The sequence below is a fragment of the Dactylosporangium sp. CA-139114 genome (genome assembly GCF_050955725.1).
Lineage (GTDB): Bacteria > Actinomycetota > Actinomycetes > Mycobacteriales > Micromonosporaceae > Dactylosporangium.
In genome coordinates this window covers 8568062-8624103 of record NZ_CP192080.1, presented here as the reverse complement: position 1 = coordinate 8624103, position 56042 = coordinate 8568062, and the positions used below count along the sequence as shown (strand labels likewise).

Here is a 56042-nt window from a genome sequence, read left to right as displayed (position 1 = left end):
GCATCGAGTGCAGCCGATTCTAGTCAAGAAGTCCCTGGACGTCCCTCGAACGTGGTGTCCGGGCGAGGACGTCTCCGGGCAGGCTGTCGATGACAACACGCCATCGTGCGATGTGTGCTTCGCGAGAGTGAGGACGCTATGGCCCGAGCCGGGGATGCGCGGCGCGCGGCAGACGCGCTGGCGTTGGCGTTGGAGGAAGCCGGCTTCGACGTAGGACGGGAGTTTCCGCTGCTCCAGGCCACGGTCAGCCGCGACGGAACACCCACCGTGGAGGTCGGACACTTGGTGCCGGTTGTGGCCGAGCGGTTGGCCGACTTGATCGCGCGGGCGGCCAGCAGCGATGTCACGGTTGAAGGGCTGCCAGACTGACGGCCGGGCGTAGAACGTGGGGAAGGATGGCATGCGGTCGACGGCTTGGGGTGCCTACAGGAGCATCGCGGAGGCCCTGCGCGCGCGGCTCGCCTCCGATGAGTTCGGGCCCGGTGCCGCGCTGCCTTCCGAGGCTGCGCTGGTCGCCGAGTACGGCGTAGCCCGCAACACCGTCCGGCGAGCCCTCGACCAGCTCGCGGAGGAAGGGCTGATCATCACCCGCCCCGGACGAGGTCGGCTGATGGCTGGTCCGGGGGAGCCGGCTCAGCCGATGCAACCGCAGTACCAGCGCATCGCCGCCGAGCTTCGAGCGCAGATCGAGTCGGGAGAACTTCAGGCCGGGGACCTGTTGCCGAGCGAGTCGGTGCTGGTCGAGCGGTACGGGGTAGCCCGCGGCACGGCGCGGCAGGCGCTCGCGGCGTTGCAGGACGTCACGGTGTCCGTCCAGGGCAAGGGTCGCTACGTAAAGACCCGGTGATCGACAAGCCTTAGTCTCGGACATGTGGAACATGTCCCGTGGGCTCGTGACCTCGCACGTCATCTGCTGGCCGAGCCCCTGCCGACCCGCTGGGCACACGTGCAAGGCGTCGGACACACCGCAGAGGAGATCGCCCACATCGCGGGCGACGACGCCGAGATGCTGATCTGCGCCGCTTGGCTGCACGACATCGGCTACGCCCCGGACCTGAACATGGCGGGATTCCACCCGCTCGACGGCGCTCGCTATCTCCGCGATGTCGAGCACGCCGACGAGCGGCTAATCCGGCTGGTCGCCAACCACTCCTGCGCGCTGATCGAGGCGCGTAACCGCGGCCTGGCCGATGACCTCGACAGCGAGTTCCCGAGCCCGGCCGACTTCCTGCTCGACGCGCTGACGTTCTGCGACATGACGACCAGCCCGACCGGTACGCCGGTCAACCTGGAGCAGCGTCTGGCGGAGGCGTTCGCGCGCTACGGCGACGGCCACCTCGTCACGCGGTCGCTGACGGAGGCTAGACCTCAGCTCCAGGCGTCAACGGACCGTGTTCTGGCCGCTCTCGGCCGCTGAGGTCAGCCGGCCCTGCTCGTTGCGTTTCCAGCGGCGCCCGGCGCTGTCCAGAAATTCGATCTCCACGGGCTCGGGCTCGACGTACGAGCGGCGCCATGACTCAGGCGCGGGCCGGCGGATCGTCTGACCGGGCGGGACCAGTCCGACGAACTCCGTCTCGCCGCCCTCGGGCATCGGCAGCTCGACCTCGTAGATCGGCATTTCGCTGGCGTTGTGGACGTGGAAGGCCAGCTCGCGGGCATCGTTGGGTTTGCGGTACTCCTCTATCCACGCGCTGATTCGCGCCGCCTGCCCGCGCCGTTCGTCCTCGGCCCGCTCCGCCTCGCGGTTCTGCTCCCGCCGCAGCAGCACGAACCCGACGATGAACGCGCCGACCGTGCCGAGGGCGGAGAAGACGCTGCCCGCAGCGTTGACCCAGTCGCTACCCAAGGTGCGGCTTCCCGGCCTGGGACAGGTAGTGCTCGATCCGCATCCGCATCGACCGGTGCATCGTCAGCCCATCCAGCGCTGACGGTGCCACCCACACGACCTCCCGCGACTCGTCGCTCGGCGTCGGCTCGCCGCCGAGCGGCCGGGCGACGTAGACGATGGAGAACTCCTGCCGCACCTCGTTGTTGGAGGTGTAGAGGATGACGTGCCGCGGGTCGGTGTAGATGCCGACCAGGCCGACGACCTCGACGTGGATTCCGGTCTCCTCAAACGTCTCCCGCACCGCGCAGTCCGTCATCGACTCGCCGGCCTCCATCGCCCCACCAGGCAGGGACCAGTTGTCGTTGTCGGTGCGGTGGATCAGCAGCAGCTCACCGGCGTCGTTGACCACGACCGCGTTAGCGGAGGGGACCAGGCTGTTGGCCTTGGGAGCGTCGGGGTCGTCGAAGAAGTCGATGCGGCGGGCCAAGACGGAGACCTCATTCCAAGGGTGTGCCGGTCGCCCAGACGCGGTCGAAGCTCTCGACGTACGTGCCGACCATGTCCCCGCCCTCGACGTGGCGCAGGTGCAGGACCGGGGCGTTGGAGGCGGGCGTGCCGTAGATGTGGGTGTTGACGAGCACCTGGTCGTCGGCCCGGTAGATCGAGTTGTAGAGAATCGTGCGGTGCAGCCGGAACTCGATGCCGTCCAGCTCCCGCAGCGGCTGGTACAGCACGACGGCGTTGCGGCACCGGGCGCCCATGTCCATACCGATGCCCTCGTCCTCGCCGCGCTGCTTGACCTCGTCGCTGTCCGGGTCGCCGATCAGAATCCGGAGTGAGACACCCTCCGAAGCCTTGCGGCGGAAGATGCGCTGGATACCCATGTCCTCGGGGATGAACAGGCCGCTGTACGCCAGCACCCCGATCTCCCGCTCGGCGTTGTCGAAGAACGTCCGCCACAACTCCGACGGCACCGCCCACCGCGCCGGATAGATCGAGACGATCTCGCTCTCGGACGCGTTGGCCACCTGGTCACGGGTACGGGCGTCCGGCCACAGATACGCCTCGTCCACACCGAGATGCGCCGCGACCTCGTAGCGGTGGCGGCGGTACGGCGTCCGGCCGGCGATCCACCGCTCGACGCTCTTGGGATCGACTTCGAGCAGATCCGCGAGGTCGTTCGGAGTGACGCCGCGTTCGAGCATGGCTGAGCGGAGGCGTTCGTTTTTCATGGTTCCCCGTCGCAGGACGTCCTGGCCGTTGCCCACCCTAGGGGAGACATCTTCGATACGTCCAGCCATGCCCTGACCACGTCCCGTTGATGAGGCGCACGCTCATCGCATCGAAGCACGACGAACCTTCACCGGCACGCCGTGCAAGCCTAGACTTGAACATGGTGCACATGTTCACAAGCGAGAGGAGTCGTCTCCGTTGCCACTGCCCGCCCCGCTCGATGGTGAAGACCGCTGCCCGTGCGGCGCCCAGCTCGACCGGGACAACGCCACCTACTGCCGGAAGTGCCGTGCCCGCGTCCGCTGGCAGCGCCGCCACACCGGGCGGCAGATCCACCGCCGTCCCGGCCCGAACTCGTCCACCCCGAACAACTGAGAGAAAGGAGCCCACGCTGACTATCTCGGTCTCAGCCGTCCTGCTGCTCGGACTGCTCGTGTACCTGCTCTGGCGCTACACCCACACGCCCATCTGGCACATCGCCGTGTGTGTCCTGTTCGGCTACTTCCTCGCCGAGTCCTCGATCGCCCCCAACATCGCGCGACTGCTCACCACCGCCGCGCACTACATCGCCGGGCTGGACCTGTGACCGCCCGCCGCGACGGCTGGGTCATGGCCGGCATGCTCATCGCCGCCACCTCCGCGGCCGTGGCCAGTTTCAGCGGGCTGCGCGGTCTGGCGCTGTTGTCCGGCTGGCCCGAACGCCTCGCCGTCCTGCTGCCCGTCACCATCGACGCCTACGCCATGACCTCCGCCCGCGTCTGGCTCGCCGGCCTCAGCCCGCAGCGAGCCATCCGCTTCGCCCGCGCCAACGCCATCGGCGCCATCACGGCCAGCATCCTCGGCAACGCCATCTACCACGCCGCAGCGGCCGGATTGATCGCCATCTCATGGCCGGTCGTCGTGGTCGTCGGCGCGGTACCGGCCGCCGTTCTCGGCCTGACCGCCCATCTGCACGCGGTCCGAACCGAGAACGGCCCGGTACTCGACAAGCCGACCCCGGTCCGTACCGACGACGACCTGCTCACCGCTGCCCGCGCTGCCGACGCCCAGCACCGGGCCGAACACAACGGCCGGCCCATCACCCGCGACGCCCTCCGCGCCGCACTGCGCATCTCCAGCCCCAAGGCAACCGCCCTCCGCCGAACGCTGGCGGCCGAACGAGAGGAGGCACCGACCCGCTGATGACCGAGGCACCCAAACCAACCGTCGACCGCGACGCCGTCCGCGCCCACCTTGAGGCCGCACTCCAGCGCGGCACCCGCGTGGCGCTGTGGACCGCAGTCGCCGACGTCCCCGTGCTGCTCGCCGAGATCGAGCGCCAGGCCGAGCTGCTCACCTTCGCCCGGACCGAACACGCCAACCTTCTCGCCGCTGCCCGAGCCACGCTGAGCGCCGCCCGCGATGGCGACGCTGAGGCACTGACCTACCTCCGCGACGAGGTCCAGCGATGAGAGCCTTCAGTCGCAGACACCGCCGGCAACTCCTACTGCTCGATGAGCGGCCAAGCTCGCTCCTCGCGCTGGGTCGCCTCCTCTTCCGCTTCCGTTCCGAACTCGCCCCATTCGCCACGGCACTCGCCTTGCTGGTCGGCGGAGCCTGGCTGCACGTGCGGCATCCGGAGGTGTGGCCGTGGGTGCTCGGAGCCGCTGTGGCCGTCGCGGCGGTCAGTCTGGCCCGCGGCTTCCCCTGGAACATCGACCGGCCCGAAGAACGCCTATACGCCGCGGTGGGCACCCTCACGGGCGGCGCCTGGCTGACCGCCGCAACCGTCCTTGGCCCCTCCTGCGACCCGTTGCCGTTGCTGCTGCTCGCCGCCACCGTCGCGTTCGGCGTTCCGTGGTGGACGCACCGGCGCAGGCGCGCCCGCGTCCGGGTCGACCGTGCCATCCAGGCGTGGCCCGACGTCGCCGAGAGCATCGGCCTGGCCGGCTCCCGGGTCATGTCCGCCGTGGTCGACGTCTGGGGCTGGCGCGCCCGCCTCCACCTCGCCAACGGCCAGAGCGTCGCCGACGTCCTGAACCGCGTCCCGGCCATCGAGTCCGGCTTGGGCACCCGGCCCGGCGCCGTCCGCGTCGAGGCCGACCCGGCGCACGCCGGCCGGATCGTGATGCGAGTCCTTGCCACGGACCCACACGCGGGCGCAATTCCGTGGCGCGGGCCGAGCGTCCAGTCGATCGCCGACCCGATTGAACTCGGCGTGTTCGAGGACGCGGCCAACGTCCGCATTTCGTTGCTGCGCAAGCACATCCTCATCGGTGGCACCACCGATGCGGGCAAGAGCGGCGTCCTGAACGTCATCCTCGGCAACCTCGCTGCCTGCCGCGACGTCGTGCTCTGGGGCGTCGACCTCAAAGGCGGCATGGAGCTCCGACCGTGGGCGTCCTGCCTCGCCAGGCTCGCCACCACGCCCGCCGAAGCCGCCGCCCTGCTCCAGGACGGTGTTCGCGTCCTCGACGCCCGAGCCGAGGCTATGAGCCGCGCCGGCGCCCGCGTCTGGGAGCCCACGCCGAAGACTCCCGCGCTCGTCATCGTTGTGGACGAGTACGCCGAGCTGGTTGAGCAAGCGGCCGGCGCCGTCGAGTCCGCAGAGTCGATCGCCCGGCGCGGGCGGGCCGTCGCGACGACCCTGCTCGCCGCCAACCAGCGGCCGACCCAGAAGTCCATGGGTGGGGGGGCGCTGCGCTCGCAGATGAGCGTGAGGATTTGCCTCCGCGTCCGGGAACGCCGCGACGTCGACCTGATCCTCGACCGGGGCCTGCTCGCGGCCGGCTGGCACGCCCACACCCTTGACGCGCCCGGCAAGTTCTACGTCCTCGGCGACGGTCACACCCAACCGCGCCGAGCCCGGGGCTACCTGGTCACCGATGACGACGTCCAGGCCACCGCCGCCCGCTACGCCGACAGTCGCCCGCAGCTCGACGACCTGTCGGAGAAGGCGCTGGAAGAGGTCATCGAGGGCGAGGTCATCTCCCCGCCCGAGATCACCCTCCAGATGGCGCTCAGGGACGCACCGGGCGACGGGCTGAGCGTCCAGGAACTCATGCACTTGACCGGAATGAGGCGGACATGGATCTACGACCGGTTGCAGCAGTACGTCCAGGACGGCCGGGCCGCCCAGGTAGCCCGCGGGCGCTGGCGGGCCGCTCCGGACGACTGAACGTCCGCCCGGACGTCCGTCCGCGTCGCGCACGCGTCTGCGCATGTCGGCGCGCGGACGGACGGTGGACGGACGTTCGCGCGGACATCTCGAACCCACGACCAGAGAGGAGGCGGGCACGAGCACCACCGAGCCACGACGAGAGAAGAGGTTGCTGCGCGTGGAGGAAGCCGCCAGAGAACTCGGCATCGGCCGGTCGCTGGCCTACCAACTCATCCGAACCGGCCGGCTGCGGTCCATCAAGATCGGCAGCCGCCGGCTGGTACCTCGCTCGGCGATCGACGAAGCGATCGCCAGTCTCCTGGAGGAGGAGCGTTGAGCAAGCAGAAAGGCAACAGAAATCCGAACGGCGAGGGTTCCATCTACCAGCGTCCGAACGGCACGTGGGCCGGTACGGCGTACGTGCTGACGACGGACGGCACGATGAAGCGCAAGACCGTATACGGCAAGACCTGGGACCAGGCCCACCAGCGGCTGGTCGAGCTGAAGGCGAAGTCGCACAGCGGCATCCCGGCGCCGGATCGCTCCTGGAAGGTGGAGGAATACCTGAGGTACTGGCTCCAGGTCTACGTCGCGGGGCTCCGGCCGAAGACGGCGGAGGGCTACGAGGGTGCCGTTCGGCTCCATCTGATCCCGGGGCTCGGCCGGCGGCGGCTGACCGGGCTCCAGGTGCAGCACGTCCGCACGTTCCTCGACGCCATCAAGCGCAAGTGCCTGTGCTGTGCGAACGGATGGGACCGCAAGGGACGCTGCTGCACGGTCGGTGCCTGCTGCGAGCGCTACCCGAGCGTTCGGCAGGTTCAATACGTCCACGCGGTCCTCCGCAACGCCCTCCAGCACGCCATGCGGGAGGAGTTGCTGGCCAGGAACGTCGCGACCCTGGTCAAGGTGACGGCGCCTCGCTACAGGATCGGCAAGGGGCTCTCGGTCGACGAGGTGAAGCTGCTCCTCAAAGCGGCCCACGGGCATCGGCTGTACGCCCTATACGTCGTCGCCGCCACGATGGGGCTCCGGCGAGGTGAGCTGCTCGGCCTCCGCTGGCAGGACGTCGACCTCGACAACGGGACGGTAACGATCGAGAAGACGGTCCAGCGGGCCGGCGGCGAGCTGCACATTCAGGACACCAAGACCGAAAGCTCCGACAGCATCCTTCCGCTTCCCGAGATCACCCGTACCACGCTCAAGCAGCATCGCAAGCGCCAGGACCGCGAGCGAGCCGAACTGGGGGAGGAGTGGAAGGATCACGGGCTGGTCTTTCCATCGGAGATCGGCACTCCGATGGAGCCACGCAACCTCGCGCGTCACTTTACGGGCGTCCGGGAGCGGGCCGGGCTGGCCGACGTCCGGCTGCATGATCTCCGGCACACCGTCGTGACGGTGCTGATGGAACTCGGCGTGCCGCCGCACATCGTCCAGGCGATCGCCCGGCACTCGGACGTGAAGCTGACCCTCAAGATCTACGCCCACTCGAACCTGCACGAAATGCGCAAAGCGCTCGACAAGCTCGACGGCTGGCTGTCATAAGCAACAACTGCCGTAAGTGATGCCGTAAATGACTGGCGAGCACCCGCTTGGACGGGCAGAACTTGCTGGTGGGCACGGTTGGGTTCGAACCAACGACCCCCCGCTTGTAAGGCGGGTGCTCTTCCGCTGAGCTACGCGCCCCGGTCCTCACACCGGAGGACGGGTACCCAGATGGTACCCAACAGCGCCCAGCAGCCCTAGCCGGTCACAGCGCCGCGACCGCCGAGCGCCACACCTCGATGTCGCGTGACCGGCCCGCCGACACGTGTTCAGTGAAGGCGATCACTCCGTCCGGGTCGATGAGGAACGTACCGCGGTCGGCGTAGCCCCTGGCCGTGTTCAGGACGCCGTACGCCGAGGCGACCGCGCCGTGGGGCCAGAAGTCCGACAGCATCGGGAAGGTGTAGCCCTCGCGCTCGGCCCAGACCTTGTGCACGTACGGCGAGTCCACGCTCACGGTCAGGACCTCGACGCGGTCGTTGCGGAAATCGGCCAGGGAGGATTGCAGGGCGCCGAGCTCGCCCTGGCACGTGCCGGTGAACGCGAGCGGGTAGAAGACCAGCAGCACCGCCTTGAAGGAGCGGTACGAGGTCAGCTTGACCTCCTGGTTGTTCTGGTCCCGCAGCGTGAAGTCCGGTGCCGGATCTCCGACATCCACTGTCATGCCTCGAATATGCCAGCTGTCGTACCGGGGGCCTACACTCGCCCGCATGGCAGCAGGGCCGCGGCTCGGCATCGATTTCGGGACCTCCCACACCGTCGCGCTTCTGGCGTGGCCGGACGGGAGGGTGCGCCCGTTGCTGTTCGACGGCTCGCCGCTGCTGCCGTCCGCCGTCTACGCCCAGACCGACGGGGCGTTGCTGGTCGGGCGGGACGCGGTGCACGCCGCGCGCGTCGACCCGTCGCGGTTCGAGGGCAGCCCCAAGCGCCGCATCGACGACGGCAGCGTGCTGCTCGGCGATCGCGAGCTGACGGTGCCGACGCTCATCGGGGCGGTGCTCGGGCACGTCAAGACCGAGGCGGTGCGGGTCGCGGGCGGGCCGGTGGCCGAGCTCACCCTCACGCACCCGGCCGCGTGGGGCGTGTCGCGGCGGCTCGCGCTCGTCGAGGGCGCGAAGCTCGCCGGGCTGCCCCAGCCGGCGCTCATGCCCGAGCCGGTCGCCGCCGCCCATTATTTCGCCGGTGTACTGCAGAAGCCTCTCACCGGCGACCAGGGCCTCCTCGTCTACGACTTCGGCGGTGGGACCTTCGATGCCAGCCTGGTGAGCCGGTCCGGGGAGGGCTTCGACGTCCGCGCCGTCGACGGGATCGACGACCTCGGCGGGCTCGACCTCGACGCCCTCGTCGTGGAGCACGCGCGCGGGCAGATCGAGAACCCCGAGGTGTGGGCGCGGCTGGACAACCCGCAGAGCACCGAGGACCGCCGCCACCGCCGGATGCTGTGGGACGACGCGCGGATCGCCAAGGAGATGCTGTCGCGCTCGGCGAGCGCGGCGCTGCACGTGCCGATCGCGGCCGCCGACGTCACCATCACGCGGGAGCAGTTCGAGGACAAGGCCCGGGCGATGCTCGAGCAGACGGTGCGCACCACCGGGGCCGTCATGCGCTGGGCCAAGATGGACAAGGACAAGCTGGCCGGCCTGTTCCTGGTCGGCGGCTCCAGCCGCGTGCCGCTCGTCGCCACCCTGCTGCAGCGTGAGCTCGGCGTGGCCCCGACCGTCATCGAGCAACCCGAGCTCGTCGTCGCCGAGGGCAGCCTGCGCGCCTGGGTGAACGTGTCCGGCGCGGCCACTCCGGCGCCGAACCAGAACCCCGGCGCCGTCATGTGGCCCGCACAATCCGGACAAACGCCACAAAACCCGCAGCCACAAAACCCGCAGCCGCAGACCCAGACCCAGGCCCCGGTCAGCGGAGTCCCCGTCAGCCCCGCGGCGTTCCAGCAGACCCCCGTGAGCGGCGCCCCGATGCCGGTCAGCGGCGCGCCCATGCCCGTGAGCGGCGCGCCGATGCCCGTGAGCGCAGCGCCCATGCCCGTGAGCGGCGCCCCGGCTCCCGTCAGCCCCGCGGCCTTCCAGCAGCCCCCGAACGCCTACCCGACCGTCCCGCAGCGCCCCCAGTACCAGCAGCACCACCAGCAACACCCGAACGCCGGGGCGGCGCGCGGTACCGATGCCGAAGCCACGCAGCGACTGCGCCCCATGGCCCCGGCCACCCCGCCGGTCCGCCCGGTGCCGCAGCCCCCGCCGCCGCAGGCGTACATCTCGCCCGCCGCCCAGCCCGCCGTCTACGCCCCGCCGCCGCGCGAGGAGGCCCCGCCGCCCCCGTCCCGCGGGCGCAACTGGGCCGTCCCGCTGCTGATCGGCATCCTGGTCGTCGCGCTGGCGCTGGCCGGCTACGTGGTGTTCCAGAACCGCGGCTCGGGCAACGACCAGGCGGCGGGCAACTCGTCGTACAGCCCGGACGCGGGCGCCTCCGGCAGCGGCGCCGTGCAGATCCCGCAGTACACCCGCGAAGACGAGCCCAGCTGGGTGCCCAACGGCTGGCGCGACCAGGGCTTCGGCGCCGTGGACACGCTCTGGAAGTCCCAGCAGGAGTCGGAGGGCGGCCGCTGCGACACCAGCGGCGGGCGGCTGCGGGTCACCACCGACGCCGCGCCCGGCCTGACCGGCTGCACCCTGAAGCCGCCGCTGGACGTGCCGATGAACGACGGCAGCATCGAGGCCAAGGTCAAGCTGACCGCGGGCTGCGCGGGCATGTGGCTGCGGACGGGCGACTACGGCTACACGCTGGGCCTGTGCGACGACGACCATGTGCGCCTCTACAAGCTGCACAACGACCTGCCCGGCCCCAAGGACCTGATCAAGGAGTGGGCGTTCCAGCCGCAGCAGGGCGTCGGGGACCCCTACCTGGCGTTCAAGATCGAGGGGACCGAGCTCAACGCCTTCGTCAACGGCGTGCGGTTCGGGCCGGTCACGGACGAGCAGATCCACTCGGGGAAGGTGGACCTCGGCGCGTTCACTCTCTCGGGGAAGACCGCCGACGCGTCGTTCACTCAGGTGCGCTTGTTCATGCCGGAGGACTGGCAGCCGGGCAGCGGGCCGACCACCACCCGGACGAAGAACCCGCAGCCGTCGACGTCGAGCTCGGGATGGGGCTCCAAGCAGCCCTCGACCCCGGCCTCGAAGAAGGTCACGCCGCAGCCAACGGCGTGACTTCGCCACGAAAGATGGCCGCGCCGGATGACTGGCGCGGCCCGAAAGCCTAAAACACGAGCTCGCCGGGGGGCGAGCTCACCGGCGCGAGCGGGCGGCGCGGGGCGCGACCAGCCGGGCCGCGGTCCAGTCCTTGCCCGCGTTGACCGTCGAGGTCTGCTGCAACCCGGCGGTGGGCGCCGACTCGTTGATGTCGCTCGGCTCGACGTGCCCGGGGCGGCCGGCCTTCGGCGTCAGCAGCCACACCACGCCGTTGTCCGCCAGCGGGCCGAGGGCGTCGATGAGCGTCTCGACCAGGTCGCCGTCGTCGTCGCGCCACCACAGCAGCACCACGTCGACGACCTCGTCGGTCTCCTCGTCAACCAGCTCCCCGCACCGGTCGATCAGGACGTCGCGGAGATCCTGGTCGACGTCGTCGTCGTACCCCATCTCCATAACGACCATGCCCGGTTCGACTCCGAACCGGTCCGCCAGGCTCTTCACCTCGGCCTGACCCGCGGTCGCGTTCACTGTCCACTGCCTCCTGTCGCAACAACCACTGTTAGCGCGTAGTCCACACAGTACGGGCCGTCAACGCAAGTGGCGCACCGATGCGATCGAAAAACTATCGGTCCAAGTTACCGGGCCAGCAGCGATCTCGCGCCCTGGACGATCTGTTCCTCGGAGACGAGCACGTGGTTGGCGGCCGGTCCGAGCGGCACGAACGAGTCCACGGCCGCCACCCGGCGGGCCACTCCGACATATCCGGCGTCCACGAGCGCGGCGATGACGCCCTCGCCGACCCCGCCCGAGCGGCGCGTCTCGTCGACGACGAGGACCCGGCCGGTGTCGGAGGCGTTCTTGATGATGTCACCCACCGGCAGCGGCGACAGCCAGCGCAGGTCGACGACCCGGCAGGCGACGCCCTCGGCCGCGAGCCGGGCGGCGGCCCGCAGCGACAGGCGCACCCCGTTGCCGAAGGTGATGATGGTCAGGTCGTCGTTGGGGCCGGTGCTGTACGCGCGGGCCCGCCCGATCGGCACGTGCAGCGCCGACCACTCGCTGGGCGGGGCGTAGTGCGCGAGCCACCAGTTGTCGCTCTCGTTGTGCAGGTCGCGGGTGTGGTACAGCGCGATCGGCTCCAGGAACACGCACACGCTGCCGTCGACGACCGCGCTGGCCAGGCAGGTGCGCAGCATCGCGGCCGCGTCCTCGGCCCGCGACGGCGCCGCCACCACCAGGCCCGGGATGTCGCGCAGCACCGCGAGGGCGTTGTCGTTGTGGAAGTGCCCGCCGAAGCCGAGCTGGTAGGCCAGGCCCGCGACCCGCACCACCATCGGGTTGTGGAAGGCCCCCTGCGAGAAGAACTGCATCGTGGCCGCCTCGCCCCGCAGCTGGTCCTCGGCGTTGTGCAGGTAGGCGAGGTACTGGATCTCCGGCACCGGCAGCATCCCGGCCAGACCGGCGCCGAGCCCGAGGCCCAGGATGCTCGTCTCGTCCAGCAGCGTGTCGAACACCCGGGTCGCGCCGAAGCGGTCCCGCAGCCCCTTGGTGACCCCGTAGACGCCGCCCTTGGCCGCCACGTCCTCGCCGTAGACGACCATCTGCGGATACGCCAGCATCGCGTCCGTCAGCGTGGCGTTGATGGTCTGGGCGAGGGTCAGCGGCCCGCCCTTCTCCGGCAGCTTCCCGCCGAACGCGGCCAGGCGGCTCGCCGGATGGCCGTTGCCGGTGCTGCGCGGGGTCCCGGAGACCGGCCGGATGGCGGCCGGCGCGGGCGTCGGCTCCGGCTCGGGCCAGTCCCCGTCGTCGGCGGCCGCCGAGAGCTCGGCGAACTCGAGGTCGTCGTCGAGCTCCCGGTCCTCCTCCTCCGGCTCCTCGTGCGGCTCCCCGAGGGGCTCGTCGGTGCCCAGGTGCGCGGCGGCGTCGGCGACGGCCCGGGAGACCCGCACCGGCCGGCGCGGGGCCAGCGGGGCGGTGACCTCGTTGGCGGAGGCCAGCTTCGGCTCGCCGAGCACCTCCTCGGCGATGCGGCGCACCTCCCAGCCGATCTCGTCGTAGCGGGTCATCAGCTCCGCCGGGGTGGCCACGCCCGCCTCGACCAGCATCCGCGCCGTGTGCACGAGCGGGTCGCGGGCCAGGTCGGCGGAGAGCTCCACGGGGGAGCGGTAGGCCATCTCCGCGTCGGCGCCGGCGTGGCCCATCAGCCGGATGGTGCTCAGGTGCAGCACGGCCGGGCGGCGGTACCGCCGCACCCACGCCGCCGCCTCCGCCGCCCGGTCGTAGGTCTCGGCCGCGTCGCAGCCGTCGGCCGCGTAGTACCGCAGCCCCGGCCGGCTGCTCAGCGCCGCGGCCACCCAGCCCTCGGGCGAGCGCACGCTGATGCCCAGCCCGTTGTCCTCGCAGACGAACAGCAGCGGCAGCTTCAGCCCGATGTGGTCGCACCAGCCGGCGGTGTTGAACGCGGCGGTGGCGGCCGCGTGGTTGATGGACGCGTCACCGAACGAGCACACGGCGATCGCGTCGGCCGGCCAGCCGTGCCCGCCGCCGGGCGGGCTCAGGCGCTTGCCCCGGCCCAGCGCGTAGGCCACCCCGACCGCCCGCGGCAGGTGCGAGGCGATCGTCGAGGTCGTCGGCACCACGTGCAGGTCGGCGTGGCCGAACACCTTGTGCCGGCCGCCGGCGATCGGCTCCCGGGCCGAGGCGACGACGCCGCGCAGCACGTCGCGGATCGGGTCGCTGCCGGCCACCTGGGCCGCGCGCATGCAGTAGAACCCGCCCGAGCGGTAGTGCAGCAGCGCCGGGTCGGTCGCCCGCAGCGCGGCGGCCACGGCGGCGTTCCCCTCGTGCCCGGCCGATCCGATGGTGTAGTACCCCGCGTCGAAGCTGCGCAGCCAGCGCGCGGCCAGGTCCAGGTGGCGGCTCGTCGACTGGGCGTCGTAGAGCGCTCGGGCCTGCTCGCCGGTCAGCGCGGTGTCCTCGCGGACGGGCTCGTCGAGGTCCCGCGCACCGGTCGCGGCGACGAGCCCGGCGAGCTCGGCACGGAACCGCTCGTCGAGATCCTGAGGGGTGGTCACGCTCGACAGCATGGCCGAAAACGGTCATCTGATGCCACCCACAGCAGGTGTACCGGGAGATTCCGGCCGTCCGGACGACCCTCGGACTACCGCTCGGCCAGCGCCCGGTACTGCGGCGAGGCCAGGAACCCGGGCAGCAGCAGCGCCGCGGTCACCCCCAGGTCGCGCCCGAGCGCCTCCTCGGGTGTGAGGAACACCATGGCCTGGCCCTCACCCAGCACGATGTCCTCCTGGCGGGCGTCGGTGGGCCCGCAGAAGACGTGCATCTCGACCTCGCCGTCGGCGGTGGTCACCGAGGGGCGGGTGCGCACGAGGTACGGCTGGATCGCCCCGGCGTCGAGGCCCGTCTCCTCCCGCACCTCACGGCGCGCGGCCTCCTCCGGGGACTCCCCGGCCTCGATCTTGCCGCCGGGCATCGCCCACTGGTTCGGCGAGACCTTGGCCTGCCGGTCGCGGTGCTGCATGAGCACGCGCCCCTCGGGGTCGACCAGGAACACGACGGCGACTCGGCGCTCGATCACCGGCTCATCCTGTCATCCCCGGACAAAGCTGAAGCGGACCTGGCGTGTGCTGTTGTCGCCGTTCGGGTCCACCAGACAGATCGACTGCCAGGTGCCCAGCGCGATCCGGCCGCCGAGGACCGGCAGGGTGGCGTACGGCGCGACGAACCCCGGCATCACGTGATCGCGCCCGTGGCCGGGGGAGCCGTGCCGGTGCTGCCAGCGGTCGTCGGCCGGCAGCAGATCGTCCAGGGCGCGCAGCAGGTCGTCGTCGCTGCCGGCGCCGGTCTCGATGACGGCCACGCCCGCGGTGGCGTGCGGGACGAACACGTTGAGCAGGCCGTCGCCGTCGCCGGCCGCCTCACTGGCGAACCGCGCCGCCTCCTGCGTGATGTCCCGCACGACGGGGCGGGAGCCGGTCCGGACGGTGATGACCTCGGTGCGCATCGCTCCAGTCTCCCAGCCGCTCAGCCGGAATGGTGGTGGTGCGACGAGCCGGAGTCACCGCTGCTCGACGAGCCGGAGTCGCTCCAGCTCGACGACGATCCCGGGTCGTGGTGGTGGATCGTGTGGCCGTGGCTCTGCCAGTGATCGTGCGACGGCTCCGAGGCGCTCGACGGCTGCGTGAACGGGTCCGGCGGGCTGGACGGCCCCGTGGCGCCGCCGGAGCCGGGCCCGGACCCTTGGCCCCGGGCGTCCTGGAAGGTCCGCAGCGCCGGGCGGGCGATCTTGCGCATCATCACCACCGTGATGGTGATCGCCGTGGTCAGCGCCACGGTGACGATGCCGCACGGCAGCAGCAGCCACCAGGAGGAGTTCTCGGACACGGCCCGCACCGTAGCCGATCCGCGGGCCTGGGATACTCGCTGTGTCGCGTCTGCGTCAAGAGGGACAGGCCACAGAAGTTACCGACCGGTATCGTGTCGAGCGTCGCAGTTGGCGTCCTGTAGGCGTGACGGACCGCACCGAAGCCAGGCAGGATGGACAAGGGCTCGTAGAAGGCCATGAACCATCGAGCCGCACCCCGAGGCCACCCAGACCGGTCGCAGCGCCCGACGAGTCCCGCCGAGCACCACCCCGGTCGCTAGCTACCCAGAAGGAACGCCTGTGTCCACCGAACGCAAGCGGCCGGTGATCAGCGACGGCCTACCGAGCCAGCTGCCCGACATCGACCCCGAGGAGACCAACGAGTGGGTCGAATCGCTGGACGGCGTGATCGACGAGCGCGGCACGAAGCGCGCACGGTACGTGATGCTGCGCCTGTTGGAGCGCGCCCGCGAACGGCAGGTCGGCGTCCCGCCGCTCACCACGACCGACTACATCAACACCATCGCGCCCGAGCGGGAGCCCTGGTTCCCCGGCGATGAACACATCGAGCGGCGTATCCGGGCCTACATCCGCTGGAACGCCGCCATGCTGGTGCAGCGGGCCCAGCGGCCCGACGTCGGCGTCGGTGGCCACATCTCGACCTTCGCCAGCGCCGCGAGCCTGTACGAGGTCGGCTTCAACCACTTCTTCCGCGGCAAGGACCACCCGGGCGGCGGCGACCAGGTCTTCTTCCAGGGCCACGCGTCGCCGGGCATGTACGCCCGCGCCTTCCTCGAGGGCCGCCTGAGCCAGGAGCAGCTCGACGGCTTCCGCCAGGAGCTCTCGCACCGGGGGTTCGGCGGCGGCCTGCCCAGCTACCCGCACCCGAGGCTCATGCCGGGCTTCTGGGAGTTCCCGACGGTGTCGATGGGCCTCGGCGGCATCAACGCCATCTACCAGGCGCGCTTCAATCGGTACCTGCACAACCGCGGTTTCAAGGACACGTCCGGCCAGCACGTGTGGGCGTTCCTCGGCGACGGCGAGATGGACGAGCCCGAGTCGCTCGGCGCCATCGGCGTCGCGGCCCGCGAGGAGCTGGACAACCTCACCTTCGTGATCAACTGCAACCTGCAGCGCCTCGACGGCCCCGTCCGCGGCAACGGCAAGGTGATGCAGGAGCTCGAGGCGTTCTTCCGCGGCGCCGGCTGGAACGTGATCAAGGTCGTCTGGGGCCGTGAGTGGGACCCGCTGCTGGCCGCCGACACCGACGGTGCGCTGGTCAACCTCATGAACGTGACGCCCGACGGTGACTACCAGACGTACAAGGCCGAGTCCGGCGCCTACGTCCGCGAGCACTTCTTCGGCCGCGACCCGCGCACCCGCAAGATGGTCGAGCACCTCTCCGACGACGAGATCTGGAACCTCAAGCGCGGCGGGCACGACTACCGCAAGCTCTACGCCGCCTACAAGGCCGCCACCGAGCACACCGGGCAGCCGACGGTCATCCTGGCCAAGACCATCAAGGGCTGGACGCTGGGCTCGCACTTCGAGGGCCGCAACGCCACGCACCAGATGAAGAAGCTGACCCTGCAGGACGTCAAGGACTTCCGGGACCGGCTGTACCTCGACATCCCCGACAGCGCGATCGGCGACAACCCGTACGCGGTGCCGTACTACCGCCCGGACGACAAGTCCGAGGAGATGCAGTACATGCGCGAGCGCCGCGCCGCTCTCGGCGGCTCGGTGCCCGAGCGGCGCACCACGCACATCCCGCTGCAGCTGCCGGAGAGCTCGGTCTACGGCGACATCAAGCGCGGCTCGGGCAAGCAGAAGGTCGCCACCACGATGGCCTTCGTCCGCATGCTCAAGGACCTCATGCGCGACAAGGGCATGGGCAAGCGCTGGGTGCCCGTCATCCCCGACGAGGCCCGCACCTTCGGCATGGACTCGCTGTTCCCGACCGCGAAGATCTACTCGCCGCACGGCCAGAACTACACGCCGGTCGACCGCGAGCTGTTCCTGTCCTACCGCGAGTCGACCTCGGGCCAGATCCTGCACGAGGGCATCAACGAGGCCGGCTCCATCGCCTCGTTCACCGCCGCCGCGACCAGCTACGCGACGCACGGCGAGCCGATCATCCCGGTGTACATCTTCTACTCGATGTTCGGCTTCCAGCGCACCGCCGACGGCATCTGGGCCGCGGCCGACCAGATGTCGCGGGGCTTCATGCTCGGCGCCACGGCCGGCCGCACGACGCTCAACGGTGAGGGCCTGCAGCACGAGGACGGGCACTCGCTGCTCATCGCCGCGACGAACCCGGCCGTGGTGGCCTACGACCCGGCGTTCGCCTTCGAGATCGCGCACATCACCGAGAACGCGGTCAACCGCATGTACGGCGAGGCCCCCGAGGACCTCATCTACTACCTGACCGTCTACAACGAGCCGATCTTCCAGCCGGCCGAGCCCGCGGACGTCAACGTGGACGGCATCCTGCGGGGCCTGTACCGCTACCTGCCCGCCGAGGGCCCCGCGGACGGCCCCAAGGCGCAGATCCTCGCCTCGGGCACGGGCATGCAGTGGGCGCTGAAGGCGCAGAAGCTGCTCGCCGAGGAGTGGGGCGTCGCGGCGGACGTGTGGTCGGCGACGTCGTGGACCGAGCTGCGCCGCGACGCCGTACGCGCCGAGGAGCACAACCTGCTCCACCCGGCGGACGAGCCGCAGGTGCCGTACGTGACCCAGGCCCTGCAGGACACGACGGGCCCGGTCATCGCGGTGAGCGACTTCATGCGCGCCGTGCCGGACCTGATCGCCCGCTGGGTGCCGAACGACTACACGTCGCTGGGCACCGACGGCTTCGGCCTGTCCGACACGCGCCACGCCCTGCGCCGCCATTTCCACGTGGACGCGGAGTCGATCGTGGTGGCGACGCTGCGCCAGCTGGCCCGCCGGGGCGAGGTCCCGGCCTCGGCTCCCGCGGAGGCGGCGAAGAAGTACGCGATCGACGACGTGAACGCCGCCCCGGTCGGCGAAACGGGCGGTGACTCCTAGCAGTCTCCTCCGCAGCACGGCGGCCGGGTGTTTCTCCAGCACCCGGCCGCTTTCGCAATCGCAACCAAACGGCACCAAATATCGACCATCGTCGAGACCGCGACCAGGAAGCGACGGACGAGTCGACCTGTACGCCGGGCAGCGTCCGCCTTCACGGTCCTGACCTGCGGAAACATTGATCCTCAATCTTCGTGGGCCGTCACTGGGCCGTCTCCTCGCCGAACGCGGCATCGATCGCGGCCCGGGTCCGTTCCTGGCTGGACGGCAGCAGGTGCGTGTACTGGCGTAGCGTGAACCCCGGGTCCCAGTGCCCGAGGTACTCGGACACGGCCTTGATGCTCTCCCCCGCGTCGAGCAGGACCGAGGCGTAGTGGTGCCGGAGTGCGTGGGTGCCGTTCTCCCGGACCCGGGCGAAGCCCGCGGCGCCGAGCGCGCGGTTCCAGGTCAGCTCGTCGAAGGTGCCGCGCCGGATGGCGTTGTGCCGAGGCGTGGTCAACAGCAGACTCACGGTGACCAGCTCCGTGCCGAACGGGTCCTCCCACGGCAGCCTGACCTGCCGGGGTTTGCGTTCCTGCCGGTGGGCGTCGATCCGGCGGAGCACCGAGGCGGGCAGCGGGACCGAGCGTTCCCGGTCGTTCTTCGGCAGGCCGAAGACGAGCCGAGAGTGGACGACCTTCACCTGCCGCCGCACGTGCAGCCGACCGCCGTCGACGTCCAGGTCCTCATCGCTGAGGCCGAAGATTTCGCCCTGCCGCAGCCCGCAGCCGGCGCCGAGGTCGACGAACAGCCGGTACCGCTCGGGCAGCAGCGACCGGATGGTCCGCACCTGCTCACCGGTCCACGGCACGACCTTCTTCTGGGCCGGTTGAGGCCGGGTCGATGGGTCGGCCTGAGCTACGACGGAAAGGTCATCACCGGTTGGGGCTCAATGGGTCGCACTGCCGACGAGGCCATGGAAACCATCAACGCCCTAATCGGCGGGGAGGCTGAGGATGCAGCCAGCAGTAAGTGAGGTCGTAATCACCGCGCCGGACGCCGAATGGCTGGCTGCCTTCACCCGCCGACTGGTCGAGGACCGGCTGTGCTCCTCAGGCCATTGCGTCGAGACGATCCGCTCCATCTACAGGTGGCAGGGTGAGATCTACGACAAGCCCGAAGCTCGAGTCATGCTCCACACTCGGACTTCCCTTGTTCAGCAGATCATCGACCGCGCGAACCGCGAACACCCGTACGAGGTGGCTTGCGTAACCGCGACACCGATAACGCTCGGGAACGCCGCGTACTTGCAATGGATTCTCGACGAGACAGACGAATCCGAGGAACGATGAGCCACCGAAGCCGGGTCTGCTACTTCACGATCGACTGCGACGACCTAGACGACGCCACTCGATTTTGGTCGGCTGCGCTAGACGCGCACGAAGAGGAGCTATGTGAGCCGAGCCGGCAGGTGTACCGCCAGCTTCGGCTGCCAGACTCCGAAATCCGGATACTGCTGCAGCGGACCGACGACGTCAAGACGTCCAAGGAACGAATGCACATCGACCTCGAAACCGACGACGTCGAAGCCGAGGTCCGGCGCCTCGAAGCGCTGGGGGCCACTCGATGGGATCACCAACAAGAGCGCGGCTACGACTTCTGGGTTATGCGCGACCCATGGGGCAACGAGTTTTGCGTGCTTCAGGCCACATTTGCCGAACTATTGGCTTCCCGTTGTCCCTGGTCAGCATAGCGAGCTGATGTCCCGCCACCGCCCACGGTCCCGCGAACGAGCCGGGGGACGCGGTCAGTTGTCCCGGTGCTACTAACAACACATCCTGGTTCAGGACCCGGGAGCGTTGCACCCAGGTCGGTCAGCGAAGCGCTACTTGTCCTTAGCGTCCGTGCGATTGGCCAGCGTTTTCAACCCTTCAACTATCTCGCTTCCAAGTCCGAATGGCGGATCGACAGAGCCGATTCGATCCATTGAAGCACCAAAGAGACTCACTCCGAAGTCGCGGAACATCGCTTCACGCCCAGCGCTATCGAGCGCGTCACCGAACGCTATAATCGTCCTCAATTGGACAGCCACTAAGGCCGACCTTGCGGCCGCATCGCGATGAAAACGCGCCTGCCTCGACGCATAAGCGGCGAGCAGTAATAGCGGTACCGCCAAAGCGAGACGGCCTACCTCCTGCGAGGAGAAACTCGTATTAGAGGTCGCCTTTACGAGGAACCACGCCAAGCCGACAGACACACCGACCAGCGTGACAAGTAGTACTGTCCAGCCGATATTCCACCATCGCTCAACCGCTGCATGTGCAGAGTAATGCTTGGCAAGCTCCGTTCCGCCAGTAATTCCCGCAGCTTCCTTGGCGTGGCTCAGAGCGTCTCTCGCCTCCGCCGCCGTAGCATAGACAATGTCGTAGATATCGAAGTCCTGACGAGCCGAACGAAGTTTAGCTTCTACTGCCCTAAAACGTTGACCGATAATTTCATCGGCCTCCTCCGCCCCCTCCGCGTCCCCAATCCGATACTGGAACGACAGAATTCCCCGGCGACATGCTTCGAGTGCCGCCATAGAGCGGTTCACGATTCTGTCAAGTGTATTCTGTTCAGCCAAACGAACTAACTCGATAAACATATCAACGATTTCTGTGAAGAAATCAATCGCAGCGGCTTCGACACCCCCGGAAGGCGCCTTCGGAATATAGTCGTGCGCCCACTGCAATAGTTCATCTCTCATCGACGCAAACGCCGCCCGGACTCCTTCGTGAGGGAATCGACGCTGTATCGCAAGAAGGAATTTACTCATCAGCGCATCCAGTGTACTGATGACCTGCTCCCGAGCTTCCGCATAAGACTGCCGGATCCCGTTAGGCTGCAATGGACACCCCCTCCTTGACCAATCCGCACATTTCGGGCCAAGCCTTACCGAGACTTCCATACGACCCCGCGGCTCATGACGCCTCGTCCCACCATGCGGATTGTGCAACAGAAGGTCAATGCCTTGGGAGGTCCACCATAGGTCAGCCCACCAATGTCCACCACCAATGTCAAAGTGGTGAGGACTTTCTGTACGTCTTTAAAGCGGCCCTGACGGGCCGCTCGCCCGCGCCGCCACGGGGCCGCCGCAAGCAGCGCGCCGCTGCCTCTGGCCTTCGGCCGACGGCGCGGCGTTCCAGCCCCCGGCGCGGGCGCACAGCACCAGACAGCCAGGGCCGCCAGGACATGGGCAGTAACCAGGCTGTGTGTTCGGGCTAAACGGGGGCGTGCGTGGCCGTCAACGAGAGGCCGGCGCGGCGGCACGGCCGTCGCGTCGTGAAAGGCATGCCTCCGGCGGGGATCTCCGGCTCCAGGATGATCGCCGAGAACTTGCGGTTGTTGGAGCTGGGGTGCCCTGCGTCATCCCGCCCGCCATCAACCCGGGCAAGGCCAAGCACACCTTCGCCCGGGGCGCCTTCCGTCCGCGCGCAACTGTCAACGTTGAGTTGACGCGGGCACCCCGGGCGAAGGCGCGCTTCCCGAGGGGCGGGTCGACGGCAGACGGGATGAAGCAGGGCCGCGTGGGGTGCGGCACGAGCGTGCCCCGCCAGGTTCGCCGCATCAATCAGCTGCATAAATCCGACGATTTCGTAAATGACACGTAAGTGTCAACCGTCCCGAAGCGCCCTGGTCCAGACATGATCCATTAGGTCGACGATGCACTGATCGCCACACTGAATCCATGACACACCGGCCCCACGATCTGATCCGCCAGATCCAAACAGAGACGCTCGACGACACCAAGCCGCTGGCGGGCATCTTGAGAAAATGCATCGCCTTGGGCGGTGCGATGAATTCCGTAGCGCTCCGGGAGTGGGCCAGCCGCGAACTGCGAGGATACGGGCCGGATGAAGACCTGCCGGACTGCCGGGTGATCGGCGCAGTGATCATGATCGACTATGTGAGCCCGCGAGCCCAGGTGACACGCCATCGGATCAGCCCGCTCCAACTCCCAGAGGTTGTCCAGGAACACATCAAAGAAGAGGTGCGGCTCCGAACTGGAGTCGGCGAACTGGAGGCGATGGTCCAGGGCTCCCTGGACAAGGGCTACATCAACCTCTCGTTGCCTGGTGGCACCCTTACCGCCGGACTGCTGTCCGAGGCGGTGCGGGATCAGTTCATACAAGTAATGGACGCCTACTGGTCGGTCACAACCGGAACCATTCAGGGCTGCCTTGACCAGATCCGAACCACACTTACTGAGTTCACCACGGAGATGTCGATTGCCGCACCTGGACCGGACGGCATACCACCCGCCGAAGCGGCCTCGCAGGCACTGACTCTCGCCGTAACAGGGCGAGGGCACAGGATTACGGTTAACGCACCCCACGCAAGCGAGGGTTCGTCTAGCACAGTCGGCGGCGAAGGCACGGAGCAGAGCCATTTTTGGACGAAACCGCGAGCCATCGGAGCATTCGTCGTGGGTCTCGCTACGGTCATAGCCACCGCCATTGCCCTCGCCCAATTTGTCGGCATCCACAGCACCCCTGGCGGCGCAGGAGCAACTCCGAGCGTGACGCGGTCCATTCGCTAGCGAACTCGCCACTGGACGGAAAAGTGGATCACTGCTGGGCCGCCCCGGGGCCGTCTGGGCCGTCACCGGGCCGTCAAAGGGCACCCAGTATCGACCAATATCGACCAGAACTGACGTACTAAACAGCAGGTCAGCAGGCACGGCCAGGACCGTGAGCAGGGTGCGACGGACGAGTCGACCTGTACGCCGGGTTCTGTCCCCGCCTTGCGGCAGGGGGCGGCCATCCATCTCGGCCTGCCGTCGCCGGCAGGCTCCAGCGGTCCACCCGCAGGCTCGGGCGGGCAGCCCTCGAACGCCTGCGCAGGCCGGGCCCGTGGGCGCCGGCCCTTTTGACCTTGCTCCGGGTGGGGTTTACCTAGCCGCCCCGGTCACCCGGGGCGCTGGTGGGCTCTTACCCCACCGTTTCACCCTTACCCGGCTCGTGCGAGCCGGGCGGTCTGCTCTCTGTGGCACTGTCCCGCGGGTCACCCCGGGTTGCCGTTAACAACCACCCTGCCCTGTGGAGCCCGGACGTTCCTCGGCGATGCCGGTGGCATCGACGCGGCCGCCCGGCCGACTCGTCCGTCGTGCTGACTATGGTAGTCAGACCATGGAACCGGCCGACATCACCCTGCTCGCCGTCGCCGGACTCGCCGCCGGGGCGGTCAACGCGATCGCCGGCGGCGGGTCGCTCATCACGTTTCCGGCGCTGATCGCCACCGGGCTGCCGCCCGTGGCCGCGAATGTGACAAATACCACATCCGTGTTCCCGGGGTACGTCTCCTCCGTCTACGGCAGCCGCGCGGACCTCCCCCGCGCGCGGGCGCCGCGGCTCGTGCCGACGGCGGTGGCCGGGGCCGCGCTCGGGTGCGCGCTGCTGCTGCTCACCCCGGCCGCGGCGTTCGACTACGTGGTGCCGTTCCTGGTGCTCGGGGCGGCGGCGGTCCTCGCGCTGCAGGACCGGCTGCGGCGGATCGTCGGGCACCCGCGGGAGCTGTCCGGGCGCCACCGGGCGCTCGGCCTGCACGCGATGGTGTTCCTCGGGTCCGTGTACGGCGGGTACTTCGGCGCCGCCCTCGGCGTCATGCTCGTCGCGGCCCTCGGGCTGGTGCTGGACGAGCCGATGGCCCGCGTGAGCGCGCTCAAGAACGTCATCTCGGCCGTCGGCGGGCTCGTCGGGGTGCTCGCGTTCGGGCTGTTCGGGCCGGTCGACTGGGCCGACGTGGCCGTGGTCGCGCCGGCCGCGCTCGTCGGGGGCTACGCCGGCGCCCGGCTCGCCCGGAGGCTGCCGAGCGCCGTGCTCAAGGCCCTCATCGTCGTCTTCGGCACCGTGGTCGGGTGCGTGCTGCTCTACCGCGCCTTCTTCTAGGACAGGTGCGCGGTCTCGTTCACCGAGCGCACCGCGACCCCGCCGTCGGGCCAGGAGTCCAGCAGGGAGACGCCGGCCGGGTCGAGGTACAGCCGGAACAGGAACGAGTCGCTCGCGGCCAGCGCGTCGCGCAGCATCAGCTTGATCGGGGTCACATGGCTCACGACCGCGATCTGCCGGCCGTCGAAGCGGTCCTGCAGGCTGCGCACCGCCCGCCGCACGCGCATGGCGACCTGCTGGAACGACTCGCCCCCGGGCGGCGGGACGGCGGTGGAGGCGAGCCAGCGCTCCTGCTCGGCCGCGTAGCGCTCGTGGACCTCGGCGTAGGTGAGGCCCTCCCACTCGCCGAAGTCGCACTCGATGAGGTCGTCCTCGACGATCAGCGGCACGTCGCCGAGCGCGGCCGCGGTCTCCAGGCAGCGCCGCAGCGGCGAGGTGATGACCGCGGCCAGGTCCGGCGCCAGCTCCCGGGCCCGGGCCGCGGCCCGGGCGGCCTGCTCGTGGCCGAGGTCGGAGAGCGGGACGTCGCCGCGGCCCGAGTACCGCTTCTGCGCCGTGTAGGGGGTCTCGCCGTGCCGGATGACCACCATGCGCAGCGGGGAGCCGGTCGCGGGCGGCGACCACGAGCGGCGGGCCGGCTCGGTGACCTCCTTGACCTCGCCGTCCATCGCGGCGTTGGCCAGGCGGTCGGCGTCCTTGTTGCGCTCGCGGGGGATCCAGCCGTACCGCACCAGCGCGAAGCCCTGCGCGATGCCGCGCGCCTCCTCGGCCAGGGGGCGCAGGCCCGGATGCTTGATCTGCCAGCGCCCGGCCATCTGCTCGATGACGAGCTTGGAGTCCATGCGCACGTCGACCTCGTCGGCGCCCAGCTCGCGAGCGGCCTTCAGCCCCGCGATGAGGCCGCTGTACTCCGCGACGTTGTTCGTCGTCACCCCGAGCGCCCCGAGCCGCTCGGCGAGCACCGCGCCGCTCTCGTCGCGCACGACCGCGCCGTAGCCGGCCGGCCCCGGGTTGCCGCGCGATCCCCCGTCCGCCTCGACGGTCACCCGCATGCGGCTACAGCCCCGACTCGGCGGTGCGCACGAGGATGCGCCGGCACTCCTCGCACCGCACGACCTCGTCGGGCGCGGCGGCCTTCACGCGGGCCTTGTCGCCGCCGGAGAGCTCGATGCGGCAGCCCTCGCAGCGGCCGTGGCGCAGCATCGCCGCGCCGATCCCGCCGCTGGCCTCGCGGATCTTGTCGTAGAGCCCGACCAGGTCGGCGGGCAGGTCGGCGGCGAGCGGGCGCCGCCCGGACCGGCGGAACTCCTCGTCCTTGGCGATCGCGGCGAGGGCCTCGTCGCGGCGCTGCTCGGCCGCGGCGCGGGTGGCCCGGGCCGCCTCCAGCCGGCCGACGATCTCGTCGAGGGCGCCCTGCGCGGTCTCGCGCTGCTCCATGAGCTCCAGCTCGGCGTCCTCGAGCTCGGACTGGCGCCGGTTCAGGGTGGCGATCTCGTGCTGCAGGGCCTCCAGCTCGCGCGACGGGCCGGTGCCGGCGTCGAGGCGGGACTGGTCCTTGTCCTTGCGCGAGCGGACCTGCTCCACGTCCTTCTCGAGCCGCTCGATGTCGCGGTCGAGGTCGTCGACGGCCACCTGGGCGCGGATCCGCTGATCCTCCAACGTGGACAGCTCGCGGGCCAGCGAGCCGAGCTCGGCGTGCTCGGGCAGGGCCTTGCGCTTGTGCGCGAGCTGGGTCAGCGCGATGTCGATCGCCTGGAGATCGAGCAGGCGGCGCTGGTCTTGCGGATCGGCCTTCACGAGTCGTCTTCCTCCAACAGGACCCAGGGTGAGGTGTCCACATCGGACACGATGGTCTGCACGCCGGCCTCCGCGCGCAGGAACGCCGCGACGTCGTCCAGCCACGGGCGCTCGGACGCCCAGTGGGTGACGTCGACGAGGGCCGGCCCGCCGTTCGCGAGGTGCTCCTGCGCCGGGTGGTGGCGCAGATCCGCGGTCAAGTATGCGTCAACGCCGGCGCGGGCGGCGTCGGCGAGGAAGGCGTCGCCCGCCCCGCCGGACACCGCGACCGTCTCGACCCGGGCGTCCGGGTCGCCGGCCGCCCGTACCGAAGCCGCCGCTCCTGGCAGTTGAGCCGCCGCGTGCCGGGCGAACCGCGCCAGGGTCACCGGCTCGGGGAGCCGGCCGATGCGCCCGTGACCGCGTTCGGGCGCCCGGGGATCCGGCCGCAGCGGGTGTACGTCGAGCAGCCCGAGCCTCGCCGCCAGCGCATCGGACACCCCCGGGTTCGCGACGTCGCCGTTCGTGTGGGCGGTGAACAGCGCGATGCCCTCGCGGATCATCCGGTGCACGATGCGGCCCTTGTACGTCGTCGGCGCCAGGCTGGAGACGCCGCGCAGCAGCAGCGGGTGATGGGTGAAGACGAACTGCGCCCCGGCCCGTGAGGCCTCCTCGACGACGGCGGGGTCGCAGTCGACGGCGAGCAGCACGCGGGTCACGGTCGCGTCGGGCTCGCCCAGGACGAACCCGACGCGGTCCCAGTCCTCGGCCCACTCCGGCGGGTACCGCTGCTCGAGCAGCTTCACGAGTTCGGCGACAAGCACGGCGTAACGTTAGTCCACCGCCTCGCTCCCCGTGATGCGCTGGGCCTGCACGGAGGGGTGCGCCTCGAGCGCGTCCAGCGGCAGGCGCCACGGGAAGTCGGTGCGCGTCTCGCCGATGCCGGGCTGGTGCAGCTCGAGCACGTCGTCGCCGTAGAGCACGGTGATGCCCCAGGAGCGCAGCCGCTCGATCGACTCGCCGAAGGCGGGGTGGGCGGCCATGGCGCGGTTGGTGTACGGCACCGCGACGATCGGCAGCCCGAGCCCGAGTCCCTCGACGATGAGGCCGAGCGCGAGCGTGTCGGCGATGCCGGCGGCCCATTTGTTGACGGTGTTGACGGTCGCGGGCGCCACGATCATCGCCTCGGCCGCGGGCAGGATGTCGGGGTCACCGGGGTACTTGAAGTGGTGCCGCACGGGGTGGCCGGTCTGCTTGACCAGGCCGGGGATGTCGATCCACTTGAGGGCGTCCGGCGTGGCCACCACGCAGACGTCCCAGCCACGCTCCTGGGCGAGCGAGACCAGATTGCCAACGCCGGCGGTGGCGGGCGAGCCACACACGACGGCGTACAAAACGGGTCGTGACATGCGGGCATTCTGCCCTGTTGCGAGCCCGTTCAGACCACTTTCAGACTCCTACGCTCATGTGCTCCGCGAGTTCGGCCACCGGGGCCGACGGGGCACCCCGGGTGCGGCGCAGCACGTCGCTGAGCACCTCGCGGGCCAGCGGCCGGCAGCGGATCTCCGACGGCGCCAGCCGGTCGCCCTCGAGCAGCATCTCGCTGGCCATGTCGATGTCGCCGATGAGCGCCTGGGCGCGGGCCTGGTCGAGGAAGTGGTGGGCGCGGCGCTCGGGCAGCAGGGCGTTGAACCCGTCCGGGTCGAGCGTCTGGTGGACCTCCACCGCCACCCGGCCCTCGCCGAGCTCGACGGCGGCGGCGGCCCGGTGCAGCTTCACGTTCGTCGGGCCGAAGGACGTCCAGTAGTAGTTGGCGTCGCCGTCCATGCCGCCGGCGGCCTCCTCGGCGCCGGCCAGCAGGTCGCGCACGGTCGCGCTGTCGCCGATGCGCGCGGCCGCCATCGCGCCCTGCAGCAGCAGCTGGCCGTAGACCGACAGCCGCTGCGGGCTCGTGTCGTTGCCGGCGAAGCCGGGGGCGAGCCGGTTGGCGATGTTGACGTTGATCTCCAGGGCGGGGCGGGCCCGGCCGAGGGAGAGCAGCGCGCAGGCGACCCGGGTGGTGGCGGTGCCGGCCAGCAGCTGGTCGCCGGCGCGCTGGGACACGGCGATCGAACGGTCGGCGGCGAGCCAGGACAGCTCGTGCTCGCCGAGCTTGCGCAGGGCGCTCGAGGCGATCTGGTACACCTGCCCGAGCAGGTGGGCGGCCTCCTCGGCCTGGTTGCCCTCGCTGTAGGCGGTGTCGGCGGCCTGGGCCTCGCGCAGGAGCCTCGGGAGGGTGCGGGCGAGCATGCCGTACTTCGCGTGCTGGTACGACAGCCAGGCGTGGGTGACCGCCTTGCGCATCTCGGGCAGCGGCGGGGGCTCCGGCGGGGCGTAGAAGAAGGCGCTGATCTGGTCGTAGCGCTCCAGGGCGGCCCGGATCTCCTCGACCTCGATCTGGTCGACGCAGTTGATGCTGTCCGGGCGGCGCTCGGGGTCCCGGCCCAGCAGGATCTGCACGTCCAGCTGCAGGACGTCGGCGATCTCGTACACGACCGAGAACTTGTCGAGCCGGCGCACGCCGCGCTCGACCTTGTCCACCCAGCTCTTGGACTTGCCCAGCCGATCGGCGAAGACCTGCTGTGACATCTTGCGCCGGTTCCGCCAGTAGGCCACCCGACGGCCGATGGGCAACTCATCCACGTCGCTCACCTCCGGAGGTCACCCGGCCGGTAGAAATCGCACGATTTGTGCGGTCCGGACCGACCGTTCGCTCATACGTTCCGATGTGCAACTTGCAGCCCCCGTCGCAGAGAAAAACGACGCACAACGCGTCCGGTAACGCGACGTGGTTTTGTGCGCACTTTCGAGTGATCTCGCCTGGCAGGAGTGGGTCATGATCTTCTGGGAACACTCGCGGCTCCGGAAGGCCGCGGCCCGCTACGCCGAGCACGGCTGGCCCGTGCGACCGGGCGCCTACCTGGTCGGACGGCACGCGGGGCGGCACCTGCGGGAGCGTCGCTTCGACTGCGGCCGCCCGGGTTGCCCCACGGTCGCCTGCCACCCGGCGCCGCATCCGCTCACCGTGGACCCCTCGCAGGTGCGGTCGCTGTGGCGCGAGCACCCGTACACGGTGCTGCTGCCGACCGGCCACGCCTTCGACGTGCTGGAGGTGCCCGGCGTCCTGGGCCGCGCCGCCCTGCTGGGCGACGGCTTCGTGGCCGCCCGCGGCCCGGTCGCGGTGGCGCCCGGGGATCGCTGGATGTTCCTGGTGCTGCCCGGGCACGGGGTGCTGCCGGAGCTCGCGTCGCACGCCGGGGTGGTCCTGCACGGGCAGGGGTCGTGGATTCCGGCCCCGCCGAGTCCGCAGTTCGGGGGGCGGGTCCGGTGGGAGCTGACGCCGGAGGCGCATCATTGGCGGCCGGCCGAGCCCTATGCCGTGCAGGCCCTCATGCTCGACGCGATGGGCGCGGGCCCACGGCGCGCCATGTGGCGGGCGGCCGCCTGATCCGGCGGGGTCGTCCGTATGCTCGACGCGCAGGCGCGCACGGCGACGGGACGCGCCCGCCTCCGGCACGACTGTGGGTAACTGCGTCGAGTGCATCAAGACCGGCTCTCTCACGGAAATGTTCACGTGCAGATTTCATGCCGATGCCCAACGTAGCGTCACTGTGACCTTACGGTCGACCCTCGTAATCCGAACGTAGTACTCAAGGGCACTGAGGATACCTACTCAAAGTCCGGCGTTGATCTACCCGATTGATCAACATCAACCCGTACGGGTAGGTGAGACCGGTCCGTTGCGGGTCTTGACCGCCGACGTTCCGCGGGCGGGCCGGCACGGAACGGCCAGGTAGTCCCGCTCGTCGCATTGCTGTCGCTCTACGTGATGACAGCGCGCGCGACCGGGCGCGGCCACTGCTCGATGGCGAGCGGGCTTTCGCCTTCGGGGTCGCCGCCACCCGCTGTCGCGGTTGGCCGGCTTCGGACTTTTCGGCTTTTGTCGTGATTCGCCGAATCGTTCGGATCGTGCACTCGTTCCGAGCCTCGCCCCCCTCGACCTCGGGTTCGGCCCCTACGGCTCCTCCGGCGGCGCGACGGGCGCGGGCCCGGCGGCGGCGGCCGACCGCTACGCACCGCAACCGGCTGCCCCGCGGGAAGCGCACACAGCGGGGGTGGCGGCGCCTGGCGATCTTGCGTGAAGGCGGCGCGCCACGACGGCCGGTACCCACCCGGCGGCCCGGACCGGGCCGCCCGTCGCGGCGAGCTCGGGATGCCGGCCAGTTCGCCGACGGTGATCTGCAGCGCCTGCCGCATATCGTCGGATTTGTGCTGACCTGGAACCGCGCGCTCGACGCCGCCGGCTTCGCCCGTCTCCGAGTACCTCGGGCGCTGGGACCCGGGGTTCACGCTGCGCCGGTACACGCACCTGCTGCCGTCGAGCCGGGAACGGACCCGGGCCGCGATCGATGCCGCGTTCGGCAGGAGGCGGCCCAGTGACGGGTCAGGACCTGTGAAGGCAGACGCTGCCCGGCGTACAGGTCGACTCGTCCGTCGCCTTCCGTGCCCGGCCACCGCATCTTTCAGCCCGTTTTCATCGGCTTTCACTGCGCAGAACACCGCTTTCGGATGCGCAGCGTGAGGACGCGGAAAGGGCGCTGAAAGGAACTTTAAGATCGGCTTTGGCTCCTTGACCCCTTTCGATGGGGTGGCCGAGCATTTCCGCGGTACGGCCGGACGAAAGCGGCCGTCGGCGTGAACGGAGTGCCCGGTGCGGCGCAAAAGCATTCTCGTGTTGGTGGCCACCGCGGTCGCGGCTCTGGTCGTGACCCCCCTCGCGCTCGCCCGGGCCGGCGAGGGCGACGGCGACGCCGGGCACCCGAGCGCCCGCGGCAGCGCCGGTCCGCCGCCCGGGCTCGCGCCCGGGCACATCGACATGACGGGTGCGACCCCGCTGACCCGCGACGGCGAGCAGCAGCTCGGCTTCGAGGGCGTGAGCGTGCCGGGGCTGGCCAGCTGCCGCGACTACAAAATCCTCAACCTCGCCGCGAACCGGTACATCGCGGAGGAGCAGGGATTCGGCGGCGCGAGCCAGAACATGCTCCGCGCGCGCACCGCGCCGGGGTCGACCGGCACGTGGGAGATCTTCAAGATCTGCTCCGACGACGGCGGGCACACGGTGTTCCTGCAGGCGCCGTCGGGGTACCTGGTGACGGCGGAGTACGGCTACACCGGCAAGAACTTCGGCATGCTGCGCGGCCGCGGCGAGTGGGCCGACGTCTGGGAGACCTTTGATGTGTGGACCGACGCGGGCAAGTACTACCTGCGCAACGCCCAGCGGGGCACGTACTTCACCTGCCGCCTCGACTACACGGGCCAGTACTACGAGGAGATGAAGGCGACGGGCGCCGCTCCGGGCAGCTGGGAAGCGCTCTGGTTCGACCCGGTGTAGAACCCTCAGGTCCGGCCCCGGGCCGCCGAGGACAACCGCATGAGGACGAGCCCGAAGGTGCTGATGGTCCTGCTGCTGGGGGTCGCGGCGGCGCTGCCGTCGTCGCAGGCGTACGCGGCGTCGCCGAAGCGGTACGTCAACTGCGCCGCCCTCCAGCACGACTTCGCGCACGGCGTCGCCCGCGCCCGCGCCACGGACAGGGTGAAGGGCAAGACCAAGCCCGTCACGAACTTCACCGTGAACCCGGCCGCCTACGCCGCCAACAAGCGCCTCGACGCCGACGCGGACGGGATCGCCTGCGAACGACGTTGAGAGCAGGGCCATGACTCGGGTCCGCGGTGGTGCGGACCGTCGCTCCCGCCAGACACCGTTCGGCCCTGGCGGGCCTCTCTGCCAGGTCCGCGGTCGGCCGAACCCGGGCCGGGCCGTCGAGCACCGCTCGTCGACGACCCGGCGCGGGCCGCGGCTTCACCCGAGGCGGGCGAGGTCCTCGAAGTACGTCGGGTAGGTCTTGGAGACGCACCGCGGGTGCTTGATGCGGATGCCCGGCACCCGCAGCCCGAGCAGCGCCAGGCTCATCGCCATGCGGTGGTCGTCGTACGTCTCGAAGTCCGTCGGCGCGATCGCCCCCGGCCGCACCGTGAACCCGTCGGCGTCCTCGGTCGCGTCGAGCCCCGCGCGGCGCAGCTCGGTCACGATGGCCGCGATCCGGTCGGTCTCCTTGCGCCGGATGAAGTCGATGCCGGTGACGACGGTGGGGGAGTCCGCGAACGCGGCCACGGCCGCGAGGGTCTGCGCGGTGTCGGAGATGTCGGCCATGTCGACCTCGATGCCGTGCAGCTCGCCGGTGCCCGTGACCGTGATGCGGCCGGCGGTCCGCTCGACCCGCGCGCCCATCCGCTCCAGCAGGTCCGCGAAGCGCACGTCGCCCTGCAGGCTGCCGGTGCCGAGGCCCTCGACGCTCACCCGGCCGCCGGTGATCGCGGCCGCGGCGAGCAGGTAGGAGGCGGCGCTGGCGTCGGGCTCGATGGCGTAGTCGGCCGGCCGGTACGCCCCCGGCTGCACCGTGAGACCCTCCACCGGGACCCCGAACGCGGCCATGACGGCGGTGGTCGACTCGACGTAGGGCACGGAGACCAGCGGCGAGGTGAGCTCCACGGTGAGCCCGTCGGCCATCAGGGGCCCGGCCATCAGCAGTCCGGAGAGGTACTGGCTGGAGATGTGCCCCGGCAGCGCCACCTTCCCGCCGGCCACCGGACCGGTCGCGGCGACGGGCAGGTATCCGGGCCGCCCGAGGTCCTCGATGCTCGCCCCGAGCTCGCGCAGCGCGTCCACGAGCGGGCCGAACGGGCGCGCCCGCAGCTGCGGGTCGCCGTCGACGACGCCGCGCGCCGGACGCAGCGCCGCGGCGGGCAGGATGAAGCGCCCGGTGGTGCCGGACTGGCGGGCGTCGATGCGAACCTCGCCGGTCGCGCAGCGCGGGTCGATGCCGTCGACGAGCACCGTCTTCGCGGCCTCGTCGACGGCGATGGTCGCGCCCAGCGCCCGCACGGCGCCGAGCATGGCGTGGGTGTCGTTCGCGAAGAGCATCCCCGTCAGCGTGCTGCGCCCCGGCGCGAGGGCGGCACAGATGAGCGCGCGGTTGGTGATGCTCTTCGAGCCGGGGGGGCGCAGGGCGACGTCGGGCGGCGCGGTCAACGGCGTGACGGCGAGGACGTCCGGCAGGTCATCGGCATGGAGGCTCACCCTTCGATTGTCCCGCAGCGGACTCGCGGCGCTGACCCGGCACCCCGCCCCGGCCTCGCCGCGCCTTGCGTCCCCCTCGCTTCGCGGCCCGTCGCGCCGCGTCCGTTGCGCCGGCTCGCCCATGGTGTCTGCCTATTCCGGGGGTCACGCCGACGCCCGCCGGACGCCGCCTGTGGCCCGGTTCCCGGCGGCACCCGTCCACGGTGGACGATCCACGCCGCGGCCCCCGGCACCGCCCTCGTTCGTCTCCGAACGAAGACCGGCGGGTCGACCTTCCGACTCGAATGTGCTTCCTCCGTTCGGCTCACCCGCGGGTGAGAGTTGCCACACGAAGCCGGTGCAACTCCCACAATCTTCCGGGATTTCGCAACCCCGTCATGATCGCGGATTCCTTGTCCGGCAACGCATTTCGCCCGCATTCGGATCCGCCCCGCGACTGCGCCCGGCCGCACCGGCGTGACCCGGACCCTTGTCAGGCGGTTGCGTCTACTGTGGAATCCCAACAAGCTATTTGCCGGTTTCGGTGGCGCATGTTTCATTTGCGGTGCACAGTGATGTCATGAGCAGCAGCGGTGCTGAGCGGTACTACTGGTGCCTTTCTCACCAACGGGTCGAGTCCGAGGACAACATGTGCCCGGGAAGGGACCGCCTCGGGCCGTACGACTCGGAGGCGGCAGCGGAACAGGCCCTCGCTACAGTCCAGGAACGCAACGAGGCGTGGGACGCCGAAGACGAACGGTGGGAAGGCAAGCACTAGCAAAGCGCCGGAGCCCGTGGCGACCGCGAACCGCCCGGACAGCCGGCTCCCCGAAACACCCGACCACCAGCACAACCCAACCGCGAACATCCCGCAGGATGCGGGAGAACTCCTCCAGGAGGACCACGATGGCCGCAGCTAAGAAGGCCACCACGAGATCGGCCGCAGCGCGCGCGGCCGCGACGACCGCGGCGGCCTCGGCCCCCGCGACGACCGAGCAGGCCCCCGCCAGGGCCCGCAAGACGGTCGCGGCCGGCGCCCCCCGCCGTGCCACGACCGCGGCCGTGACGCCGTCCGCCGCGACGGGAACGGCGACGACCGCCGCCAAGCCGCGTGCGACCCGGTCCACGGCGAGCAAGACGAGCACCACGCCCGCCGCCGCGAAGACCACGGCGGCGAAGCCGGCCACCCCGGCCGCCCGCAAGACGACCGCGGCGAAGTCGGCGACCCCGGCCGCCCGCAAGACGGCGGCGGCCAAGACGGCGACCCCGGCGGCGAAGTCGACGGCGGCCGCGAAGTCCACCGCGGCCGCGAAGTCGGCGACCCCCGCGGCCCGCAAGACGGCGGCGGCCAAGACGGCGACCCCGGCGGCGAAGTCGACGGCGGCCGCGAAGTCCACCGCGGCCGCGAAGCCGGCGACCCCCGCGGCCCGCAAGACGGCGGCGGCCAAGACGGCGACCCCGGCGGCGAAGTCCACCGCGGCCGCGAAGCCGGCGACCCCTGCCGCTCGCAAGACGGCGGCGTCGAATGCGGCGGCCCCGGCGGCGAAGTCGACCACGGCGGCGAAGAAGACCGCCGCGGCGACCAAGTCGACGGCGGCCGCGAAGAAGACGACCACGGCGAAGGCGACCCCGGCCAAGACGGCCGCGAAGTCCGCGACCGCCGCCAAGTCCACCACGGCCGCGAAGTCCACGGCCGCGAAGAAGACGGCGGCGTCGAAGGCGGCCCCGGCGAAGTCGGCGGCGACGAAGGCCACCGCGGCCAAGTCGACGGCGGCGAAGAAGACGGCCACGGCCAAGGCCACCCCGGCGAAGGCCGCCACCAAGACGACGGCGGCTGCGAAGGCGGCCCCGGCGAAGTCGGCCGCGACGAAGGCCACCGCGACCAAGGCCACCGCCGCCAAGTCCACGGCGGCGAAGAAGACGGCGGCGTCGAAGGCGGCCCCGGCGAAGGCCGCGAAGACGACGCCGGCCAAGTCCACCGCGACCAAGGCCACCGCGACCAAGGCCACCGCCGCCAAGTCCACGGCGGCGAAGAAGACGGCGGCGTCGAAGGCGGCCCCGGCGAAGTCGGCCGCGACGAAGGCCACCGCGACGAAGGCCACCGCGACGAAGGCCACCGCGGCCAAGTCGACGGCGGCGAAGAAGACCGCGGCGTCGAAGGCGGCCCCGGCGAAGGCCGCGAAGACGACGCCGGCCAAGTCCACCGCGACCAAGGCCACCGCCGCCAAGTCCGCGACCGCCGCGAAGAAGACGGCCACGGCGAAGGCCGCCCCGGCGAAGGCCGCCACCAAGTCGACGGCCGCGAAGTCGACGGCGACCAAGGCGGCGGCCAAGTCCACGACCGCCGCGAAGTCCACGGCCGCCGCGAAGTCCACGGCGGCGAAGAAGACGGCGGCGTCGAAGGCGGCCCCGGCGAAGTCGGCCGCGACCAAGGCGACCCCCGCCAAGTCGACGGCGGCGAAGTCCACGGCGGCGAAGTCGGCCACGGCGAAGGCCACCCCGGCCAAGTCCGCGGCGAAGACGACCCCGGCGCAGTCGGCGGCGACCAAGGCGACGACGGCGAAGGCCACGAAGGCCGCCGCCACGAAGTCGGCGGCGACCAAGGCCACCGCGAAGGCGGCCCCGGCCAAGACCGCCGCGACGAAGACGACGGGCACCAAGGCCACGGCCGCAAAGACGACCGCGACCAAGGCGACCGCCGCCAAGCCGGCGGCGGCCAAGAAGACCGCCGCCCCGCGCAAGGCCCCGGCCAAGAAGGCCGCCGCGACCACGGCCCCGGAGACGACGACGGCCGCCGCGACGACCGCCCCGGCGGAGCCGGCGACCCAGCCGGCCGCGATCGCCGAGGGCGGCCTGACGGCGGAGACGGCCCCGGCCGAGGAGACCGCCGCGTCGGAGTCGATCCCGGGCCGCGAGAACGGCAACAACCCGGAAGAGGCCGCGAGCATGACGGCCGAGGACTGGGCCACGCTGGCCCGCCCGTAAGTTCCGAGGAACGGCCGGTTCAAGCCTCCGCGGCGAGAACCGGCCGTTCCCGTTCCGGGCAATGCCGGCCGGCGTGCACACGAGCACGCCGGCCGTTGCGCACCCCCGGTTCGCCGCCGCGAGGGGCAACGGACCGCGGCGAGGGGCAACGGGCCGCGGCGAGGGGCAACGGACCGCGGCGAGGGGCAACGGACCGCCGCGAGGGGCGACGGACCCTCGCCGGCGCCGAGGCACCGGCCCCCCGCCCCCGGTCGCGTCCCCCCACCGCCCCGCGCCCCACGGCGGGAAACCTTGGCACCACGCTCGCGGCCGGCGGCGACGGGCGGACGGGCGGATCGGCCAGGAGCACGAGCGCCCCTCGATCCGCGGACCGGCGCCGGGACCGGCCGTTCGCGTGATTTCCGGGGTGACCGTTGCTGGTAAGACTGACCTCGTGACCGTCCGCCGAACCTTCGCACCCCGCATCGACTTCAGTGCGCTGCGCCACGAGCTCGAGCTGCCCGACGTGTTCTCCGCGCCCGCGCAGCAGGAGGCCGAGGCCGCCGCGCGCAAGACGTTCGAGGACCGGCCCGACCGGACCGAGCTCGAGTTCGTCACCCTCGACCCGCCCACGTCCAAGGACCTCGACCAGGCGCTGCTCATCCAGCGGCGCGACGACGGCTTCCGCGTCTACTACGCGATCGCGGACGTCGCGGCGTTCGTCGAGCCCGGCGGCGCCCTGGAGCACGACACGTGGCAGCGGGGGCAGACCGTGTACCTGCCCGACGGCAAGGTCCCGCTGCACCCGCCGGTGCTGAGCGAGGGCGCGGCGAGCCTCCTGCCGGACCAGGTGCGCCCGGCGGTGCTCTGGACGATCGACGTGGACGGCGAGGGCAACACCGTCGGGGCCGACGTGCGGCGGGCGCGGGTGCGCAGCCGGGCCAAGCTCGACTACGAGTCGGTGCAGCGCGACGCGGACGCGGGCCGGCTGCACCCGTCGATCGCGCTGCTGCCCGAGATCGGCAAGCTGCTCGTGGCCCGCGGGCTGGAGCGCGGGGCCGTGAACCTGCCGATGCCCGAGCAGGAGATCGAGCCCGACGGGGACGGGTGGCGGCTGACGCTGCGGGCGCCGGTCGGGGTGGAGGAGTACAACGCGCAGATCTCGCTCCTCACGGGGATGTCGGCGGCGCGGATCATGCTCGACGGCGGGGTCGGGCTGCTGCGGACCATGCCGCCCGCGCCGCCGCAGACCGTCGAGGCGCTCCGGCTGGCGGCGAAGGCCCTGGACGTACCGTGGCCGGACGACGCGACGCCGGGGCAGATGATCGCGACCCTGGACCCCGCTCAGCCGAGGGCGGCGGCGCTGCTCGACCAGGCCGCCGAGATGATGCGCGGCGCCGGCTACACGCCGTTCGACGGCGGGCCGCCGGAGCAGCCGCTGCACGCCGCGGTAGCCGCGCCGTACGCACACGTGACGGCCCCGCTGCGGCGCCTGGCCGACCGGTACGTCACCGAGGTGTGCCTCGCCCTCCACGCGGGCGCAGCGGTCCCCTCGTGGGCGCGCGAGGCGCTGCCGAAGCTGCCGGAGGTCATGACGCGAACCGACCGGGTCGCGGGGGCGGCCGAGCGCGGGGCGGTCGACCTCGTGGAGGCGACGCTGCTGCAGGGGCGGGTGGGGGAGACGTTCGAGGCCGCGGTGCTCGACGTGGACCGGGCCAAGCACCGGGCCGACATCGCGATCGACGAGCCGCCGGTGCGGGCGCGCTGCGAGGGTGACGCGCTGCCGCTGGGGGAGCGGATCGCGGTGCGACTCACGGAGGCGGACCCGGTGAAACGGAAGGTCACCTTCCACGAGGCCTCGTCCGGGGACGGATCACCGGGGGGTACAACAGAGGCATGAGTTATGACCAGATCGAGCTGCCCGACGTCTCGGGCCTGTCCGTCGGCGTCATCGGCGGGACGGGGCCCCAGGGGCGCGGCCTCGCGTACCGTTTCGCCCGCGCCGGCCATCGGGTCCTCGTCGGCTCGCGCTCCACCGAGCGCGGCGAACACGCGGCCCAGGAGCTGCGCGGGATGCCGGGCGTGCAGGGCGTGGTCGAGGGCGGGGCCAACGCGTTCGCCGCGGGAGCCGACGTCGTCGTCATCGCGGTGCCGTGGGAGGGGCACGGGGCCACGGTCGCCGATCTGGCGCCGCAGCTGCGCGGCGGGCGGATCGTGGTCGACTGCGTGAACCCGCTCGGCTTCGACAAGCAGGGGCCGTATCCGTTGCGCGTCGAGGAGGGCAGCGCGGCCGAGCAGGCCGCGGCGCTGCTGCCCGAGGCCCGGGTGTGCGCGGCGTTCCACCACGTGAGTGCGGTCCTGCTGGCGAATCCCGAGGTGGACGCCGTGGACCTCGACGTGCTCGTGCTCGGCGACGACCGGGACGCCGCGCTGCACGTGCAGGCGCTCGCGGGGCGGATCAGCGGCATGCGGGGCGTGTTCGCGGGGCGGCTGCGCAACGCGGGGCAGGTCGAGGCGCTCACCGCGAACCTCATCGCCATCAACAAGCGCTACAAGACGCACGCGGGGATTCGGGTGACGGACCTGTGACGGCGGTCTTCGACCCGTGGTCCGCGGAGTTCGTCGCGCGGCCCTACCCGGCTTACGCGCGGCTGCGCGAGGAGTCGCCGGTGCTGTGGTTCGAGCCCAGCCGGCAATACCTCATCAGCCGCCACGAGGACGTCAACGCGCTGCTGCGCGACCGGCGCCTCGGGCGCAGCTACCTGCACGTCGCCACGCACGAGGAGATGGGCCGCACGGCGCCGCCGGACTACCAGGAGCCGTTCTGGACCCTCAACAACAACGGGATGCTCGACCGTGAGCCGCCCGACCACACGCGGCTGCGGCGGCTGGTCTCGCAGGCGTTCACCCCGCGGCGGGTCGAGGCGCTGCGGCCCTACGTCCAGCGCCTCGCCGACGAGCTGGTCGACGCGTTCGTGGCGCAGGGCGGCGGCGACCTCATCGCGCAGGTCGCCGAGCCGCTGCCGGTGACCGTGATCGCGGAGCTGCTCGGCGTGCCCGAGGCCGACCGGCACCTGCTGCGGCCCTGGTCGGCGGCGATCTGCGGGATGTACGAGCTCAATCCCGCCCGGGAGACGGCCGAGGCGGCGGTGCGGGCGTCGGAGGAGTTCACGGAGTATCTGCGCGCGCTCGCCCGCCGGCGCAAGGAGGACCCGCGCGACGACCTCGTCAGCGCGCTGGCCGCGGTCGAGGGGCTCAGCGAGGACGAGCTCATCGGCACGTGCGTGCTGCTGCTCAACGCCGGGCACGAGGCCACCGTCAACGTGACCGGCAACGGCTGGCGGGCGCTGCTGCAGCACCCGGAGCAGCTGGCGAAGATCAGGGCCAACCCCGACCTGCTCGGCCCGGCGATCGAGGAGCTGATGCGGTTCGACACCCCGCTGCAGATGTTCGAGCGCTGGGTGTTCGAGGACATCGAGGTGCACGGCGTGACGATCCCGCGCGGCAGCGAGGTCGCGCTGCTGTTCGGCTCGGCCAACCACGACCCGGCCGCATTCGCCGAGCCCGAGGCGCTCGACGTGACCCGGCGCGACAATCCGCACATCTCGTTCGGGGCGGGCATCCACTACTGCCTCGGGGCGCCGCTGGCGCGCATCGAGCTGACGGCCTCGTTCGGGGCGCTGCTGGCGAAGGCGCCCGGGCTGCGGCTGGTCCAGGATCCCCTCTACAAGCCCGGGTACGTCATCCGGGGCCTGCAAAGTCTCGAGGTTTCTGCGTAGGAGTGCCCGACGGCGGCCGATATCACCGGTAAAGAAACCGCGTGATTGGGGTCTTGATGGCCGTCTTCGCCAATATGGGCATCGTCTCGAAGATCGGCGTCCTGTGCGCCGCCGGGGTGCTGGCCTCGGCGGCCGCGGGCACCGTCGGCCTGCTGTCCCAGCGTCAGCTGAGCCGGCAGGCCGACACCGTCCACACCCTCGACGTCGCCAGCAGCCTGCTGCACCACCTCGACACGCGCGAGTCGGAGCTCAAGGTCGACGCGTACCGCTCCATCGCCGAGGCCGACGTCGCGGCGATCCTCGCCGACCTGCCCGGCGACCTGAGCTCCGTCACCGAGACCATCGCCAAGCTCGACGCGCTGGCGCTGCCCGCCGACGTCGACGCGGACCTCGCCGCCATCAAGACCGACGCGCTGGCGTTCAACGACTTCATCGGCACCTTCATCAGGAGCGCCCAGGCCGACCAGGCCTCCGTGCGGGGCAGCGAGGGCGACATCGCCGGGCGCAACCACGCGCTCGACGACAAGATCGGCGCGCTCGAGGACCAGCTCGACGCGCGCATCGCCCAGGAGCGCGGCCGGATGGCCGGCACCCAGAGCCGGGCGAACTGGGCGACGGCGGCCGCGCTGCTGCTCGGCGTGCTGGTGTTCCTGGCGATCGCGATCCCGGTGACGCGCGCCATCATCCGGCCCGTGCGCAAGGTCCGCGCGGTGCTCGAGGCGCTCGCCCAGGGCGACCTCACCCAGCGGGCCGGGATGACCGGGCGGGACGAGATCGGCCAGATGGCCGCGAGCCTGGACGCGGCGATGGGGAGCATCCGCGGCTCGATCTCCGCGGTCAGTACCAGCTCCGACAGCCTCGCCGAAGCCTCCCGCCAGCTGTCGCGGGTCAGCGAGGATATCGCCGGGGCCGCCGACTCGACGAACCGGCAGATGTCGGACGCCTCGATGTCCTCGCACGAGGTGTCCCGGCACGTGAGCACGGTCGCGACCGGCGCCGAGGAGATGGGCGTGTCGATCCACGAGATCGCGCGCAACGCCGCCGACGCGGCCGGCGTGGCCTCGGGCGCGGTGCGGGAGGCGGGCGCGGCCAACGAGAAGGTCGAGCGGCTCGCGGTGTCCTCGACGGAGATCGGCAACGTGCTCAAGCTCATCACCACCATCGCCGAGCAGACGAACCTGCTCGCGCTGAACGCGACCATCGAGGCCGCCCGCGCGGGGGAGGCCGGCAAGGGCTTCGCCGTCGTCGCCAACGAGGTCAAGGACCTCGCGCAGGAGACGGCGAAGGCGACCGAGGACATCCGCCGGCGCGTAACCGCGATCCAGGCCGACACCGGCGCCGCGGCGGAGGCGATCCGGCGCATGGGCGAGGTCGTGGAGGAGATCAACCAGTACCAGGCGACGATCGCCTCGGCGGTCGAGGAGCAGTCGGCCACCACCGCGGAGATGAGCCGCTCGGTCGCCGAGGCCGCCACCGGCGCGGAGAGGATCGCGGCGAACATCGCGGGCGTGGCCGACGCGACCGCCGCCACGACCCAGGGCGTCGGCGCGGCGAAGGGCGCGGCCGGCGAGCTGGCCCGGATGTCCCAGGACCTGCGCCAGCTCGTCTCGTACTTCAAGTTCTGACCGAGAGTCTCCGGCCGTGGGTTCCGGCCTGGTCATGACTCGGGTCCGCGGTGGTGCGGACCGTCGCTCCCGCCAGACACCGCTCGGCGCTGGCGCGCCGTCGCTGCCAGGCCCGCGGCTGGTCACCCCAACCGGCTACATCCGATATGTCGCGGCACGAAGTGCCCGGCATATCGCGCCCGACGCCGCCACGGCGGCCGGGCCCGAGCATCCCCGGGCCCGGCCGCTGCGGCGGCGAAGAGCCGTCAGTCGAAGGTGTGCTCCTGCGCCGGGAACACGCCCGTGCGCACCTCGTCGGCGAAGGCCCGGGTGGCGTCCGACAACGCCCCCGCCAGGTCGGCGTAGCGCTTCACGAACCGCGGCGTGCGCCCCGTGCGCAGCCCCGCCATGTCCTGCCATACGAGCACCTGCGCGTCCGTGTCCGCGCCGGCCCCGATCCCGACCGTCGGAATGTGCAGCTCGTGCGTGATGCGCTTGGCGACCTCGCCCGGCACCATCTCGAGGACCACGGCGAACGCGCCCGCCTCGGCGACCGCGTGCGCGTCCTCGACCACGTCCTCGGCCGCGTCCCCGCGGCCCTGCACGCGGAAACCGCCGAGCGCGTGCTCGCTCTGCGGCGTGAACCCGATGTGCGCCATGACCGGGATGCCCGCGCTCACCAGCGCGGCGATCTGCGGCGCGACCCGCCGGCCGCCCTCGAGCTTCACCGCGTGGCAGCCGCCCTCCTTCATGAAGCGGACCCCGGTGCGCAGCGCCTGCGCCGGGCCCTCCTCGTAGGAGCCGAACGGCAGGTCCCCGACGACGAGCGCGCGCCGGGTCGAGCGGACCACCGCGCGCACGAGCGGCAGCAGTTCGTCCTCGGACACGGAGACCGTGGACTCGTACCCGTAGACATTGTTGGCCGCCGAGTCCCCGACGAGCAGGACCGGGATGCCGGCCTCGTCGAAGATGCCGGCGGTGTACTGGTCGTACGACGTGAGCATCGGCCATCGCTCGCCGCGCTCCTTGGCGGCGATCAGGTCACGGGTGCGGACCCGGCGATTGACGGCGCCGCCGTACAAGGACGGGATCTCGGACATCAGCGTCCTCCTCGTTTCACTCCTCGAGGCCCCATCCGGGGTCCCCGGGCTCAACACCCTGATGGTCGCACCGGCGGCGGCGATTGTTACCGGGGCGATGCGGTTTTTCACATCGCCGGAACCGGGATGAGCGCTTCGGCGTCCTGTGCGTTGCGCCACCGGGCGAGCTCGGGCAGTACGTCGGCGGGCACGTCCCGCAGGGGATCGAGCACGACCCGGCCCTCCTGCTCGGCCAGCGCCAGGAGCACCACCCGCCGCACCCTGGCCTGCAGGTTCGCCGCGACCGGCGCGTCGAGCGTGAGCGCGGCCAGGAACGCGTCGAGGATCGGCTGCACCGGCTCGAGCCGGAAGTCCAGACCGGTGCGCAGCACCAGGTCACGCACCTGTGGCGGGACGGCGTCGCCGAGCGTGAGCCCGGTGACCCGCTCGGGGCCGAGCGCGTCGCAGGCGACGACCGCCGCGACGGACGAGCCGAGGTCGCCGGAGAGCTCCAGGGCGACCGGGCGTGACCGCGCACGGTCACGGAACCGGTCCACGAGTGAGGGCCACAGGTCGGAGGTCATGCCCGGTCTCATACCCACTGCGGCCCGTTCACGCCCCTGCCTGGTCACATACCGTGGTCCGGTAACTTGTGTGTAATACCGTCGGGCGAGACTTGCCCGAATTGGCCGTAGACAGCTCGTGGGGGCATCTCGTGGACCGTCAGCAGGAGTTCGTGCTCCGCACGCTCGAAGAGCGGGACATCCGGTTCGTCCGGCTGTGGTTCACCGACGTGCTGGGCACCCTCAAGAGCGTCTCCGTCGCCCCGGCGGAGCTCGAGTCGGCGTTCGAGGAGGGCATCGGCTTCGACGGGTCCGCGATCGAGGGCTTCGCCCGGGTCTACGAGTCGGACATGGTCGCCATCCCCGACCCGACGACCTTCCAGGTGTTCCCGTTCGAGGGCGGCATGTCCGGCGAGAGCGCGCGCATGTTCTGCGACATCACGCTCCCCGACGGCTCGCCCTCCTGGGCCGACCCGCGCCACGTGCTGCGCCGGGCCCTGTCGAAGGCGGCCGAGAAGGGCTTCACGTTCTACACCCACCCCGAGATCGAGTTCTTCCTGCTGGAGAACCTCGGCGAGCACGGCTCGGTGCCGCGGCCGGTCGACACCGGCGGCTACTTCGACCACACCACGCACTCCGTCGCCCGCGACTTCCGCCGCCAGGCCGTGCTCGCGCTGGAGCGGATCGGCATCTCGGTCGAGTTCAGCCACCACGAGGTCGCGCCCGGGCAGCAGGAGATCGACCTGCGCTACGCCGACGCGCTCACCACGGCCGACAACATCATGACGTTCCGGCACGTCATCAAGGAGGTCGCGCTGTCGCACGGCGTGCACGCGACCTTCATGCCCAAGCCGTTCACGGAGCAGCCGGGCAGCGGCATGCACACCCACCTGTCGCTGTTCGAGGGCGAGCGCAACGCGTTCCACGACGCCAGCGACCCGATGAAGCTGTCGAAGGTCGGGCAGGCGTTCATCGCCGGGCTGCTCGTGCACGCCCGGGAATACACGGCGATCACGAACCAGTGGGTGAACTCCTACAAGCGGCTGTTCCCGCAGACGCTGCCGAACCGGATCACCGAGTCGCCCGCCTACGTCTGCTGGGGCCACAAGAACCGCTCCGCGCTCGTGCGCGTCCCGGCCTACGGCAAGCCGAACTCGGCCCGCGTCGAGGTCCGCTCGCTCGACGCGGCCTGCAACCCGTATCTCGCCTACGCGGTGATGCTCGGCGCCGGCCTGCGCGGCATCGAGCAGGGCTACGAGCTGCCGCCCGGCGCCGAGGACGACGTGTGGGCCCTCACCGACGGTGAGCGCCGCGCGGCCGGCTACGAGGCGCTGCCGGAGAACCTCTCCGAGGCGATCGACGTCATGGCCGGCTCGGAGCTCGTCGCCGAGGTGCTCGGCGAGCACGTCTTCGACTTCTTCCTCAAGAACAAGCGGACGGAGTGGGAGGAGTACCGCCGGGTCGTCACGCCGTTCGAGCGGGAGCGGTACCTCGGCATGATGTGACGCTCACCCGAAGCGCTCGGTCCGGACCCGCGAGGGCTCGTGGCCGAGCGCGACGAGGATGTCGGCGACCGTCTCCACGAACCCGGTCGGGCCGCAGACGAAGACGTTCGGCGCGAAGTCCGTCGGCCACGCGTGGGTGTTGACGTCCGCGAGGCCGATCCGCTTGCCGCGCACGCGCGTGTGGACGTACTGCACGTCCAGCCCCCGGTCGTCGCGCGCCCGCTGCCGCAGCTCGTCGGCGTAGATCGCGTCCTCGGGCGTCCTGACGGAGTGCAGCAGCTTGAACGGCGTCTTCGCGCCCGAGGCGGCCCGCGCCCGGATCATCGCCATCAGCGGCACGATCCCGGACCCGCCCGCGATGAGCTGCACGGGAGCCGGGTCCGACCGCCGCCAGACGAACCATCCGCCGATGGGTCCGCGAACCTCCACCGGCCACGAAATGTCGTACATGTCCGTCAGGTACGGCGAAACCTCACCACCGTCGAGGCGCTGCACCGTGATCTCCAGCCCCGACGCCGACGCGATCGAGTAGCTGCGCTGCGCCTGGTAGCCGTCGGCGGCGGTGAGCCGCACGTCGACGTGCTGCCCGGGCAGATGCCCCGGCCAGTCCCCGTCGACGTCGAACACCAGCGTCCGGGCCGTCGGCGTCTCCTGCCGAACCGATCGAAGAACGGCCCTGCGCCAGGTCAGTCGGCCTCCGCTTCGCTCCGGCCGACCGAGCTCAGAACTGTGCTGCATGCTGAGCGGCCCCTCCGCTTCGCTCCGGACCGCTCAGTCGGCCTCCGCTTCGCTCCGGCCGACCGAGCTCAGAACTGTGCTGCATGCTGAGCGGCCCCTCCGCTTCGCTCCGGACCGCTCAGTCTCCCTGGTACCGCTGCTCGCGCCATGGGTCTCCGTAGTTGTGGTACCCGGCCCCCTCCCAGAAGCCAGGCTCGTCCGTCGCCATCATGCGCAGCCCGTGCACCCACTTCGCGGACTTCCAGAGGTACAGGTGCGGGACCAGGAGCCGCGCCGGCCCCCCGTGCTCGGGGCTGAGCGCCTGCCCCTCGTAGCGGTACGCCACCCACGCCTGCCCGTCGACCAGATCCTCGAGCGGCAGGTTGGTGGTGTACCCGTCGTAGGAGTGTGCCATCACGAAGTCGGCCGTGGTCTCGACGTCCGCGAGGAGGGTGTCGACCGCCACGCCCCGCCAGCCGGTGCCCAGCTTCGACCACTTCGTGACGCAGTGGAGGTCGACCGTGACGTCCTCGCAGGGCAGCGCGGTGAACTCGGCCCAGTCCCAGCTGCGCTCCTCGCCCGTCTCGGTGGTGATCACGAACTCCCACCGCTCCGTGCGGACCTTCGGCGTCGGCCCGGCGGAGAGCACCGGGAAGTCGTGGGCCAGGTACTGCCCGGGCGGCAGGGCCGGGTTGCCCCCGCGGCGCCGCCCGTGGAAGCCCGGCGTGATGATGCTCATGCGCCCATCCTCCCCCCTCTCGTGGCGATGGATATTGTCAGTACGTGACGATCGACGGCGCCCCCCGGGGGACCCTGGCCCTCGTGGTCGAGAACGACCCCTCCGACGGCCCCGGCCGTCTCGCCGACTGGCTCATCGCCGGCGGCCTGCAGCTCCAGGTCGTCCGGCCGCACGCCGGCGACGCGCTGCCCGAGACCCTCGACGGCTTCGCCGCGCTCGTCGTGCTCGGCGGGGAGCAGGACGCGTTCCCCGACGCCGAGGGCGAGCGCGACGCCCCCTGGTTCGACCAGCTCGACGGGCTGCTGCGCAAGGCGGTCCGGCACCGGGTCCCGACCCTGGCCGTCTGCCTCGGCGCCCAGCTGCTCGCCCACGCCCACGGCGGCACCGTGGAGCGCAGCTCGGCGGGGCCCGAGATCGGCGTCAAGCTGGTCGCGCGCCGCGACGTCGCCGACAACGACCCGATCTTCGCCGCGGTCCCGTTCGCCCCGGACGTGTTCCAGTGGCACCGGGACGAGATCGTCGAGCTGCCGATGCACGCGACCCTGCTGGCCGCCTCGACGCACTACCCGATCCAGGCGTACCGGCTCGGCACCGCGGCCTGGGGCCTGCAGTTCCACATCGAGTGCGACCTGCCGATGTTCGCCACCTGGGCCATGGAGGGCGTGAACACCCTCATCGAGCTGGGCATCGACCCGGTCGAGATGCTCGAGGGGGTCGAGGCGGCCCTGCCCGACGTCGAGGAGATCTGGAAGCCGTTCGCGGAGCGGTTCGCGGCCGTGGCGCTGGGCCGCACGCCGCATGCCGGCGAGGGCGGGCTGCGCTCCCTGCCGCTGCTCGGGCCGCGCTGATGGACCCGATCAAGGTCAGCCCCGCCCACCTGGCCCGGTTCGGCTTCACCGACAACGAGCGCACCGAGGCGATGGCCGGCCCCGACGGGCTGCGGCTGTGGGACCCGCACGCGCGCCGCCCCGCCGACGACGAGACCGCGGCGGTGCTCGACCAGCTGTACTTCGCCGCCGACCCCGACCTCGCCCTCTTCCAGCTGCAGCGGCTCGTCGAGGCCGCGGGGGAGGAGGTGCGCGCCGCCGTCCTGGCCGACAAGGCGCTGCGGCGGCGGCTCATCGGCGTGCTCGGCGTCTCCGCCACCCTCGGCGACCTGCTCGTGGCCAACCCCGACGAGTGGCGTGAGCTCGTCGGGGAGCAGAACAAGCGCGCGGCCGGCTACGAGACCCGGGACGTGTCCACGGTGCCGTTGCTGCGCGCCGGGTACCGCCGCGAACTGCTGCGCATCGTGGCCGCCGACCTCACCGCGGCCGCCGACGTCGAGGTCACGATGCGGCGCCTGACCGAGCTCGCCGACGCGACCCTGGAGGCGGCCCTGGCCATCGCGGTCGCGGAGCGGCGGGCCAAGGAGCCCGGCACGCAGGAGGTCCGGCTCGCCGTCATCGCGATGGGCAAGTGCGGCGGCCGCGAGCTCAACTACGTCAGCGACGTCGACGTGGTCTTCGTGGCCGAGCCCGCGGGCGACACCGACACCGAGACGGCGATGCGCGCGGGCAGCGCGCTGGCGGCCCGGATGATGGAGATCTGCGGCTTCGTGGCGTGGCCGGTCGACGCCGCCCTGCGCCCCGAGGGCAGCCGCGGCGCGCTCGTGCGGACCGTCGCCTCGCACCTGGCGTATTACCGGAAGTGGGCCAAGACCTGGGAGTTCCAGGCGCTGCTCAAGGCCCGTCCGGCCGCCGGGGACCACGCGCTCGGCGAGCGGTGGCTGGCCGAGCTGCAGCCGCTCGTCTGGTCCGCGGCCGAGCGCCCGGAGGCCGTCGACGAGGTGCGCGCGATGCGGCGGCGGATCATCGAGGCGATCCCGCGGGCCGAGGTCGACCGGGAGATCAAGCGCGGCCCGGGCGGGCTGCGCGACATCGAGTTCGCGGTCCAGCTGCTGCAGCTCGTGCACGGCCGGGCCGACGAGTCCCTGCGCACCCCGACGACCCTGGCCGGCTTGCGGGCGCTCATCGAGGGCGGCTACGTGGGGCTGGCCGACGGCGAGGCGCTGCTGCGGGCGTACCGCTTCCTGCGGGTCGTCGAGCACCGCCTCCAGCTGCAGCGCCTGCGCCGCACGCACACGGTCCCGGACGACCCGGACGGGCTGCGCTGGCTCGCCCACGCGCTCGGCTACCGCCCGAACGCGGCCCGCGACGCCGTGGAGTCCTTCCGCGCCGAGTGGGTCCGCCACGCCGGCGAGGTGCGCCGCCTGCACGCCAAGCTCTTCTACCGCCCGCTGCTGGAGGCGGTCGCCCGGGTCCCCTCCGAGCAGCTGCGGCTCACCCCCGACGCCGCCCGGGCCCGCCTCGACCTGCTCGGCTTCGCCGACCCGGCGGGCGCCCTGCGCCACATCGAGGCCCTCACCGGTGGCGTGTCGCGCACCGCGGCCATCCAGCGCCAGCTGCTCCCGGCGCTGCTCAACGAGTTCGCCGACGCCCCCGAGCCCGACCGCGGCCTGCTGGCCTACCGCCAGATCTCGGAGAAGATCGGCAACACGCCCTGGTATCTGCGCCTGCTGCGCGACGAGGGCCCGGTCGCGCTGCGGCTGGCGCGGCTGCTGGCGCTGTCGCGGTACGTGACCGACCTGCTCGTCCACGACCCGGAGGCGCTGCGCCTGCTGGCCGACGACGCGGAGCTGGTGCCGCGCAGCGCCGAGGTGCTCACCGAGGGCTTCGCGGCGGCCGCGGCCCGCCACGGCGACCCGGAGACGGCCATCAACGCCGTGCGCGCCCTGCGCCGCCGCGAGCTGTTCCGCATCGCCTGCGCCGACCTGCTCGGCCTGCTCGACGTGACCGCCGTCGGCGACGCACTCTCCGCCGTGATCGACGCGACCCTGCGCGCGACCCTCGGTGTCACGGCCGCCTCCGCGCCCGAGGTCCCCTTCGCCATCATCGGCATGGGCCGGCTGGGCGGCGCCGAGACGAGCTACCCGTCCGACGCCGACGTCCTGTTCGTCTACGAGGCCCCGCCCGGCTGGGCCGACGACGCCGCGGCCAAGGCCGCCCTCACGATCGCCGAGGAGCTGCGCCGCCTGCTCGCCCGCCCCGCCCACGATCCGCCACTGGGCGTCGACGCCGACCTGCGCCCCGAGGGCCGCCAGGGCCCCCTGGTCCGCAGCCTCGGCGCCTTCCGGCAGTACTACACCCGCTGGTCGAAGGTCTGGGAGGCCCAGGCCCTCCTGCGCGCGCGACTGGTGGCCGGCTCAGCCTCGCTGGGCGCCCGGTTCCTGGAGCTGGCCGACACCAAGCGCTACCCCGAAGGCGGCCTGACCCGCGAGCAGATCCAGGAGATCCGCCGCCTGAAGGCCCGCGTGGACAGCGAGCGCCTCCCGCGCGGCGCCGACCCCGCGACCCACACGAAACTCGGCCGCGGCGGCCTCGCGGACGTCGAGTGGACCGTCCAGCTGCTGCAGCTGCAGCACGGCCACGCCGTGCCGGCCCTGCGCACCCCGCGCACGCTGGAGGCGCTGACCGCCGCCACCGAGGCCGGCCTGCTGTCCGGGACCGACGCCGCCGAGCTCGAGGCCGCCTGGCGCCAGGCCTCCCGCGTGCGCAACCTGCTGACCCTGGTCCGCGGCCGCGCGGCGGACCAACTCCCGCGCCAGGGCCCCGACCTGGCCGCGGCCGCCTCGGCCCTGGACCCGGGGGCCGAGCCGCAGGAGTTCCTGGACGAGTACCTGCGCGTGGCCCGCCGCGCGCGGGCGGCGGTGGAGCGCATCTTCGACGGCGCCTGACGAAGCGGCCCGCCCACGTCGTACCGGTCGACCTTGAACGTGGTGAGGGTCGCCTTCGGTGCTCGGCGGGTGCCGGCATCCCGGAGCGTCGGGTCCAGGGCGAGCAGCCCTGGCCGCCGGAGACTCGGACCCTCGCGACGATGCGCGTGGTCGGCAAGCCTCCACGACGCCTGTGTCCAGCTCACTCCTCGCTGGCGCAAGTCGGCAGGAGCGTGCCGCTGACGAAGCTAGGCCATCCCGGCTTGGTTGCGAGCACGGGGACCTGTCCGGCCGTCCGGTGGTGCGGCGTCGTCCGGCAATCGCAGCTCCACGGGGCGGCGGTATCCGGCTGCCGCCGATCGACCGTGGCGCCCGCGTCGTCCCGTCTACGGTCACGCTCAACACGTACGTGCACGAGTGGCCGGATGTGCTCGGCCGGACCCGGTCGCTCGTCGGCGGGGCGCCCGGCCGACGCGAAACGGCGGCCACGCCGGCGAGGAGCCGGGCATGACCGCCGTTCGTCAGGTTGTGCCCAACATGTGCCCAAGATCAGGACGGGCGCCGTTGGTGCAGGTCAGAGCCTCGAAGAGGATCAGACGTCGTAGTACATCGCGAACTCGTGCGGGGTCGGGCGCAGGCGCACCGGGTCGACCTCGTTGGCCCGCTTGTAGGAGATCCAGGTGTCCACCAGGTCCTGCGTGAACACGCCGCCCTCCAGCAGGTAGCCGTGGTCGGCCTCGAGGGTGTTGAGCACCTCGTCGAGGGAGCCCGGCACCTGCTTGACGTTCGCGACCTCCTCCGGCGGAAGGTCGTACAGGTCCTTGTCGATCGGCGCCGGCGGCTCGATCTTGTTCTTGATGCCGTCGAGGCCGGCCATCAGCATCGCCGAGAACGCGAGGTACACGTTCGCCGACGGGTCCGGCACGCGGAACTCGACGCGCTTGGCCTTCGCGTTCGTGCCCGTCACCGGGATGCGCGTGCAGGCCGAGCGGTTGCGCTGCGAGTACACCAGGTTGACCGGCGCCTCGTAGCCCGGCACCAGGCGGCGGTAGGAGTTGACCGTCGGGTTCGTGAACGCCAGCAGCGACGGGGCGTGGTGCAGCAGGCCGCCGATGTACCAGCGCGCGGTGTCCGACAGGCCGCCGTACCCGGCCTCGTCGTAGAACAGCGGCTCGCCGCCGAGCCACAGCGACTGGTGGGTGTGCATGCCCGAGCCGTTGTCCCCGAAGAGCGGCTTCGGCATGAAGGTCGCGGTCTTGCCCGCGGCCCACGCCGTGTTCTTCACGATGTACTTGAACAGCTGGAGCTGGTCGCCCGCCTGCAGCAGCGTGCCGAACTTGTAGTTGATCTCGGCCTGGCCGGCGGTGCCCACCTCGTGGTGCGAGCGCTCGACGACGAAGCCGGCCCCCAGCAGCCGCTGCACGATCTGGTCACGCAGGTCGGCGTAGTGGTCGACCGGCGGAACGGGGAAGTAGCCGCCCTTGTACGCGGTCTTGTAGCCCCGGTTGCCGCCCGGCTCGTCCCGGCCGGAGTTCCACCAGCCCTCGACCGAGTCGATGTAGTAGTACGCCTGGTTCGCCGACGTCTCGTGGCGGATCGAGTCGAAGATGTAGAACTCCGCCTCGGGGCCGAAGTACGCCGTGTCGGCGATGCCGCTCGACGCGAGGTACGCCTCGGCCTTCTTCGCCACGTTGCGCGGGTCACGGGAGTAGGCCTCGCGCGTGAACGGGTCGTGGATGAAGAAGTTGAGCGCGAGGGTCTTCTCGACGCGGAACGGGTCGATGAACGCCGAGGTCGGGTCCGGCAGCAGCATCATGTCCGACTCGTGGATCGCCTGGAATCCGCGGATGGACGAGCCGTCGAAGGCCAGACCGTCGTCGAACACGCTCTCGTCGAACGACTCGACCGGGATGTTGAAGTGCTGCATCACGCCCGGCAGGTCGCAGAAGCGAACGTCGACGAAGCGGACGCCCTCATCCTTCACGTATCGCAACAGCTCTTCAGAATTGGCGAACACTCGTCCTCCAGGTCGCAGGCAAGACCAGTCTGGTGATCACTTCAGTGTGAAGGTGGCTGGTTGGTCGCGACCGTAGAACTGTGCGATTGCCCCGGCATGTCTCGACTGTTTCCGCTGTGTTTCGCCACCCGTGGCTCGGCCGATCAGCGGGGAACGTCGTTCGATAGTCTGACCCGTCGTGGAGAATCTGCGGCCCGCGCCGGCCACCCTGGCCCGCCGTTTCGGCGCCCTGTTGATCGACTGGATATCGTGCCTGATCATCGCGGGTGCGTTCGCGAAGCCGGTCGATGAGCCCTGGCTCGCGCCGGGGGTCTTCGTGGTCGTCTACGCGCTGTTCCTCGGGTTTTTCGGCCAGACACTCGGCATGCGGCTCTTTCGCATCCGCTGTGTGTCCATGAACACAGGGGGGCCGCTGGGTGTACCGCGGGCGCTCCTGCGGGCGATCGTGATGTTGCCGCTGGTCACCGCGCTGATCATGGACCAGAACCAGCGAGGCCTGCACGACCGGGCCTCGGGCTCGGTCGTGCAGGCCGTCTAGCGGTCGGGCTCAGCGCCCGCGCATCGCCTTGAACTGCCCCTTCGGGGGCTTCATGTTCTTGGGCAGGGCGCCCCGCGGCATCTGCGGCCGGGCCGAGAGCGCCTTGAGCCGCTTGTCGAGGGAGTTGACGTCCTTGGCCGTGATCGTGCGCGGCAGCCGGATCAGCACGTTGCGCAGCTTGGGGAGGGGGATCTGGCCCTCCTCGTTGCCGACCATGTAGTCGCGCAGCTCGGCGTTGCCGATGACCTTGACCAGCCGGCGCCGCTCCTGGCTGATGAGGCCCTTGACCCGGCCGGGGTTGCCCTCGCCGATCAGGATCACGCCGGGGCGCCCGATGACCAGGTGCACCATGTCGAACTGGGTGGTGGAGGCGATGGCCGGGCTGACCCGCCAGTCGCCGCGCATGTTCTCGATGATCGAGGCCGCCGCGCCCGGCTGCCCCTCGGCCTCTCGCATCATCGCCTTCTGCGAGCGCAGGTTGAGCACGATGACGGTGCCGAGCAGCGCCAGCAGCACGCCGAGCGGGGCCCAGATCCAGGACACGCCCAGCGCGATGGCGACGCCGACCGCGATCAGCGGCACGAGGACGACCGTCACCACGAGGGGCACGAACGCCTTGTCGCGCTTCGCGGTGAACGAGAAGACCATGCCGATCTGTTTGAGCCGCGTGAAGAAGGAGACCTTCTCCGGCTCCTGGGCCTTTGCCATACCTGCGAGTCTAGAGGGACACGCTCAGGAGTTGAGAGCCCGGTTCTCCAGCGCCTGGCGGTAGAGGCGTCCGGCGCGGTACGAGGAGCGCACCAGCGGCCCGGAGAGCACCCCCGCGAAGCCGATCTGCTCGGCCTCCTCGCGCAGCTCGACGAACTCCTCGGGCTTGACCCACCGCTCGACGGGGTGGTGGCGCGGGGTCGGCCGCAGGTACTGCGTGATCGTCACCAGCTCGCACCCGGCCTCGTAGAGGTCCTTGAGCGCCTGCGTCACCTCGGCCCGCTCCTCGCCCATGCCGAGGATCAGGTTCGACTTGGTGACCAGGCCGGCCTCGCGCGCCTTGGTCAGCACGCCCAGCGACCGCTCGTAGCGGAACGCGGGCCGGATGCGCTTGAAGATCCGCGGCACGGTCTCGACGTTGTGCGCGAGCACCTCGGGCCGGGCCTCGAAGACCTCGTTGAGCAGCTCCGGCTCGCCGTTGAAGTCGGGGATGAGCAGCTCGACGCCGCACCCCTCGACCAGGGCGTGGATCTGCCGGACGGTCTCGGCGTAGAGCCAGGCGCCGCCGTCGGGCAGGTCGTCGCGGGCCACACCGGTGACGGTCGCGTACTTCAGCCCCATCGTCGCCGTCGACTCGGCGACCCGGCGCGGCTCGTCCGCGTCGAACTCGGCCGGCTTGCCGGTGTCGATCTGACAGAAGTCACAACGACGGGTGCATTGGTCGCCGCCGATGAGGAAGGTCGCCTCGCGATCTTCCCAGCACTCGTAGATGTTGGGGCAGCCGGCTTCCTGGCAGACCGTGTGCAGGCCTTCGCGCTGGACGAGCCCCCGCAGATGCGTGTACTCGGGACCCATCTTGGCCGAGACCTTGATCCACGACGGTTTGCGCTCAATCGGCGTCTCCGCGTTACGCGCTTCGATGCGCAGCAGACGACGGCCTTCAGGAACAACGGCGGTCACAACCCGAAGACTACGCCCGGCGACTGCCCAAGAACCGGGAACGCGATTGACGTCACGTCTTGCACGTTTCCGAATCACCCGGTCCGGCAATAGGCGAACCGTGGTGCTCAACGACACGCTGGTGGCCTTCGCCGACGGAAACCCGATCGATGTCCTGCGGTCCTGCCCCGTGCTGGACAAACCGGCGACCCGCGCGCTCGTCGAACGCCTCTTCCCCGGGGCGACGATCGAGGAGATCGGCGACGAGCTGCTCGTCGACGCCCTCAACCCGCCGGCCGACGTGGTCTGCGTCGGCTGCTTCAGCGGCCTCGACCTGGTGTGCAGCTGGGGCCTGACCCCGCGCCGCCCGTCCGAGCTCGACCCCGTGGTGCTGGCCGCGAGCGAGCGCCGCAACGTCTACCTGCACGCCGCCCACAGCGACGCCGGCTGGTGCAGCTACGGCGTCTGGCGCGACGGCTCCCGCGTGCGCGCGCTGAGCGTGTGCGCCGACCCCGCCGTCGCGGAGGACGAGGGCGAGCGGCTCGGCTTCGAGCAGCCCGGCACCGACCCCTGCGAGCTGAGCTGCGCGTCGATGCAGGGCCTGTTCGGCTTCGCCTGCGACGACCACGAGCGCATGGACGACGTCGACCCCGAGCTGATCCCGGTCGTCGCCTACCGGGTCAGTACAGCGTCGTGAGGTGCCGTTCGACGATCGGCAGCAGCTCCTCGACGGTCACGTCCCGGCCCAGCTCGGCCGAGAGTGACGTCACGCCCGCGTCCCGGATGCCACAGGGCACGAAGATGTCGTACCGCGACAGGTCGCAGTCCGCGTTGAGCGCGAACCCGTGCAGCGTGACCCCGCGGGCGACCCGGATGCCGATCGCCGCGACCTTGCGGTCGGGGCCCCGCTCGTCGGCCGGCACCCAGACGCCGCTGCGGCCCTCGACCCGGACCGTGGCGACGTCGAGCTCCGCGCAGACGTCCATGAGCAGCTGCTCCATGCGCCGCACGTACGCCACCACGTCGACGGGATCGGGCAGCTTCACGATCGGGTAGCCCACCAGCTGCCCCGGCCCGTGCCAGGTGATCTTCCCGCCGCGGTCGACGTCGATCACCGGCGTGCCGTCGAAGGGCCGGTCGGCGGGCTCGGTGCGCTTGCCGGCCGTGTAGACGCTCGGGTGCTCCAGCAGCAGCACGGTGTCGGGCGCCGTGCCGTCGGCGACCTCCGCGTGGACGCGCCGCTGCTCGGCGAGCGCCGCCTCGTAGTCCACGAGCCCGGCCCGGACGATTCGCATACCCACCACGCTGGTCACCTGGTCAGACTACGCCGGGGCCGCCGCACCACGGCCGCGGGATTTGTGTGGGAAGCGGACATAGTGGTGCGTCGAAGGTCACACATAGCGTGGTGCTCCCCACAGCAGAAAGGGCACCGCCATGCCCAGGCCATTGCGCTGGATCCTGCCCGCGGCCGCCGCGCTGGTCGCCGCGATCGCGCTCACCACCGTCTCGACGCCCGCCTACGCCGCCACGCTCACGACGGTCGGCAGCTTCGGGTCGAACCCCGGCAACCTCACGATGTACTCGTACCGCCCCGACGGCCTCCCCTCGGGGGCGCCCCTGGTCGTCGCGATGCACGGCTGCACCCAGAACGCGACCGACTACTTCACCAACTCCGGCTGGCGCAAGTACGCGGACCTGTGGAAGTTCGCCCTGGTCCTGCCCGAGCAGAAGTCCGCCAACAACAGCACGAGCTGCTTCAACTGGTTCGAGACCGGCGACACCGCCCGCGGCTCGGGCGAGCCGCTGTCGATCAAGCAGATGGTCGACTACGCGGTGGCCAACTACGGCACGAACCCGGCGAAGGTGTACGTCACCGGGCTCTCGGCCGGCGGCGCGATGACGGCCGTGATGCTGGCCACCTACCCGGACGTGTTCG

At 71.2% G+C, this 56042-nt stretch carries 55 protein-coding genes, 1 tRNA gene and 1 other RNA gene (2 of these 57 running past the window's edge); 28 read left to right on the top strand and 29 right to left on the bottom strand.

From position 1 onward, the window contains the following. Nucleotides 1-4, bottom strand: partial view of an XRE family transcriptional regulator gene (locus tag ACQP2P_RS38640; RefSeq protein ID WP_433609552.1) — the 5' end (the start) only. The gene continues 743 nt to the left of window position 1, outside the view; 4 of the gene's 747 nt are visible here — the first part of the coding sequence; it begins with the start codon at nucleotides 2-4; the stop codon falls past the left edge of the window. A gap of 110 nt (nucleotides 5-114) precedes the next feature. Here ACQP2P_RS38640 and ACQP2P_RS38635 point away from each other — a divergent pair, with 110 nt between their 5' ends. From ACQP2P_RS38635 to ACQP2P_RS38625, 3 genes are read left to right on the top strand one after another with little or no spacing between them, the layout of a single operon-like run. Continuing rightward, complete coding sequence (locus ACQP2P_RS38635) at nucleotides 115-369, top strand: hypothetical protein (protein WP_433609550.1); 255 nt, start codon at nucleotides 115-117, stop codon at nucleotides 367-369. Nucleotides 370-400: 31 nt separating this feature from the next. Further along, nucleotides 401-847: a GntR family transcriptional regulator gene (locus tag ACQP2P_RS38630; RefSeq protein WP_433609548.1), complete on the top strand. Its 447-nt coding sequence runs from the start codon at nucleotides 401-403 to the stop codon at nucleotides 845-847. Nucleotides 848-871: 24 nt separating this feature from the next. After that, nucleotides 872-1417, top strand: a complete 546-nt coding sequence (locus ACQP2P_RS38625; RefSeq protein ID WP_433609546.1) for an HD domain-containing protein — start codon at nucleotides 872-874, stop codon at nucleotides 1415-1417. Here ACQP2P_RS38625 and ACQP2P_RS38620 read toward each other — a convergent pair. From ACQP2P_RS38620 to ACQP2P_RS38610, 3 genes are read right to left on the bottom strand one after another with little or no spacing between them, the layout of a single operon-like run. Then, nucleotides 1382-1846: a hypothetical protein gene (locus ACQP2P_RS38620; protein WP_433609544.1), complete on the bottom strand. Its 465-nt coding sequence runs from the start codon at nucleotides 1844-1846 to the stop codon at nucleotides 1382-1384. The two genes, ACQP2P_RS38625 and ACQP2P_RS38620, sit on opposite strands and share 36 nt — an antisense overlap. Next, entirely contained in the window at nucleotides 1839-2315 is a 477-nt protein-coding gene (locus tag ACQP2P_RS38615) for an NUDIX hydrolase (RefSeq protein ID WP_433609542.1), read from the bottom strand. Before ACQP2P_RS38615 ends, ACQP2P_RS38620 begins: the two co-directional genes overlap by 8 nt. Nucleotides 2316-2325: 10 nt before the next feature. Then, nucleotides 2326-3060, bottom strand: coding sequence for a helix-turn-helix domain-containing protein (locus tag ACQP2P_RS38610; protein WP_433609540.1), 735 nt, complete (start codon nucleotides 3058-3060; stop codon nucleotides 2326-2328). Between the two features lie 434 nt (nucleotides 3061-3494). On the opposite strand from ACQP2P_RS38610, the gene ACQP2P_RS38605 reads away from it, so the two are divergent. From ACQP2P_RS38605 to ACQP2P_RS38580, 6 genes are all read left to right on the top strand, one after another. Further along, nucleotides 3495-3647, top strand: a complete 153-nt coding sequence (locus ACQP2P_RS38605) for a hypothetical protein (RefSeq protein WP_433609538.1) — start codon at nucleotides 3495-3497, stop codon at nucleotides 3645-3647. Further along, on the top strand, nucleotides 3644-4243 hold the full coding sequence (locus ACQP2P_RS38600; protein ID WP_433609537.1) for a DUF2637 domain-containing protein: 600 nt from the start codon (nucleotides 3644-3646) through the stop codon (nucleotides 4241-4243). The genes ACQP2P_RS38605 and ACQP2P_RS38600 overlap by 4 nt, the downstream gene beginning before the upstream one ends. After that, nucleotides 4243-4512, top strand: coding sequence for a hypothetical protein (locus tag ACQP2P_RS38595; protein WP_433609535.1), 270 nt, complete (start codon nucleotides 4243-4245; stop codon nucleotides 4510-4512). Before ACQP2P_RS38600 ends, ACQP2P_RS38595 begins: the two co-directional genes overlap by 1 nt. Before the next feature lie 128 nt (nucleotides 4513-4640). Beyond that, nucleotides 4641-6218, top strand: coding sequence for an FtsK/SpoIIIE domain-containing protein (locus ACQP2P_RS38590; protein ID WP_433609533.1), 1578 nt, complete (start codon nucleotides 4641-4643; stop codon nucleotides 6216-6218). A 160-nt stretch (nucleotides 6219-6378) separates the two neighbouring features. After that, nucleotides 6379-6537, top strand: coding sequence for a helix-turn-helix domain-containing protein (locus ACQP2P_RS38585; RefSeq protein ID WP_433609531.1), 159 nt, complete (start codon nucleotides 6379-6381; stop codon nucleotides 6535-6537). Further along, nucleotides 6534-7742: a tyrosine-type recombinase/integrase gene (locus ACQP2P_RS38580; protein ID WP_433609529.1), complete on the top strand. Its 1209-nt coding sequence runs from the start codon at nucleotides 6534-6536 to the stop codon at nucleotides 7740-7742. The genes ACQP2P_RS38585 and ACQP2P_RS38580 overlap by 4 nt, the downstream gene beginning before the upstream one ends. A gap of 66 nt (nucleotides 7743-7808) precedes the next feature. Here the strand turns inward: ACQP2P_RS38580 and ACQP2P_RS38575 are convergent. After that, nucleotides 7809-7883: transfer RNA gene (locus ACQP2P_RS38575), tRNA-Val, on the bottom strand. Between the two features lie 64 nt (nucleotides 7884-7947). Beyond that, complete coding sequence (locus ACQP2P_RS38570; RefSeq protein ID WP_433609527.1) at nucleotides 7948-8406, bottom strand: peroxiredoxin; 459 nt, start codon at nucleotides 8404-8406, stop codon at nucleotides 7948-7950. Nucleotides 8407-8452: 46 nt separating this feature from the next. On the opposite strand from ACQP2P_RS38570, the gene ACQP2P_RS38565 reads away from it, so the two are divergent. Then, nucleotides 8453-10954 (top strand): Hsp70 family protein, encoded by a 2502-nt coding sequence (locus ACQP2P_RS38565; RefSeq protein ID WP_433609525.1) that lies wholly within the window; start codon nucleotides 8453-8455, stop codon nucleotides 10952-10954. A gap of 78 nt (nucleotides 10955-11032) precedes the next feature. On the opposite strand, the gene ACQP2P_RS38560 is transcribed toward ACQP2P_RS38565, so the two are convergent. The 5 genes from ACQP2P_RS38560 to ACQP2P_RS38540 all read right to left on the bottom strand — a co-directional run bounded on the left by ACQP2P_RS38560 (nucleotide 11033) and on the right by ACQP2P_RS38540 (nucleotide 15337). Continuing rightward, a complete protein-coding gene (locus ACQP2P_RS38560; protein ID WP_433079369.1) occupies nucleotides 11033-11464 on the bottom strand; it encodes a DUF3052 domain-containing protein in 432 nt (143 codons plus the stop codon). A gap of 107 nt (nucleotides 11465-11571) precedes the next feature. After that, nucleotides 11572-14022 carry a transketolase C-terminal domain-containing protein gene (locus ACQP2P_RS38555; protein WP_433609523.1) on the bottom strand — a complete coding sequence of 817 codons (2451 nt, stop codon included), beginning with the start codon at nucleotides 14020-14022 and terminating at the stop codon, nucleotides 11572-11574. Between the two features lie 74 nt (nucleotides 14023-14096). After that, nucleotides 14097-14531, bottom strand: a complete 435-nt coding sequence (locus ACQP2P_RS38550; RefSeq protein ID WP_433609521.1) for an NUDIX hydrolase — start codon at nucleotides 14529-14531, stop codon at nucleotides 14097-14099. A gap of 12 nt (nucleotides 14532-14543) precedes the next feature. Then, nucleotides 14544-14957: a YjbQ family protein gene (locus ACQP2P_RS38545; protein WP_433609519.1), complete on the bottom strand. Its 414-nt coding sequence runs from the start codon at nucleotides 14955-14957 to the stop codon at nucleotides 14544-14546. Nucleotides 14958-14977: 20 nt separating this feature from the next. Then, entirely contained in the window at nucleotides 14978-15337 is a 360-nt protein-coding gene (locus ACQP2P_RS38540; protein ID WP_433609517.1) for a hypothetical protein, read from the bottom strand. Nucleotides 15338-15617: 280 nt separating this feature from the next. Between ACQP2P_RS38540 and aceE the strand changes: the two genes are divergently transcribed. After that, complete coding sequence (aceE, locus tag ACQP2P_RS38535) at nucleotides 15618-18365, top strand: pyruvate dehydrogenase (acetyl-transferring), homodimeric type (RefSeq protein ID WP_433609515.1); 2748 nt, start codon at nucleotides 15618-15620, stop codon at nucleotides 18363-18365. A gap of 199 nt (nucleotides 18366-18564) precedes the next feature. On the opposite strand, the gene ACQP2P_RS38530 is transcribed toward aceE, so the two are convergent. Next, the gene (locus ACQP2P_RS38530) at nucleotides 18565-19212 is read right to left on the bottom strand and encodes a tyrosine-type recombinase/integrase (RefSeq protein WP_433609513.1); all 648 of its coding nucleotides are present in this window, start codon (nucleotides 19210-19212) and stop codon (nucleotides 18565-18567) included. Between the two features lie 145 nt (nucleotides 19213-19357). Here ACQP2P_RS38530 and cutA point away from each other — a divergent pair, with 145 nt between their 5' ends. Both cutA and ACQP2P_RS38520 read left to right on the top strand, forming a co-directional pair. Next, nucleotides 19358-19693: a divalent-cation tolerance protein CutA gene (gene cutA, locus ACQP2P_RS38525; protein ID WP_433609511.1), complete on the top strand. Its 336-nt coding sequence runs from the start codon at nucleotides 19358-19360 to the stop codon at nucleotides 19691-19693. After that, nucleotides 19690-20094, top strand: coding sequence for a VOC family protein (locus tag ACQP2P_RS38520; protein WP_433609510.1), 405 nt, complete (start codon nucleotides 19690-19692; stop codon nucleotides 20092-20094). Before cutA ends, ACQP2P_RS38520 begins: the two co-directional genes overlap by 4 nt. A 132-nt stretch (nucleotides 20095-20226) precedes the next feature. On the opposite strand, the gene ACQP2P_RS38515 is transcribed toward ACQP2P_RS38520, so the two are convergent. After that, complete coding sequence (locus tag ACQP2P_RS38515; protein WP_433609508.1) at nucleotides 20227-21156, bottom strand: hypothetical protein; 930 nt, start codon at nucleotides 21154-21156, stop codon at nucleotides 20227-20229. A 912-nt stretch (nucleotides 21157-22068) separates the two neighbouring features. Between ACQP2P_RS38515 and ACQP2P_RS38510 the strand changes: the two genes are divergently transcribed. Further along, nucleotides 22069-22920 carry a hypothetical protein gene (locus tag ACQP2P_RS38510; protein ID WP_433609506.1) on the top strand — a complete coding sequence of 284 codons (852 nt, stop codon included), beginning with the start codon at nucleotides 22069-22071 and terminating at the stop codon, nucleotides 22918-22920. A 166-nt stretch (nucleotides 22921-23086) separates the two neighbouring features. On the opposite strand, the gene rnpB is transcribed toward ACQP2P_RS38510, so the two are convergent. Further along, nucleotides 23087-23480: RNase P RNA component class A (rnpB, locus tag ACQP2P_RS38505), an RNA gene on the bottom strand. 29 nt (nucleotides 23481-23509) lie between these two features. Here rnpB and ACQP2P_RS38500 point away from each other — a divergent pair. Continuing rightward, nucleotides 23510-24268: a sulfite exporter TauE/SafE family protein gene (locus tag ACQP2P_RS38500; RefSeq protein WP_433609504.1), complete on the top strand. Its 759-nt coding sequence runs from the start codon at nucleotides 23510-23512 to the stop codon at nucleotides 24266-24268. On the opposite strand, the gene ACQP2P_RS38495 is transcribed toward ACQP2P_RS38500, so the two are convergent. The 5 genes from ACQP2P_RS38495 to ACQP2P_RS38475 are packed head-to-tail and all read right to left on the bottom strand — an operon-like array spanning nucleotide 24265 to nucleotide 28726. After that, the gene (locus ACQP2P_RS38495) at nucleotides 24265-25320 is read right to left on the bottom strand and encodes a histidine phosphatase family protein (RefSeq protein WP_433609502.1); all 1056 of its coding nucleotides are present in this window, start codon (nucleotides 25318-25320) and stop codon (nucleotides 24265-24267) included. The genes ACQP2P_RS38500 and ACQP2P_RS38495 overlap by 4 nt on opposite strands. Nucleotides 25321-25324: 4 nt before the next feature. After that, nucleotides 25325-26065, bottom strand: coding sequence for a zinc ribbon domain-containing protein (locus tag ACQP2P_RS38490; RefSeq protein ID WP_433609500.1), 741 nt, complete (start codon nucleotides 26063-26065; stop codon nucleotides 25325-25327). Further along, a complete protein-coding gene (locus ACQP2P_RS38485; RefSeq protein ID WP_433609498.1) occupies nucleotides 26062-26868 on the bottom strand; it encodes a Nif3-like dinuclear metal center hexameric protein in 807 nt (268 codons plus the stop codon). Before ACQP2P_RS38485 ends, ACQP2P_RS38490 begins: the two co-directional genes overlap by 4 nt. Nucleotides 26869-26877: 9 nt before the next feature. Further along, nucleotides 26878-27453, bottom strand: coding sequence for a flavoprotein (locus tag ACQP2P_RS38480; RefSeq protein WP_433609496.1), 576 nt, complete (start codon nucleotides 27451-27453; stop codon nucleotides 26878-26880). A 40-nt stretch (nucleotides 27454-27493) separates the two neighbouring features. Further along, nucleotides 27494-28726 carry a helix-turn-helix domain-containing protein gene (locus ACQP2P_RS38475; protein ID WP_433609494.1) on the bottom strand — a complete coding sequence of 411 codons (1233 nt, stop codon included), beginning with the start codon at nucleotides 28724-28726 and terminating at the stop codon, nucleotides 27494-27496. A gap of 193 nt (nucleotides 28727-28919) precedes the next feature. On the opposite strand from ACQP2P_RS38475, the gene ACQP2P_RS38470 reads away from it, so the two are divergent. The 3 genes from ACQP2P_RS38470 (at nucleotide 28920) to ACQP2P_RS38460 (ending at nucleotide 31787) form a co-directional block, all read left to right on the top strand. Further along, nucleotides 28920-29531, top strand: coding sequence for a bifunctional DNA primase/polymerase (locus tag ACQP2P_RS38470; protein ID WP_433609492.1), 612 nt, complete (start codon nucleotides 28920-28922; stop codon nucleotides 29529-29531). A gap of 1263 nt (nucleotides 29532-30794) precedes the next feature. After that, entirely contained in the window at nucleotides 30795-31475 is a 681-nt protein-coding gene (locus tag ACQP2P_RS38465; protein ID WP_433609490.1) for a fascin domain-containing protein, read from the top strand. A 39-nt stretch (nucleotides 31476-31514) separates the two neighbouring features. Then, nucleotides 31515-31787, top strand: a complete 273-nt coding sequence (locus tag ACQP2P_RS38460; RefSeq protein ID WP_433609488.1) for an excalibur calcium-binding domain-containing protein — start codon at nucleotides 31515-31517, stop codon at nucleotides 31785-31787. A gap of 156 nt (nucleotides 31788-31943) precedes the next feature. Here the strand turns inward: ACQP2P_RS38460 and aroA are convergent, their stop codons facing one another. Both aroA and ACQP2P_RS38450 read right to left on the bottom strand, forming a co-directional pair. Next, nucleotides 31944-33221 carry a 3-phosphoshikimate 1-carboxyvinyltransferase gene (aroA, locus tag ACQP2P_RS38455; protein WP_433609486.1) on the bottom strand — a complete coding sequence of 426 codons (1278 nt, stop codon included), beginning with the start codon at nucleotides 33219-33221 and terminating at the stop codon, nucleotides 31944-31946. Between the two features lie 692 nt (nucleotides 33222-33913). Further along, complete coding sequence (locus ACQP2P_RS38450; protein WP_433609484.1) at nucleotides 33914-36208, bottom strand: hypothetical protein; 2295 nt, start codon at nucleotides 36206-36208, stop codon at nucleotides 33914-33916. Between the two features lie 410 nt (nucleotides 36209-36618). Here ACQP2P_RS38450 and ACQP2P_RS38445 point away from each other — a divergent pair, with 410 nt between their 5' ends. Genes ACQP2P_RS38445 through ACQP2P_RS38430 form a run of 4 tightly spaced genes read left to right on the top strand, consistent with a single transcriptional unit; the run spans nucleotide 36619 to nucleotide 41568 of the window. Then, nucleotides 36619-38064 carry an RNB domain-containing ribonuclease gene (locus ACQP2P_RS38445; protein ID WP_433609482.1) on the top strand — a complete coding sequence of 482 codons (1446 nt, stop codon included), beginning with the start codon at nucleotides 36619-36621 and terminating at the stop codon, nucleotides 38062-38064. Further along, nucleotides 38061-38753 (top strand): NADPH-dependent F420 reductase, encoded by a 693-nt coding sequence (gene npdG, locus ACQP2P_RS38440; protein ID WP_433609480.1) that lies wholly within the window; start codon nucleotides 38061-38063, stop codon nucleotides 38751-38753. Before ACQP2P_RS38445 ends, npdG begins: the two co-directional genes overlap by 4 nt. Next, nucleotides 38750-39943, top strand: coding sequence for a cytochrome P450 (locus tag ACQP2P_RS38435; RefSeq protein ID WP_433609478.1), 1194 nt, complete (start codon nucleotides 38750-38752; stop codon nucleotides 39941-39943). Before npdG ends, ACQP2P_RS38435 begins: the two co-directional genes overlap by 4 nt. Before the next feature lie 41 nt (nucleotides 39944-39984). Next, complete coding sequence (locus ACQP2P_RS38430; protein WP_433609476.1) at nucleotides 39985-41568, top strand: methyl-accepting chemotaxis protein; 1584 nt, start codon at nucleotides 39985-39987, stop codon at nucleotides 41566-41568. A 245-nt stretch (nucleotides 41569-41813) separates the two neighbouring features. Here ACQP2P_RS38430 and panB read toward each other — a convergent pair whose 3' ends face one another. Both panB and ACQP2P_RS38420 read right to left on the bottom strand, forming a co-directional pair. Then, a complete protein-coding gene (gene panB, locus ACQP2P_RS38425; RefSeq protein WP_433609474.1) occupies nucleotides 41814-42647 on the bottom strand; it encodes a 3-methyl-2-oxobutanoate hydroxymethyltransferase in 834 nt (277 codons plus the stop codon). A gap of 107 nt (nucleotides 42648-42754) precedes the next feature. Next, a complete protein-coding gene (locus ACQP2P_RS38420; RefSeq protein WP_433609472.1) occupies nucleotides 42755-43210 on the bottom strand; it encodes a hypothetical protein in 456 nt (151 codons plus the stop codon). A gap of 131 nt (nucleotides 43211-43341) precedes the next feature. Here ACQP2P_RS38420 and glnA (ACQP2P_RS38415) point away from each other — a divergent pair, with 131 nt between their 5' ends. Beyond that, complete coding sequence (gene glnA / locus ACQP2P_RS38415) at nucleotides 43342-44694, top strand: type I glutamate--ammonia ligase (protein ID WP_433079323.1); 1353 nt, start codon at nucleotides 43342-43344, stop codon at nucleotides 44692-44694. A 3-nt stretch (nucleotides 44695-44697) separates the two neighbouring features. On the opposite strand, the gene ACQP2P_RS38410 is transcribed toward glnA (ACQP2P_RS38415), so the two are convergent. Then, nucleotides 44698-45432, bottom strand: a complete 735-nt coding sequence (locus tag ACQP2P_RS38410; RefSeq protein WP_433609470.1) for a ferredoxin reductase — start codon at nucleotides 45430-45432, stop codon at nucleotides 44698-44700. Nucleotides 45433-45550: 118 nt separating this feature from the next. Beyond that, nucleotides 45551-46150: a sulfite oxidase-like oxidoreductase gene (locus ACQP2P_RS38405; RefSeq protein WP_433609468.1), complete on the bottom strand. Its 600-nt coding sequence runs from the start codon at nucleotides 46148-46150 to the stop codon at nucleotides 45551-45553. 44 nt (nucleotides 46151-46194) lie between these two features. On the opposite strand from ACQP2P_RS38405, the gene ACQP2P_RS38400 reads away from it, so the two are divergent. Next, nucleotides 46195-46998, top strand: coding sequence for a type 1 glutamine amidotransferase (locus ACQP2P_RS38400; RefSeq protein WP_433609467.1), 804 nt, complete (start codon nucleotides 46195-46197; stop codon nucleotides 46996-46998). Next, nucleotides 46998-49925, top strand: coding sequence for a bifunctional [glutamine synthetase] adenylyltransferase/[glutamine synthetase]-adenylyl-L-tyrosine phosphorylase (locus ACQP2P_RS38395; RefSeq protein ID WP_433609465.1), 2928 nt, complete (start codon nucleotides 46998-47000; stop codon nucleotides 49923-49925). The genes ACQP2P_RS38400 and ACQP2P_RS38395 overlap by 1 nt, the downstream gene beginning before the upstream one ends. Nucleotides 49926-50496: 571 nt before the next feature. Here the strand turns inward: ACQP2P_RS38395 and glnA (ACQP2P_RS38390) are convergent. Continuing rightward, a complete protein-coding gene (gene glnA, locus ACQP2P_RS38390; RefSeq protein WP_433609463.1) occupies nucleotides 50497-51921 on the bottom strand; it encodes a type I glutamate--ammonia ligase in 1425 nt (474 codons plus the stop codon). A gap of 178 nt (nucleotides 51922-52099) precedes the next feature. Here glnA (ACQP2P_RS38390) and ACQP2P_RS38385 point away from each other — a divergent pair, with 178 nt between their 5' ends. Then, complete coding sequence (locus tag ACQP2P_RS38385; RefSeq protein ID WP_433609461.1) at nucleotides 52100-52459, top strand: RDD family protein; 360 nt, start codon at nucleotides 52100-52102, stop codon at nucleotides 52457-52459. A gap of 9 nt (nucleotides 52460-52468) precedes the next feature. On the opposite strand, the gene ACQP2P_RS38380 is transcribed toward ACQP2P_RS38385, so the two are convergent. Both ACQP2P_RS38380 and lipA read right to left on the bottom strand, forming a co-directional pair. Then, entirely contained in the window at nucleotides 52469-53167 is a 699-nt protein-coding gene (locus ACQP2P_RS38380) for a DUF4191 domain-containing protein (protein ID WP_433609459.1), read from the bottom strand. Between the two features lie 24 nt (nucleotides 53168-53191). Next, nucleotides 53192-54127, bottom strand: coding sequence for a lipoyl synthase (gene lipA / locus ACQP2P_RS38375; RefSeq protein ID WP_433609457.1), 936 nt, complete (start codon nucleotides 54125-54127; stop codon nucleotides 53192-53194). A 100-nt stretch (nucleotides 54128-54227) separates the two neighbouring features. On the opposite strand from lipA, the gene ACQP2P_RS38370 reads away from it, so the two are divergent. After that, nucleotides 54228-54803 (top strand): DUF6928 family protein, encoded by a 576-nt coding sequence (locus tag ACQP2P_RS38370; protein ID WP_433609455.1) that lies wholly within the window; start codon nucleotides 54228-54230, stop codon nucleotides 54801-54803. Here the strand turns inward: ACQP2P_RS38370 and lipB are convergent. Next, complete coding sequence (gene lipB / locus ACQP2P_RS38365) at nucleotides 54787-55401, bottom strand: lipoyl(octanoyl) transferase LipB (RefSeq protein WP_433609453.1); 615 nt, start codon at nucleotides 55399-55401, stop codon at nucleotides 54787-54789. The genes ACQP2P_RS38370 and lipB overlap by 17 nt on opposite strands. A gap of 139 nt (nucleotides 55402-55540) precedes the next feature. Here lipB and ACQP2P_RS38360 point away from each other — a divergent pair, with 139 nt between their 5' ends. After that, nucleotides 55541-56042, top strand: the 5' portion of a protein-coding gene (locus tag ACQP2P_RS38360) for an extracellular catalytic domain type 1 short-chain-length polyhydroxyalkanoate depolymerase (protein ID WP_433609451.1). 716 nt of this gene lie beyond the right edge of the window; only the first 502 of its 1218 coding nucleotides appear in the window; it begins with the start codon at nucleotides 55541-55543; the stop codon falls past the right edge of the window.

Excerpts from the sequence above, each read along its gene's own strand:
- ACQP2P_RS38630 (WP_433609548.1), top strand. The coding sequence starts at position 401 with ATGCGGTCGACGGCTTGGGGTGCCTACAGGAGCATCGCGGAGGCCCTG.
- ACQP2P_RS38610 (WP_433609540.1), bottom strand. The coding sequence starts at position 3,060 with ATGAAAAACGAACGCCTCCGCTCAGCCATGCTCGAACGCGGCGTCACT.
- ACQP2P_RS38595 (WP_433609535.1), top strand. The coding sequence starts at position 4,243 with ATGACCGAGGCACCCAAACCAACCGTCGACCGCGACGCCGTCCGCGCC.
- ACQP2P_RS38570 (WP_433609527.1), bottom strand. The coding sequence starts at position 8,406 with ATGACAGTGGATGTCGGAGATCCGGCACCGGACTTCACGCTGCGGGAC.
- ACQP2P_RS38565 (WP_433609525.1), top strand. The coding sequence starts at position 8,453 with ATGGCAGCAGGGCCGCGGCTCGGCATCGATTTCGGGACCTCCCACACC.
- ACQP2P_RS38555 (WP_433609523.1), bottom strand. The coding sequence starts at position 14,022 with ATGCTGTCGAGCGTGACCACCCCTCAGGATCTCGACGAGCGGTTCCGT.
- ACQP2P_RS38545 (WP_433609519.1), bottom strand. The coding sequence starts at position 14,957 with ATGCGCACCGAGGTCATCACCGTCCGGACCGGCTCCCGCCCCGTCGTG.
- cutA (WP_433609511.1), top strand. The coding sequence starts at position 19,358 with ATGCAGCCAGCAGTAAGTGAGGTCGTAATCACCGCGCCGGACGCCGAA.
- ACQP2P_RS38520 (WP_433609510.1), top strand. The coding sequence starts at position 19,690 with ATGAGCCACCGAAGCCGGGTCTGCTACTTCACGATCGACTGCGACGAC.
- ACQP2P_RS38515 (WP_433609508.1), bottom strand. The coding sequence starts at position 21,156 with ATGAGTAAATTCCTTCTTGCGATACAGCGTCGATTCCCTCACGAAGGA.
- ACQP2P_RS38510 (WP_433609506.1), top strand. The coding sequence starts at position 22,069 with ATGACACACCGGCCCCACGATCTGATCCGCCAGATCCAAACAGAGACG.
- ACQP2P_RS38500 (WP_433609504.1), top strand. The coding sequence starts at position 23,510 with ATGGAACCGGCCGACATCACCCTGCTCGCCGTCGCCGGACTCGCCGCC.
- ACQP2P_RS38495 (WP_433609502.1), bottom strand. The coding sequence starts at position 25,320 with ATGCGGGTGACCGTCGAGGCGGACGGGGGATCGCGCGGCAACCCGGGG.
- ACQP2P_RS38480 (WP_433609496.1), bottom strand. The coding sequence starts at position 27,453 with ATGTCACGACCCGTTTTGTACGCCGTCGTGTGTGGCTCGCCCGCCACC.
- ACQP2P_RS38470 (WP_433609492.1), top strand. The coding sequence starts at position 28,920 with ATGATCTTCTGGGAACACTCGCGGCTCCGGAAGGCCGCGGCCCGCTAC.
- ACQP2P_RS38460 (WP_433609488.1), top strand. The coding sequence starts at position 31,515 with ATGAGGACGAGCCCGAAGGTGCTGATGGTCCTGCTGCTGGGGGTCGCG.
- npdG (WP_433609480.1), top strand. The coding sequence starts at position 38,061 with ATGAGTTATGACCAGATCGAGCTGCCCGACGTCTCGGGCCTGTCCGTC.
- panB (WP_433609474.1), bottom strand. The coding sequence starts at position 42,647 with ATGTCCGAGATCCCGTCCTTGTACGGCGGCGCCGTCAATCGCCGGGTC.
- ACQP2P_RS38420 (WP_433609472.1), bottom strand. The coding sequence starts at position 43,210 with ATGACCTCCGACCTGTGGCCCTCACTCGTGGACCGGTTCCGTGACCGT.
- ACQP2P_RS38410 (WP_433609470.1), bottom strand. The coding sequence starts at position 45,432 with ATGCAGCACAGTTCTGAGCTCGGTCGGCCGGAGCGAAGCGGAGGCCGA.
- ACQP2P_RS38405 (WP_433609468.1), bottom strand. The coding sequence starts at position 46,150 with ATGAGCATCATCACGCCGGGCTTCCACGGGCGGCGCCGCGGGGGCAAC.
- ACQP2P_RS38395 (WP_433609465.1), top strand. The coding sequence starts at position 46,998 with ATGGACCCGATCAAGGTCAGCCCCGCCCACCTGGCCCGGTTCGGCTTC.
- ACQP2P_RS38380 (WP_433609459.1), bottom strand. The coding sequence starts at position 53,167 with ATGGCAAAGGCCCAGGAGCCGGAGAAGGTCTCCTTCTTCACGCGGCTC.
- lipB (WP_433609453.1), bottom strand. The coding sequence starts at position 55,401 with ATGCGAATCGTCCGGGCCGGGCTCGTGGACTACGAGGCGGCGCTCGCC.